Origin of the sequence: Vibrio bathopelagicus (assembly GCF_014879975.1) — a bacterium.
Lineage (GTDB): Bacteria > Pseudomonadota > Gammaproteobacteria > Enterobacterales > Vibrionaceae > Vibrio > Vibrio bathopelagicus.
Window position 1 is genome coordinate 2363440 of record NZ_CP062500.1, and the last position, 57671, is coordinate 2421110.

The following is a 57671-nucleotide window of genomic DNA, read 5'->3' on the forward strand; positions in this document are numbered from 1 at the left end:
TTGATAACTTGAAAAATCTGGGGTTTGAAGAGAATCTGTTAATGAACCATAACGGTGTATTCGACAGCTTCCTTGAACTTATAAAGAAGGATGGGGACTTACAAGCAGACCTCATGTCTCAAGAAGGATTTAAACCTTACCAAAAGTCATTTGATGGCTCATCGATATTCAGAGACAAGCAAGTCCTAGATAACTGGCTACAGCAGAGGCTCAATAGCAGCGACGAAAAAGTAGTCGCACTGTATAATTCAATATCATTGCATGATGGCAATAGAATCATCAATTCAAAATCCAGTACTTCAATGATCAGTTATAAAAAACGTTTGAAGAACCTACTTGATGACCTTTACGATTTTTTCAAGCAACTTGAAGCGTCGAAACGCAATATCGTTGTTGCTCTCGTACCGGAACACGGTGCAGGTATGCGTGGTGATCGAATGCAAATACAAGGTATGAGAGAAATACCCGCCCCTGCAATTGTACATACCCCAGTTGGCATTAAAATTTTTGGAGAAAATATTGAGCGTAATGGTGAAACTGAGCATGTTAAAGCACCTTCAAGCTATCTAGCACTTTCGCAATTGGTTGCCAATATTTTAGAAGAAGATATCTATAGTCGTCGCCAATTCACTCCAGCTAAATTAGCTGAAAACCTGCCAGAAACACCTCTAGTGGCACAAAACTCGGGGTCGACAGTGATGGAGGTAGATGGAAAGTACTACATCACTCTCGATGGCTCTAGTTGGATTGAATACCCAAATAAATAAAAGGTTACCTACGGCCAATCAAAAAATCCCTATCAACAAAGTCGGTAGGGATTTTTACTTTTATGTTGGAAGTAACAAATACACTTACATCCCAACGAAGAAGCTAATCACCAATGCGTTAATCAAATCGACAAAGAAACCACACACTAATGGCACCACGATGAAAGCTTGTGGGCTTGCGCCATAACGATGAGTCACGGCGGTCATGTTGACTATCGCTGTGGCAGTTGAACCCAGCGTGATACCACCGAAGCCCGAACATATCACCACCGAGTCGTAGTTTCTTCCCATCAAGTAATAAACAACAAAGATCGTAAACAACAACGAAAGCAAAATCTGGATACTCATGATCACCGAGATGTAGCCAAACAGCCCATCAAGATCCCAGATGCGTAGCCCCATCAGTGCCATCGTTAAGAACATCCCCAAACAGATGTCAGAGATCATCGCTAATCCTTTTCGGCCTTGAGCGATTTTCTCTTGCGTACGGCGCTTCTTAAACAATGCTCGACCAATATTTCCGATCAAGATACCGGCGATTAAGCAGCTTACGAATAACGGCAGTTTTAAGCCCATCGAATCGATAACTTCGCTTAGACTGTAACCAAGCATCAAGGTCAGGTTTAAAATCAACCATGCCCACAACACGCCGTAATGACTTAACTCAGTACGTGTTTCGCTTTCTTGATATGCACCAACCGTCACGTCTTCTTCATTAGATGGGCTGATTTTGTGTTTATTAAGTAGGTAGTTCGCAATTGGACCACCAATCACACACGCCGCAATCAAGCCAACCGTGTTTGACGCCACACCGAGCTCTAGCGCGTTCGAAATACCAAACTCTTCAACGAACATTGGTGCCCACGCCAACGTTGTTCCTACGCCGCCGATTAAGCTTACAGAGCCTGACAATAAGCCCGCTTTAGGATCCATTCCGAAGCCTGAAGCTACCGCCATCCCGACCACGTTTTGTAACACGATAAAGACAGCAGCAAGAAACAACAGAATGAACAGCGGTCGCCCACCCTTGATCAGCGTTTTAATATCCGCTTGGAGTCCGATGCCAGCAAAAAAGTAGAGGAGCAAAAAATCTCTGACATCTAGGCTAAAGGTGATTTGAATTTCAAACAGATAATAAAGCGCAGCTACCGTAGCCGCACAAACAAAGCCGCCAATAACGGGCTCTGGTAATGAATACTTCCTCAACACTTCAGATCGCTCGATCAAACCTTTACCAATAAACAGTAATGAGATCGCGATAGTAAAGGAGAGCATTGGAGAAACGAGGGTTTCTGTCATGGGGTAATAGATTCCTAATGTTAAGGTTATTCATAATGTTGCTTACCCTTAATAATCTAGATCCAGACCAAAAAATCAAGCGTTTATCGGTGACAAAAACATCTAATATGGATCAATTTGAGTCAGTATAAATAGAGGAAATGACTATCAAGAAATGATTAAAGAAGCTCATACTCGGGATGTATGTGGATGACGTGAAATATAGGGGCTCTAAAACGAGAAAACCCCAGCATTTCTGCTAGGGTTTTGAATAGTGGTGGAAGGATGGGGATTTGAACCCCAGATACGCTATAAACGTATACTCGCTTTCCAGGCGAGCGCCTTAAGCCACTCAGCCATCCTTCCACAAATTGTGTGTTGAGCTTGTCACTCAACGAGGCGCTACTTTATTGATTCTGCTCGCTTTGGTCAAGGGGCATTCTCAAAAAAAGTGCCTTTTTCAGCTTGTTCGATTACAAATTAACTCATTAGATCAAAAACAAACCAAATTTCATTCTATCGTTGTACTTACGCTTGTTGCTTTTCTTAAGCTTGTTGATAGTAGCCCGGAACTCTAAACCATTTACGGCACATATCTAAGAAGTAACCGTACAACACGCCCATACCACATGAGATTACAGCGTTACTGGTTACAGCCGTAACGATCTGGTCGCTTGAAGCCCCAACCGCTAATAAAATACCGGCATACACAGGCGACTGGAACAATACGTAAGCTAAGAGATCAGATATATTCTTCATCAACGAACTTTGTGAAAGCTTTGCACCATTACGCAAGAACCAATCACGAAAAACACCATAAGGCCAAGCGATAGCAATGTTTACCGGAATAGATAACGTTCGAGAAGCAAGGGATTGCTCAAACGTCATACCTGAAATAAACACTTCTACGATCATGCCAGAGATAAAACAGAAAACTACCATAGCAAATGTATCCGCCGCTGCGTTACGAATACAAAATGGACCACGAGACTTCATTGATGCTAAACCCAAAATATATCACTACCTATTGAGTGAATTAGTAACATATAAACAAGGTGCATTCACACCCTACCAGATAATGTCGCCATTAAATCACAAGATTAGCAGTCATACATTCCAAATTAAAAATCAAGTTGTAAATTAACAACCAAAAACCACTTAAAAAGCAGTCGCTTCCACCAAAAAATCTCACCAAGGTCAAAGAATAGACAATTCGTTGTTTAATTTCTGTAATTAAACAACATTCAGGCCATAGGTAGATTTACAGTAATAATATTGATGACATCTTGAGAAGGAGGCTCCCCCAGAGAAACCTGTTCTAGTGCCTTATCAACTTGATAAGTAAGTTCAGCATTGTTCATAGGCTTGACGTGAACACGCAGACTCTCTAATGCAAATTGAATCAACTCTAGATTATTGTCTTCGAGCGCCACGTAAAGCGTGACTAGGAGTTCTTCTGTATTGTCTTTGTTTCGTAGATCAGGTTTAGGCAGCGAACGACTTTGGCTTTTCTCTCCATGAAGATGTGCTTTGGGAGTGTTGCCGCTATGCCTGTCGAATCCGTGTTTTGCTATTCCTTGTCTTGTTATTCCATGACTTTCTCTTTCATGAGTAGCTTGATCATGGTTGTTGTCGTGATTAGCACTGTCACTTTGTTCATTATCGGCCTCTTCCTCGTGGAACTGGTAAAGCTTGTTTGAATAACGGAATAAGGCGTCATCAAGCTCTCGCTCATCGATTGGTTTTGCAATAATGTAATCCACACCGGCGCCGAGCATACGTTCACGAGTCTCTTTGAAGACATCAGCAGTACAACCAAATATCAAGACTGATGAAACATCGCCAATTAGAGCGCGAATCGCAGTTGTTGATTCCACACCGTCCATTACTGGCATGTGGTTATCCATCAACACCAAATCAAAGTGCTCAGCAACGACGGCTTGTATGGCAAGCTCACCGTTTTCTACACTTTTACACGTGAACCCTTTGCTGCTCATGAAGGTTTCAATGATGACGGTATTGGTTCGATTATCTTCTACAATCAACACTTTCAAGCCAGAATAATCCAACTTTTTATGTGGCAAGCTCTCAATCTCTCCAGGCTGACAAGGTTGAATCTTTAACCGGACATCAAAGCTCGTGCCTATCCCTTCTTCACTGGTGACCGTAATACCACCATCCATGAGTTGGGCGATTTTCTTCACAATCGCCAGGCCAAGGCCAGTACCGCCAAAGCGTCTTGTGGTCGATGACTCTGCTTGTTCAAAAGGCTTGAAAATACGCTTTTGAGCTTCTTTAGAGATACCAATCCCAGTATCACGAACTCGGATACTGAGGTAGGTGTCGCTCCCTTCTATAACTTCTTTCAGGTACACCTCAACAAAGCCTCTGGAAGTGAACTTCACGGCGTTGTTCAGTAGATTAAATAAGATTTGGCGCAGGCGAGCTTTATCCGAGAAGTACCAACGGCCAGAAGGCACCTCAGAGTACACTTTGAATTGGAGTCCTTTCTCGGATGACAATGTGTAGTAAACGCTGTTAATACTGCCAATGATCGAATCGAGCGGGAATCGGGTCTCATCGAGATCTAACCTGCCCTGCTCGATCTTTGAAAAGTCCAAGATCTCGTTGAGCAAAGTCATCATATGATCGCCCGAGTCGTACAAGCTCTTAAGATGCTTCTCTTGTTCAGAATTTAGAGGCGTTTTAAGCAGGATCTGAGCGGTACCCAACACCCCATTCATTGGCGTGCGTATTTCATGTGACAGGGTCGCGAGGAAAGCGGTTTTAGCATTGGTTGATGCTTGGGCTTTGACCTTTTCCGCTTCGAGGTAAATGGTCTTTTCGTTGAAGGTTTTAATCAAGTGGCCGATTTCATCATCACTCGAGTAATCAACATCGATGATCTCACCGGCTTTAGAACCATCGACTTTGGCGGCAATGGTTGTAATCGGGCTAATCAAATAACGGTTCAATAAGTAATAACCGGCCATTACACACAGTAATAATAGCGGCACAATACCGCCTTCAATACTCATCACCTGGCGAAAGACTTCATCTGCCACACGTGACTTTGAGTTAACCACGTCTACTTGCCAACCGAACTCGCCAAATTGGCTGCTGCTGATATAAATTCCTTCAACGAGATTGAAGTTATGAGACACCAAGACTTGGTTGAGTTTATCTCTCAGCGTAATACCGAGGTTGTACTCTTCTGCGTGGTTTTTAATGAAACCCAATAACTCTTCAAGAGAGAGATCGACCGTCGCAACCCCGGCAAAGGTTCCATCGTAATAATATGGAGAAGAAGCCGTAATCATTCGAACGTGTGTGTATGGGTCGATATACACATCACTCCATGAGATGGTTCCTTGTGGCTCGTCGACAACAGACGTGTACCAATACTCTTCATGGTAAGGGGCGTTTTTAGGGTTGTTGTAAGAAAACAGTTGGTCAATAGTGCCATCGTCAGCTTTGTTGAAGAAATAACTGTTAAGCAGCTTCTTAGAATCCAACACGTAAGGTTCTGGCCAAATGCCCGCACTGACAATCGTGTCATCGCTCGCCGCCAACATCGACTTAAATAGCGGAATGACATCTTCACCATTACGATGTGCCTGAGCAAAACCAACTAAACTATCAACAAAGCCTTGAGAGCTACTGAGCGGCTCTGTAATCAATGCGGATAACAACTCCGTACGCAAGTCGAGGTTTTGTTGTAATTTGGCACGCACAGGGGATTCTACGACGTAATACGTCACACTGCCGACAATGGCAATAAACATTGCAAGGTATAATCCAAGCGCTACCATGCTTTTTTTCTTAAGAGATGACCGTATCTGCATAATTTTTTTGTTGTTTTCTTTTCTGTTAAACCTAGTGTTTATCACCAACGACATCAAGCCTTTTTAGATTGAAGCTTGATTGGCACAAGTTCATTGGTACTATAAGCGCAAATATGTTCCCTTTTACGGTACCTCACTTTGACCTTACAAGATATTCTTGCGCTTCCAGAGTTGGAAGGAAAGCTAATCACAGAACACAAAACCATGGGATTTGTCACTGCAATGGCAGCGGCGCCTAATGTGTTAACACCGCATGAGTGGCTACCGTTCCTTTGGGGTGGCGAAGAAGTTGCTCCATTTACGGACGGTGAACAACTTGAAAGCTACATTGAAGTTATCATCACGCTTTGGAATAAAACACGTCCTGAGCTAATCGAAGGTACGTGGGTTTGGCCTGAAGCTTGCCAATTGGATGATGCAGAAGTGGTGAACACCGCTGCTCGTGATTTCTGTGAAGGCTTGCTTCAAGGCTGGCAGATCGCCCGCGATGACTGGGAAACACTGATGCCTGAAGACAGCGAAGACAACGCACTAGTCGGTGGTGTATTACTTTCTCTAAGTATGCTTTACGATCCAGAAACGTCAATCGCGACTCTTGCAGAACAAGGCATTGAAGGCCTAGAGCAATTTGAAGAGATCTTTAACGCGGTCCCTGTAATGCTTTGTGGATTAACACAGCGTGGCATCGCATTGGCAGAAGCTCAGTAAGTTCTGACTCAATCGAATGACCCGTCCTGATATGGGTTGACACTTGATTGACTAAAACGCTCGATGTACTTCATCGGGCGTTTTGTATTTTAGAGCTGTGTGAGGCCTATATTCATTATAGATTTTTACTGATTCAGCGACCATTTTCTTTGCTTCATCTAAATCATTAGGCTTATTCAACAGATACTCCATCTTCAGTATTCCGTTGATCCTCTCTGCCAACGCATTCTGATAACAGTCATAGCCATCAGTCATTGAGCAAGATACATCATACTGTCGATGCAACTCTTGGTATTCAACAGAGCAGTACTGAACACCTCGATCTGAGTGATGGACAAGCTCACCTGTATTCTTCCGCTCTTTCAACGCGTTTAAAAAGGCCTGCTTGACCGTGCGAGCTTTCATATCATCACTTATGTGATAGCCCACGATTTTTCTTGAGTAAGCGTCCGTCACTAAACTGAGATAAGTACTACCACGCCGCGTTGTTAGATAAGTAACATCGGCAACCCATAATTGCTCTGGTCCTTCCGGTATTAAGCCTTCTTTGATTCGATTTGGATGGCAGTAAAAGCGATGATTACTGTTTGTGGTTCGATGGTAAGCCCTTCGATTCTGTACTAATAATCGATTCATTCTCAGCAGAGAGAATAAGCGGTCTCGCCCGATTTCAATATCGTTTTGAGCAAGTAAATACTTGATCTTACGAGTCCCTATACGAGGGTGCATCATCCTTTGCTCCTTCACAAAACCGAGTACGGATTCATCTTTCTTTGTCTGATGAATTTCTGCAACACAGCGCTTGTAGAAAGCTTGTCGTGTAATACCTATGAAGTGACAAGCTTTAGTGACGGTCAACTTTCTGACCGTTTTTTCCTTAATAACTCGGCCTTGCGCTTCTTTGAAATTCGGACTCCGAAATCTCGATCCATGACTTTTACAACCGCTTCAAAGAACTGAGCTTTGAGCTGAGTTTCTTCTAATTGCTGCTCGAGTTCTTTGATTCGTTGCTCTGGGGTTTGAGTTGAGGAAGAGTTTGACATAGTCGCTCCTAACGCTCTCGATTGTTCTATTCCTTTAGACCAATCTAGTTGACCATGTTTGCGAAGCCAAACTAAAACGGTAGAGCGACCTTGGATCCCATAACGTTCTTGAGCTTGCTTATAAGTCATTTCGCCTTTTTCAACTTGGCTTACGACTGCCAATTTAAAGGCAAGAGAATAATCTCGTTGAGTACGTCTACTTGTTGTTTTCATGACACTCTCCAATTTCATGTTGGAAATGTGTCAACCATATTTAGGACGGTACAGAACGATAACAAAAAGGCCTCACGATGAGGCCTTTTTTAGATCTAAAGGAATGGTATTAGTTTAAAAGCCTTTCCAATCAAAGTGGTCGATTCGTTCATCAGCAATATAAAACAACTTAGTCCCACTGCTGACAACTTGATCAAGTTCTGGGTTAAGTTCAATACCACTACCCGTATCAATCGCGATCAGCGTTGCTTGATATTTTTCTTTAAACACTGAGAAAATTGGCGCAACGGTGACAGGCTCAGCATCTTCAGGGAAGTACGTTGAATACTGTGTCATGCCTCTTGTGGAGCTCAATAGCTCTTGGTGAAGCGCACTAGAACCAGGATCGACAGCAGCTTTAGCCAGCATTTCCGCACCAACAGCAGGAATACATTCTGAGTTAGGACAATGCTTGTGTAGCAGGTCACTCAACGCTTCATCTTTAAAGTAAACCAAAAGGTGGGCCTTAGGGTTTCGGTTGGCACAGTAAAGCGCCGCAGATAAAGTAATGTCATCTTCAGGGTTGTCAATCAGAATACAACTGGCTGACTCGATGCCTGTTTTCTCCATCTCCTTGCCATCCGTGTAGCTATTCACTTTAACGAAGTTGATTTCACCAGGTAGCGGGTTCTCGATATCAGAACGAGTACATAACACGATTGGTCTCTTGCCCGTTTCTTCATGCTGCAACATACGAATGAGATGAATGGTTCTTTGCTCATTCCATCCAAGCATCAAAATGTGGTTGTCCACTCTAACTCTCCTTTTTCCTAGCAAGCCTGCTCGCCAATATTCAACACCTTCGGTTGCAACCTTACCGAGCAAAGCTGCGAAAAGGCTCAGTCCACCTGGAATAACAAATAGGATTACAATCCATCGACCTGCATCCGTTGTCGGTGAAAGGTCTCCGTAACCAACTGTTGACGCTGTCACGACCAGATAATAGGCAAATGTTGTGATTGAGTTGGTTAAATCCGTTTCACCAGCGACGTACAGCATCGACCACGATAAAAATATGTAGCCTAGAAAGGTGAATAGTAAATTTTTGCCATTCAAAACAAATATATTCGCTTTGATCCAGCGTTTGAGTTGTAACCAGATTATCATTCGAGCCTCTAATCCTTTTCTGTTAGGGCGTGTTAACCTTTCGCGGTTAAATTTCGTTCGGATGGGGACGCCTAGTCATTCTAAGCAAATCTCCCTCAACAAAGAATAAAACGCTTTTTGCGGGGGCGCCCAGCTCGAACCCTTCGGGCAGCGTTTGCTGCAAAAATCAGCTCGAAAGATCAACACGCCCTAGTTACATGCTAGAAAAAATACGCGATATCAACAAGATATATCATCAGAAAAAGATACATAAGAACAACATTGATATCGATAGCTAATATTCAGATATAAAAAAACCAGCACTCGCTGGTTTTTCTCTTGATGGTAAAAGCAAAACAGTGATTAAGCTGAACTGCTTATATCATCACGACAACTAAATTAAGCGTTGCCTTTAACCTGTAGGTTAAGCTGTTCAGCAAAATCTAGCATGCGGTTCAATGGGATAAGAGACTTAACACGTAGTTCGTCAGAAACGAAAATTTCGTGTTGCTTACCACCATGCTCAAGTGCGTTTTCAATCGCTTCAAGGCCGTTCATTGCCATCCAGGGACAGTGTGCACAACTACGACAAGTTGCACCTGCACCCGCTGTCGGTGCTTCAATCAATTCTTTTTCAGGAACCAATTGTTGCATCTTGAAGAAGATACCTTTGTCAGTCGCGACAATCATCTGTGGATGAGGCAGCTCTTTTGCTTTCTTAATCAGTTGGCTCGTTGAGCCTACAGCATCAGCCAGTTCAACAACGCTTGCTGGTGATTCTGGGTGAACCAAAATAGCCGCTTCTGGGTAGACCGATTTCATTTTCTTCAAAGCATCAGCTGAGAATTCATCATGAACGATACACTCACCTTGCCAAAGCAACATGTCAGCGCCAGTTTGATTTGCGATGTAAGAACCTAAGTGACGGTCTGGGCCCCAAATAATGGGTTTGCCTTCAGCGTCTAGGCTTTCGACGATTTCTAAAGCGATGCTCGACGTAACCACCCAGTCTGCACGAGCTTTAACAGCTGCAGAGGTGTTCGCGTATACAACCACGGTGTGGTCAGGGTGAGCATCACAAAATTCTGTAAATTTGTCGGCAGGACAGCCAAGATCAAGTGAACATTCAGCTTCAAGCGTTGGCATTAGAATGCGTTTTTCAGGAGTAAGAATCTTCGCAGACTCACCCATGAAACGAACACCAGCGATGATCAAAGTACTTGCTGAATGACGGTTACCGAACTTAGCCATTTCTAAAGAATCGCCAACGAAACCACCAGTTTCTTCAGCCAGAGCCTGAATTTCAGGATCCGTGTAGTAGTGTGCAATTAGAACTGCATCTTTTTCTTGAAGTAGTTTTTTGATGTTCGCGATGTGGGCCTGTTTCTGAACGTCGCTCAATGGAACTGGCTTAGGCGGAAACGGGTAAACTGTATCGATTTTATCTAGTATATGACTCATTGCTCTTGCTCTACGCAACTTCTTCCGAGGATTAGAGTATTCTACACAGGACAGCGATGAGGATCAAAAAGGATTGGTTGCAAGCGGTGACTAGCTAATGCTTAAAACGCATAAACAAGGTGATACGTTGGCGTCACAAAGCGGCAAAGTCAATATAAAGGGAGTAAGCAGGTAAAAAAAAGAGGCACCTGAGCACCTCTATTTTGTTTATAAGTGGGTTTTAGCCACTTTAGCCGAAGCACTGTTTGGGTACTCGGTAACGACTTGTTGGTAATATTTCTTAGCTTGCGTCGCATTATTGTTGCGCGCAGCTATGTCACCAAGCTTAACCAGCGCATCTGCTCGCTTGTTTGAGTCTTTGTACGACACAACAGCGGCAAAGCTCTTCACGGCTTCTTTATCTTGCTTCTTAGCGAAATAAAGCTGACCTAACCAGTAATGTGAGTTAGGTGTGAAGGTTGAATCTGGGAAGTCTTTTTGAAACTTTTGGAATGCTGCGATAGCACCCGTGTAGTCACGTTGCTTTAGAATCATATCTACAGCATTTTGATAAGCGGTTTGCTCATCGACATCAGTACTGAACGTACCAGAAGCATCTTTAGAGCCTTCGCTCGCTGCCACTGCTACCGTTGCTGTTCCTGCTGCTTTCACCTCGCCTCTTACACGATCCAGTTCAATGAACAGTTCACGTTGGCGCTCTAGCATTTGCTTCATATCGTAACTGTTTCGTTCCAGTTCACCACGAAGTTCACTGATCTCCAGTGCCATGTCGTCGATTTGCTGTTGCATTTGAAGCTGAACGAGGTTGCGATTTTGAAGCAGGCGCTCTAAACGCTCAATATCTGATTCGTTAGATGCTGCTGCTCGAGAGGAAGATGATGAATTGGTTGCGGTGCTATTGAGATCGGATACTGGAGCTGGTGCAGCGAACGCGATGTTCGCTGCACTTGCCAGTAACGAAAGCAAAATGACTCGCTTTGTGTTACTGAACATGAGGCAATTCCTCAATTATATAGTCTACTAAAATTAGTAAACTAGTACTGCGCGACGGTTTTTAGCGTACACATCTTCAGATTGACCTAGAAGAAGTGGCTTCTCTTCACCGTAGCTTACGATAGAGATTTGGTCTGCTTGAACACCTAGAGCTTGTAGGTATTTCGCTACAGCTTGTGCACGACGCTCGCCAAGTGCAATGTTGTACTCGGGAGTACCGCGTTCGTCAGCGTGACCTTCGATAGTAACGTTCATGTCAACGTTGTTGCTTAGGTAAGCTGCGTGAGCTGCTAGAATTTCTTCGTAGTCGCCAGCGATAGTAGAGTTATCGAATGCAAAGTAGATTGTTTGAGTTTCGCGTAGCGCTTGCTCTTTAAGCTCTTGCTCAGACAGTTGAGCGTTAGCATCAATTGGCGTTACAACAGTTGTGTCTACGTTGCCTTCTGAACCTGAAGTTGTTTGGTTGCTTTCAGTACCTGAAGTTGCAGATGTTGCTTCATCAGTTGAGCTACATGCCGTTACTGCCATCACTGGTAGTGCAATCATCAAGCCTTTAAGAACTTTGTTAAGTTGCATCTTTTTTTCCTTACGTTATCAAACTTAGTTTCTACAGCGACTAAGTGCTATAGATAGTTAATTGCCACAATAGTAAACACTATCAATAGCTAAAAGAATGTATCACTTTAACTAGAGGAACGGTGACCATGCAGGCGCTCTTACACGTCCATTGGTTGCCGGTAATCTAGCTTTAAAACGGCCATCGATTGAAACCATCGATAGTACGTTTGTTTTGTTGTAGATAGAGCTATAGATAACCATACCTCCATTCGGTGCAATACTTGGAGATTCATCTAACAGTGTTTTCGTTAGCACCTGAACTGCACCAGTTTCCAAATCTTGCTTAGCCAAGTTAAAGCCTGAGTTACTGCGATTCACCATGATAAGGAATCGACCATCAGGGGTAATCTGGCCACCTAAGTTTTGGCTACCTTGCCAAGTAATACGAGAAGTCGCATTATTGGACAAATTTACATTATAAATCTGAGGTTTACCACCACGATCCGACGTGAAAATAAGAGACTTGCCATCTGGGTGCCAGAACGGTTCAGTATTATTAGAACGTCCGCGGGTAATTTGAGTCAGCTTACGGCTAGCAAGGTCAAGTGTGTACACTTGAAGGCTGCCTGTTTTCGACAATACCAATGCCAATGTCTTACCATCTGGCGAGAATCTTGGCGCGCCATTGTGACGAGGGTATGACGTCACCTTCTCACGTTCGCCGGTGTAAATATTCATAATGAATATTTCAGCTTGGCCATTTTGGAAGCTTACATAAGCAAGTTTCTTACCGTCTGGAGACCATGCTGGAGACATAAGAGGTTGCTTAGAACGAAGTACTAAACGCTCATTGAAGCCATCGTAATCAGCAACACGAAGTTGGTATGGGTATTTGTCTTTGTCATTCACTACCACGTAAGAAATACGAGTTAAAAACGCGCCTTTCTCACCAGTCAGTTCTTCATACACTAAATCAGAAATACGGTGCGCGTACTCTCTCAAGCGTTTGCCCGGAACCGTCGCTTTCTTGTTAAACAAAACGTGGTCTTTAGAAAGTACCAGTTGGCCTTCATCACTTAGTGCGCGGCTTTGCCCTTTGGTCAGTTGACCACGAACAATGTCGATCAGCTGGTAGTTGACTACGTATTGTCCTTCAGCATTTTTAGTAATGCTGCCGGTTAGCAATGAATCAACGCCTAAGTTAGTCCAAGCATCAAAATCGACCTCTGTTTCGCTGTAAGGCGTTTGAGGCATTTTACTTGTCGCAACTGGACTGAATTTACCACTGCGTTGCAAGTCAGAAGCGATAACTGCTGATACATCGTGTGGCAATGGGCCTGCGCCTTCCCAACGGAAAGGGACAATAGCGATAGGTCGTGCAGAGTTAATACCGTCTGTAATAACCAGCTCCAGCGCTGCATGTGCAAACTGGCTGCTTGTCGCTATTACGAAAACAAAACTCAGTAATAGTTTTTTTAACACAAGTTCGTCCTTTTACTCTGGTGATACAGTTAAGTTGATGTCTTTCAGTGATTTCACAATGTCTGGGTCTTTAGGCAACGGATAAGATTGCACTTGTGCCACTGCACGCTTGGTTGCTGCGCACAAACGGCTGTCTCCATCCAAAATACTCAAGCTTCCCAGAATCGCATTCGAGCCCGTTGGAATCAGCTTAAGATTCACTCGGCATGAGCGTCCTCTGTAGCTGTCTTCTAACAATAAGTTCTGTTGAATGAGCTGAGTATAAATCGCACCGTAACGCTGTGCTTCATCACTAATAAATTGTTGTTTAGCCGAAGAGTTTTGAGTCGACTCAGTTTCAAGCCCAGCAAAGATATCGTTCAATGCCGCCTCTTGTTGTTTACGCTCTTTTTCGGCTCTGGCTGCAGCTTCTTTTGCTTTACGGGCTTTCTCCGCTGCTGCTGCCGCTTCTTTCTCTTTCGCTATACGCTGCTTTTCAGCACGTTCAGCGGCTTCTTTTTCTTTACGAGCTTTGTCTGCTGCCTCTTTCGCGGCTTTTTCTTTTGCCACGCGTTCTTGTTCAGCTTTGGCGACAGCCGCTTCTTTGGCTTTGCGTTCTTTCTCCGCCTTAACTACGGCGGCCTCTTTTAGCTTACGATCAGCTTCTGCTTTCGCTGCTTTCTTTTGTTCCGTCTTTAAACGAGCCTCTTCGACTTTACGTTGTTGCTCTTTTTCAACTCGGCGCTTTTCAGCTTCTCGCGTCGCTTTCGCCTCTTTGGCTTGTTTTTCTTTCAGCTTGCGGATGTTTTCTTCTTCCGCTTTACGGTTCTTTTCAAGTCGCTCGCTTTCACGACGTAACTTGTCTAACCGTTCTTGTTCTTTCTTACCCGCAGCTTCTCTTTGCTGACGAATCTGTTGAGCTTGCTGACGAACCAACTGAGGGTCGATCACGACCGCCTGAACCATCTGCCCTGTTGGCTTAGGTTCTGACATGGTGAAGTCAGCTCCCCAAATAAGAGCGACAAATAGAATGACATGCAGCCCGACTGAAATTAGAAGCGGCGTTTTGAAATTATCGGATTTTTTATTATTCGCTTTCATGAATGCTACGGAGCTATTCCCTTATATCCGTTAAAAGGCCAACCTTTGGCACACCTGCACGGCTTAATTCATCAAGTAATAAAACAACTTCAGCGTAAGGTGTTGCGGCATCACCGCCAACCGCCACTGGAGAGTTAGGATTCAGAGACAATTCTGCTTTAACCCGAACAATAATATCTTCCATTGACAGGCCTCGCTGAACCTCTTCATCATTAACGCTCAAGCCAAGTTCACCATCTTTGTTCACTTCAACGATAATGAAGCTCGCGTTCTCGTCACCCAGTAAATCTTGAGCTGATTTTGCCGTTGAAGCTTTTGGCAATTCAACATCAACACCTTGTGTTACGAAGGGTGAGGTCACCATAAAAATAATCAGCAAAACAAGCATAACGTCGATGTAAGGTACAACGTTAATCTCTGCTGTCATTTTGCGTTTTTTAGGTTGGTATCCAGCCATCGATTATTCCCTGCCAGCCATCGCTTGACGGTGAAGAATACTGTGAAACTCTTCAGAGAAAGTCGCGTAGTTATGTTCGAGTTTACCGACTCGGCTACTGAAGCGGTTGTAAGCCATAACAGCCGGAATAGCGGCGAATAGGCCCATTGCTGTTGCAATCAGTGCTTCTGCAATACCAGGAGCAACCATTGCGAGTGTCGCTTGCTTCACTTCGCCTAGAGCGATGAATGAGTGCATGATGCCCCACACTGTACCAAAAAGGCCGATATATGGACTGATAGAACCGACGGTCGCTAGGAAAGGTAAATTAGTTTCTAGCTCATCCACTTCACGGGCAACCGCAACGCGCATTGCTCGACCAGTGCCTTCCATAATGAAGTCAGGAGAAGTGGCATTAGATTTACGAAGGCGAGCAAATTCAGTGAAACCTGCGTAGAAGATTTCTTCAGTACCAGAAAGCTCGTCTTTGCGTTTATTGCTCTCTTGGTACAATTTAGCAAGATCAACGCCAGACCAAAATTTGTCTTCAAATACTTCTGTTTGCTTAGAAGCTTGAGATAGCACTTTACTTCTTTTTATGATCATTGCCCAAGAAACAACAGACATACCCATAAGAATTAGCATGACCATTTTAACTAGTAAACTAGCTTCTAAAATTAGGCCTAAGATTGAGATTTCAGCAGTCACTATTCGTTAGCTCCGTCAGAATAAATGTTGGCATTGCTTTTGGTTTCATTTTTTGAGTGTCGATACATGCTACCTTAACCATTGCTTTACACAATGCTTTGCCATCAGGATTTACGATCTCTTGACAGAACACCAAGGTTGCTCGCTTCAACTCGTAAATATTTGTAATGACTTGTAAAGAATCATCAAGGCGTGCACCTTGAATAAAATCAATGTCTATATGTCGGATTACAAAACCGATGTTTTGTTCCAATAGAACTTGCTGAGAAACACCAATTGATCGCAACATCTCAGTTCGAGCACGCTCAAAGAACTTAAGATAGTTAGCATGATATACCACCCCACCAGCATCGGTGTCTTCGTAATACACTGTCACTGGCCAAGTAAATGGCTTAGATAATCCCTGCAATTTGCTACCACAACCCAAAACGATAAAGATCTCACTATAACCTAACTCTTTATCATTAAAAGTATATGGCAGTGATTTATTTGATTTGAAAGACGAAAAAAAAGGCCATCTGTATAAGATGACCTCTTTTTGGCTAAAAACCCAACAACTACCTAGGTTTACTTTGTTATAAACCTAGTCCACGACCTTATTTAGATAAGGCGCAGTACTGTTAGATAGAGCAAAATCGTGAGTGAAACATAAGGGCTGAATAGCAACTGCCACATCCAAGCTCTTGGCTTAAAACCGATACCATAAACCATGCTCGAGCATACTGCCCAGATGAACATAGGCCCAATGATAGCGTTAAAGCCACCGATGCTTGCCGCATACGTTTCAGGATCCCACATAACTAAACCAACATGCATGAAACCCAATATTAAGGATAAGGCTCTTAATAGAGTCTTATCCATTGGTTGATGTAATTTAGCAACTTGCTCTGCGAGATTACTCACTGTCTTTATCCATCATTTCTGAATGCTCAAGCCAAAGAGCATTGATGATGCCGAATGCACATGCTAGAAGTACACCCAAAATCCATGCGAAATACCACATAAAATTTCTCCTAAGTTATTTAACTTCTAGCTTAGTAAGCTGAAACGTCATTATCTTCGATGTGTTTCTTATCTAGACGACCAAACATTTTGTAGTATGTCCAAGTCGTGTAGCAAAGAATCACAGGAACCATTACCGCCGCAACCGCAGTCATTAGGCCAAGAGTTAGTTCACTCGCTGTTGAATCCCACATAGTCAAACTTTGACTTGGATTCAGGCTTGATGGCATTACGAATGGGAACATTGCAAAACCAGCCGTTAAAATAACACCAGCGTTAGATAAGCTTGAGAACAAGAATGCGAAACCACCGCGCTCAAAGCGAGATGCAATCACAGCAAATAGTGGCATTGCGACACCAAGAATCGGCGCTGCCCACATTGCTGGATACGTTTCGAAGTTTGTCATCCAAGCACCAACTTGAAGTGATACTTCTTTGTTTAGTGGGTTTGAGTCAGCAAACGTATCGATAGTGCTCGTGATTACATAGCCTTCGATAGATTGAACCCAGAAGCCACCAATAATAAACAAAGCAATAGCAATGACACCAGCGATCTGAGCAACGTTACGCGCGCGGCTGTGCAGTTCTTCTGTTGTCTTCATTTGAAGCCATGTTGCACCTTGCATCACGAACAACATCAGAGCCAACACACCACAAAGTAATGCAAACGGGTTAAGCAGAGCGAAGAACGTACCATGGTACTTAGACATCATAAATTCGTTCAGTTCAAATGGAACACCTTGTAGTAGGTTACCAAATGCCACACCGAAAATGATTGGCGGTACTGTGCCACTAAAACAAAGTGCATAGTCCCAAGCTTTACGCCATTTTGGCTCTTCAATCTTAGAACGGTAATCAAGAGCAAGTGGACGTAACCAAAGCGCTGCTAACGTCGCGTACATTGCGAAGTAAAAACCAGAGAAAGACGTCGCGTAAACCAGAGGCCATGCAGCAAACAATGCACCACCAGCCGTAATCAGCCAAACTTGGTTACCATCCCAGTGAGGGGCAATCGTGTTTAGCATAATACGACGTTCAGTGTCGCTCTTACCGATAACAGGTGAAAGGGCTGCAACACCCATATCGAAGCCATCAGTTACGGCGAAACCAACCAGTAGAACACCGATCAATACCCACCAAATAAGTCGTAAGCTTTCGTAATCAAACATAATATTCCCTCACTTATACTTCGACTGAACGGCTAACTTTGTCTTCAACAGAGTTATCGTTTTGTTCGAAGTGGTAACGGCCTGTCTTTAAGCTACTTGGACCTTTACGTGCGAATTTCAGCATTAGGTAAACTTCAGCAATCAAGAACACTGTGTACAGTGCCAGAATTGCGAATAGAGAAGTCCAAAGCTGTTCAATAGTTAGTGCTGATGCAGCCACGTTAACCGGTAGGATTTCACCAACCGCCCATGGTTGACGACCAAACTCAGCAACAAACCAACCTGCTTCAATCGCAATCCAGGGTAGTGGGATTGAGAACAACGCCGCTTTAAGTACCCATGGTTTCTGTTCGATCTTCTGACGACACGTTTGAACAAACGCCGCACCGAATACAAACAGCATGATGAAGCCACAAGCAACCATCAGACGGAATGACCAGAATAGAGGCCAAACTGTTGGGATAGAATCATCCGCAGCCATTTGGATTTGGTCTTCTGTTGCATCAACAACGTCGTCTGTGTAGCGCTTAAGAAGCAGACCGTAACCTAGGTCACCCTTCACTTCGTCGAACGCTGCCATGTTTTCTTCAGACTTGTCGCCTGAACGTAGCTTTTCAAGCAGTTCGTATGCGTACATACCAGTACGGATACGATCAACGTGATCATCACGTAGGTCACGCAGGCCCGTTACTTCAGTATCAAGCGAACGCGTTGCGATGATACCCATTACGTAAGGGATTTTAATTGCGTAGTCAGTATTCATTGTTTCTTGGTTTGGAATACCAAAAACAGTAAATGCGGCTGGAGCTTCTTCAGTGTGCCACTCTGCTTCTACCGCAGCTAGCTTCACTTTTTGAACCTCACCAAGCTCGTAACCAGATTCATCACCTAGCACGATTACTGACAGGATCGCTGCCATACCGAAAGATGCTGCAATCGCAAAAGAGCGACGAGCAAAGGCAAGGTCACGACCTTTAAGAATGTAGTATGAGCTGATACCAAGGATGAACATTGCACCCGTTGTGTAACCAGACGCCACTGTGTGTACAAATTTAACTTGTGCCACTGGGTTTAGTACAACTTCAGCGAAGCTCACCATTTCCATACGCATGGTTTCAAAGTTAAATTCTGCACCCACTGGGTTTTGCATCCAGCCGTTTGCTACCAAGATCCATAGCGCTGAGAAGTTAGAGCCTAGTGCAACTAACCACGTTACCGCTAAGTGCTGACGCTTTGACAATCTGTCCCAACCGAAGAAGAAAAGACCAACAAAAGTAGACTCTAGGAAGAATGCAACAAGCGCTTCAATAGCTAGCGGAGCACCGAAGATGTCTCCAACGTAGTGAGAGTAGTAAGACCAGTTTGTACCAAACTGAAACTCCATGGTTAAGCCTGTCGCTACACCAAGAGCAAAGTTAATACCAAACAATTTACCCCAGAACTTGGTCATGTCCTTGTAAATTTGTTTGCCCGTCATTACATATACTGACTCCATAATGGCAAGAAGAAATGCCATACCTAAGGTCAGTGGAACAAATAGGAAGTGATACATCGCTGTAAATGCAAACTGCAATCGCGACAGATCAACAACATCAATCATGGTAACTCCTTTGTGTCGGCTGAATGACACTTGTGTGATTATTCACCGCAAAAATTCATGTTAAAACAATTTATGTAATTGTTATTACAAAATGAAATTTGTAGCAAAAACGTACCGTTATAGTTAGATTATTGTTAAGCATGAGCTAATATAGCTGGCGCTAATATTACTGGTAAAATCAGTATGTTTCAAAAGGTTTATAGGAGAAGTCTGCGTTGATTTGTATCAATTTTATTCAAGCAAATTAGAGTTATTTTTAGACAATCATGATTAAAATCACACCAATTTTAGCCCTGTTAATAACCGAGCATGATATCTGTGACAAAAGCTCAGCACCACTTCAACATACAAATTACAACTACCTATAAAGTATTAACAAAAGATATGACAGTTTATTTCATTTTTTGTTAGCTAAATCAAACTTGGAATCAAAGTTTCCATTTTTGAATTCCGCTATTTCGCCTTTTTATCGATTTGCTCAAAGAGTTGTTATTCAGTAAAAAGCAAAAAATCCCAGCGCTTATGCAACTAGGATCTTTAAAAATGAATACTTTAACGATTAGAAGGCTTATCTATTCCGAAGTGTAAATATGCTCTGTCAGTAGCAATTCGACCTCTTGGTGTTCTTTGCAGATAACCCTGCTGAATCAAATACGGTTCCAATACATCTTCAATCGTATCTTTCTCTTCACCAATAGCAGCCGCCATGTTGTCGATACCGACCGGACCACCACCAAACTTCTCCATGATCGCAAGTAGAAGCTTCCTATCCATGTAGTCAAATCCTTTGGCATCAACGTCCAACATGTTGAGTGCCTTATCCGCCACGTCTGGGCAAATATGTCCGTCGCCTTTCACTTCCGCGTAATCTCGTACACGGCGTAATAAACGGTTCGCGATACGCGGTGTACCACGAGCACGACGCGCAATTTCTAATGCACCATCCGACTCCAATGAAAGTCCAAGGCAATCTGCGCTGCGCTGAACTATGTTTTGAAGGTCTTCAACCTTGTAGTACTCAAGACGCTGAGTAATACCAAAACGGTCACGCAATGGCGATGTCAGTGAGCCAGCACGAGTGGTTGCGCCAATCAAAGTAAAAGGAGGAAGGTCAATCTTGATAGAGCGAGCCGCTGGGCCTTCACCAATCATGATATCCAGTTGGTAATCTTCCATTGCTGGATACAGAACCTCTTCAACCACAGGGCTTAAGCGGTGGATCTCATCAATGAAAAGCACATCGTTTTCTTCAAGGTTGGTTAATAGCGCGGCTAAGTCGCCGGCTTTTTCTAAAACCGGGCCTGAAGTCGTGCGGATGCTCACATCCATTTCATTGGCAACAATGTTTGCTAACGTGGTTTTACCTAAACCGGGAGGGCCAAAAATCAGCAGATGATCCAGAGCTTCATTTCGCATTTGAGCGGCTTGAATGAAAATCTCCATCTGGTTACGAACGTGGTCCTGACCTTGATAGTCGGCTAGCGCCTTTGGACGTATTGCACGGTCGATAACATCTTCATCTTTAAAGACCGGATTATCCGGTGCAATCAGGCGATCGGCTTCAATCATAAATTCGGTTATTCCTAACTCTGCTCTTCCTGACTCTGCGCATAGGCAAAGTGAATGAGTTTATTTTGTAGAACAAGTATATGAGGTATTAAACCATCGACTTCAATGCTTCGCGAATCAATTGTTCGCTGGTCATGCCATCTTTAGCCACTTGAGCAACAACTTTAGAGGCTTGAGTCGGTTTATAACCCAACGCAAGTAGTGCGCTTACGGCTTCTTCTTCAGCATCGTGAACCGTTGGCATCGAGTCCATTGGTGCGGCATCCGTTGCAGGCGTAAACAGGTCACCTGCGCCCCACCCTTTAAGGCGGTCTTTCATTTCAACAACCAGACGCTCTGCCGTTTTCTTACCAACACCCGGCAGTTTAACCAATGTTGAGATATCTTCGCGTTCAACGCTCTGAACGAATTGGCTTGCCGTCATTCCAGAAAGGATACCAAGACCAAGTTTAGGGCCCACACCATTCGCTTTGATCACTTCACGGAACAACGCACGCTCTTTAACGGTGTTAAAACCATAAAGTAACTGAGCATCTTCACGTACCACAAAATGAGTGTAGATAATTGCCTCTTCGCCTACGTTTGGTAATTCATAAAAACAGCTCATTGGCATTTGGACTTCATAACCAACACCACTGACTTCAATCAATAATTCTGGTGGCTGTTTTTCTATTAATGTACCGCGGAGACGTCCGATCACAATTCACTCTCTTGATGGAATTTAATTTGAGGGACAGAATATAAAAGAACTGGATACTTATCCAGTTCTTTGTGTTTTTTGAAGTGAATTATTTAGGCTTGCTTAGCTTGCGAGACCACGCTGTTCAAGCTCGAAACCAGTTCTTTAACCGAAGTCACATGACCTGTTAGCTCAGAACCATAATTAGCAACTAAGCCTGACACAGATTTAGTTTCCGCCACGCTTTGCGCCACTTCTGAACTGGCCAGATCGAGCTCTTTCAACGAATTCATCTGCATTGCCATAATATTGGTGAGCTGATTAACATCTGTTGAGATGGTTTGCACCTCTGAGATGATGCCGTTCATCTCACTCGCCGTGGTTTCTATGATTGCTCTGCCGTGTTCAACTTCTTCTTTACTGCGGTCTAACAAAGTTCGAATCTCTATCGCCGAATGACTGCTTTTCGCCGATAGCTCTCTCACTTGATCCGCCACCACAGCAAAGCCTCTACCCTGTTCACCCGCGCGCGCTGCTTCGATTGCCGCGTTGAGTGCTAATAGATTAGTTTGCTCGGCAACCGAAGTGATCAAATCAGCGACTTTCATGATCTCTTGATTACTTTGAATGATCTGACTGATCGCATCGGTTGAAGCTTCTAATGACTCTGAGCTCTTTTGCGCTTTCGTGCCCACCGCTTCGCTACGCTCTTTCAGTTCACCCACAAATGAATTGGATTCTTCGATGCCTTGGGTCATTTGATGGAGTTGTTGGCTCATCTCTTCTGCAGCGCTTGCTTGAGACTCGCAATTGATATTCAACACTTCGACTTGAGCATGCAAATCTTGTGACTGCTGATCCAAATGAACCGAAACACCCTGTAGGCTCTCTGAATTCGAATTAGCTTGGTCTAGCACGATAGTGAGTCGACCTTCACTTTGCGTCGCTTGGTTGGCAACGTGTTGGCTTTCTGAAATCGCATCCTCTGCCATTTCGATCGCCACCTCTTTTTGCTTAGCGGTAAAGGCTTGAGCAATGCAGATAACCACCAACGGCATGATCACGCCGGACCAAGTTTCCACCACCACCGCTTCCGGAGTAAGCACTAACTGCGGAAATATGAATCCGTTTAGATGAGCTGAAGTCATCACTAATGAAACACCGATAACGAGTCCACTCCACACCAAGGCAACGATTCGTGTTCCTGATAAGAAAAAAGCGACCACTAACAAAGGCACCCAATAAGCTTGAGTGGAAGCCACAACCCCACCGCTTTGATAAATGATGTTCAGCGCATGTACGGCCATTCCGACAAAACCAAAATTAAGTGCAAGGCTCGGTTTACTCGTCACACGAAGTAGCAGTGCTGAGATCAGTTCGAATACGATAAGAAATACAGATGTGGCGACCAGGAGTTGCTCTTCGTGCTTAGTCCACTTGATTAAGCTATAAACCCCCACGAAGAATGCAATAAAAGTGAAGAGTAATAAGATATCGGCTTGTCTGACTTCGTTGTTACTCCACCCGTTACTTTTGGGTAGAAACAGCGCGCGCCACAGCTTGATTGGGTTCATCAGTGATCATCCTTGATTAACTTGTAAGACCTCCGACCAATGTTAATAACATGTTAAATGATACGCAATGTTATTATCTGGGTTCTGTTCGAAAGATCTCATTTCATCAAGGATTTAGCGGCGTATTGTTTTGATATGAGCCAAACAGGGCGTGAGGCTCATCAATCGAATAAGTTTAAAAGGCAGAATGTTAGGAACTAACAATAGAATAAGATTTAACGGTAACGCCCTTTTCTTGCTCCTGTAGCTTTGCCTGCAAGTGCGACCAAGGTTTTATTGGTGTTAGCGTGAGTGATCGCTACGCCTAGAGCATCGGCAGCATCGGCTTGTGGCTTAGCGGGTAGTTTGAGCATGCTCATCACCATATTCTGAACCATAGACTTATCAGCACCACCATTACCTGTCACAGCTTGTTTGATCAAACGAGCCGCATACTCATGTACAGGCAAATCAGCATTCACCGCTGCTACAATCGCACTACCACGAGCTTGGCCCAGTTTAAGTGCTGAATCGGCATTCTTCGCCATGAAGACCTGCTCAATGGCGAACACATCAGGTTGAAACTGAGTAATGATCTCACTCACACCCGCATAAATTTGCTTTAAGCGACCTGGCAGTTCTTTTTCGGAAGTGCGAATACAACCACTACCTAAGTAATATAGATGGCGACCATTTTGACGAATCACGCCATAGCCGGTAATGCGAGAGCCAGGGTCAATCCCTAAGATAATAGACATAACTTCAAATACTGATTATTTATACATGCTTTATGAGCTTAGTATATCGAACGCAAAAAAAAATGCCCGTCAAATTAACGGGCATTTTATTGTTCTATCAAAACTCACAGCTTGATTAGAAAGTTGAGCTTAATCGTTTGATTAGTCTTCTTTCTTCGCTAAGTTAACAGCGATTGCTAGCTCTTCCAGTGATGCTGGGTTTGCTAGGCTTGGCGCGTCTGTTAATAGACATGCTGCAGCTGTTGTTTTCGGGAATGCGATAACGTCACGGATGTTCTCTGTACCACAAAGAAGCATTGCTAAACGGTCAAGACCGAATGCTAGACCTGCGTGTGGTGGCGTACCGTACTTAAGTGCTTCAAGTAGGAAACCGAACTTCTCTTGTTGTTCTTTAGCTTCGATACCTAAGATACCGAATACAGCCGTTTGCATTTCTGCGCTGTGGATACGTACAGAACCGCCGCCTACTTCATAGCCGTTGATTACCATGTCGTATGCATCAGAGTTAGCCGCAGCTGGATTTGCTTTTAGCTCTTCCGCGCTCACACCAAGTGGTGATGTGAATGGGTGGTGCATTGCGTGAAGGTTGCCTTCGCCATCTTCTTCGAACATTGGGAAATCAATAACCCAAAGAGGAGCCCACGCTTTCTTGTCCGTTAGCTCTAAGTCATCACCTAGCTTGATACGAAGTGCGCCCATTGCTTCAGCAACGATGTTCGCTTTATCTGCACCAAATAGGATGATATCGCCAGATTCAGCTTGAGTACGCTCAAGAAGACCGTTGATTACGTCTTCGTTTAGGAACTTAGCAACTGGAGATTGGATACCTTCCATGCCAGCAGCACGGTCGTTAACCTTCATCCAAGCTAGACCTTTCGCGCCGTAGATACCTACGTGCTCTGCGTAACCGTCGATTTGCTTACGAGTCAGCTTAGCGCCACCCGGAACACGGATTACTGCTACGCGACCTTTTTCGTCGTTCGCAGGGCCAGAGAATACTTTGAACTCTACATCTTTCAGTAAGTCAGCAACGTCGACTAGTTCTAGTGGGTTACGTAGATCTGGCTTATCAGAACCGAAACGACGAATCGCTTCAGAGAATGGCATTACTGGGAATTGACCCAGTTCGACATCTAGAAGCTCTTTCCACATATCGTGAACTAGCTTTTCAGTGATGTTACGTACTTCTTGAGAAGACAGGAATGATGTTTCGATATCGATCTGAGTAAATTCAGGCTGACGGTCAGCACGTAAATCTTCATCACGGAAACATTTAACGATTTGGTAGTAACGGTCAAAACCAGACATCATCAGCAGTTGCTTGAACAGCTGAGGAGATTGAGGAAGTGCGTAGAAACTACCTTTATGAACACGGCTTGGTACTAGGTAGTCACGAGCGCCTTCTGGTGTCGCTTTAGTTAATACTGGTGTTTCGATGTCTAGGAATAGGTTCTCATCTAGGAAACGACGAACGAAGCTAGAAGCACGCGCACGAAGCTTAATACGATCGCTCATTTCTGGACGACGAAGATCGATGTAACGGTACTTTAGACGCTGTTCTTCAGAGTTCGTTTGGTTGAAATCTAGCGGAAGCGCTTCTGAACGGTTGATGATCTCAAGGCCAGTTGCGTAAAGCTCAACTTCGCCCGTCGCCATGTCTTTATTTACTTGGCTGTCAGGACGAACACGTACTTCACCAGTAAATTTGATACAGAATTCATTACGCAGTTGGTTAGCGATCGGGAAGATATCTTTCATATCTGGATCGACAACAACCTGAACGACGCCTTCACGATCTCGCATATCGATAAAGATAAGACCGCCTAAATCACGGCGACGGTTTACCCAGCCGCACAATTCTACAGTTTGTCCCGCCAGGGACTTGTTCAGGTTACCACAGTAATGGGTACGCATAATGAATTTCCCAATCTCTTAATTATTTACTAATTTCCAAGCTGTCAGTGGTCATTCCACACAACAGAGCAAAGGAACATTTATACGCGGAAACTCGCTTAAAATCGACCTTCCACATTCGAATTTATTGTGTTTTATCTGGCTTTGTTGCTTTTTAGCCCATCAAGTGCGCAAAGATTCATCAAAACCGAAAAAATTGCGCTAATTATATCTCGAAAGTACCTTAATCGGCAAAAGTCTCGTACAGTAGTTTTCGTTTCAACTTAAAAACTTTTTGTGATGACTAATGGCGTAACGACTAACGGTGTAATGACGATGGAAACTTTACCTTTAAGACTTGGATTAACTATGTGGTCTCATTCTGAGTGGCAAAGTCAGTTCTATGGTAAAGGAACAAAACCTGCTGAGCGCTTGGAAAAATACACCCAAGTTTTTCATACCGTCGAAGGCAACACGACTTTCTATGCAACTCCCAGCGTCTCAACGGTCAATAACTGGAAAGCCGCGAGTCACGATGATTTCAAATTTACTTTTAAGTTGCCTAAGTTCATCACCCACCAGCAGCACTTAAAGCATTGCCAAGCCGAACTCAAAGAATTTCTGCTCACCATGTCGCTACTGCATAGCCGTATTGGTCAGTGGACGATTCAATTGCCCCATAGCTTCGAACCCAGCATGCTCCCTGCCCTGCAAAAATTTTGTACCTTGTTTCCAAAAGACATGCAGCTCGGCGTTGAAGTTCGTCACCTTGGTTTCTTTGATAAAGGCGATGCCGAAAAACGTTTCAATCATTGGTTAATAGAAGAAGGGATCAATCGCATCATTATGGATAGCCGCCCTGTTTTCTCCGCACCACCAACGACAGAAGCGGTGATCGACGCACATCAAAAGAAACCACGCGTTCCAGTTCATGCCATTGCGACAGCAAACAATCCGATGGTTCGCTTTATTGGTCATCCAGATCAGGAACCCAATCTGGCTTTCTTTAAACCTTGGTTCGCGAAATTACCGACTTGGTTAAATGAAGGAAAACAACCTTATTTAATGATCCACACCCCAGACAACAATCACGCACCTGAGCTTGCGATTGCTATCTATAAGCAATTACAGACGCAAGTTGCTGAACACACACAGATAACCTTGCCTAATTTAGCAGAGTTTCCTGCTCAAAAAGGTGACCATCAAATCTCGATGTTTTGATAGTAAACAACCACTAACACACGTTCACTTTCATCAATCTCAGTTTTCGTGACACAAGCGATTTTTTTACGTAAAATACGTCCCCTTTTATTTGGTACGAATTCTGTGCCGATTACGCTGACTGTCGAGAGAGAATGCAATGAGCAACAAAGACAATATCTTTTCCGCTCCCATTGATAAAATTGGTGATTTCACCTTTGATGCAAGGGTTGCTGAAGTATTCCCAGATATGATTCAACGCTCGGTTCCTGGATATAGCAATATCATCTCTGCTATTGGCATGTTAGCTGAACGCTTTGTAAAACCACACTCAAACATCTACGACTTGGGTTGTTCTCTTGGCGCAGCAACGCTTTCAATGCGCCGCCACATCCAACAAGAAGGCTGTACGATTTTTGCTGTCGATAATTCGGAAGCCATGGTTGAACGCTGTAAGCTGCATGTAAACGCCTACCGAAGCGATACGCCAGTCGAAGTTATCGAAGCTGATATCCGTGAAATAGAGATCAAAGACGCTTCAGTTGTTGTGTTGAACTTCACCTTACAGTTCTTATCACCAGACGACCGCTACGCTCTGCTTGAAAAGATCCACGCTGGATTGCGTCCGGGCGGTATTTTGATTCTGTCAGAAAAGTTTGTGTTTGAAGATGAAAGTTCAAATGAACTGCTTATCGATCTGCACCATGATTTCAAGCGTGCAAACGGATACAGCGAACTAGAAGTCAGCCAAAAACGCAGTGCTATCGAAAATGTCATGCGTCCAGATTCTATTCCAGTTCACAAACAGCGTTTTGAAAAGATTGGTTTCTCAAGTAGTGAAGTGTGGTTCCAGTGCTTCAACTTCGGTTCGATGTTCGCGATTAAATAGCGCTCGACCACAATTGGCGAAAGTTTGACGCACTCATACTTTGCCCTTAATTTCCTGTGTTATGGCTATAAAGCTGTACACATTATGAATTCCACAACGGTTAATATTATTCATGTTTAATTTTGCTAACTTTTATCAACTCATTGCCCAAGACACTCGCCTACAGCCATGGCTCAATGTTCTTCCTCAACAGCTGACGGATTGGCAAAATGCAGAGCACGGTGACTTTGACCGTTGGTTACGTGCACTAAATAAGATCCCGCAAGGCGTGCCTGATCAAGTTGATTTAAAGAACTCTGTGACTATCGGCAGCAGCACACCATTTCAAACGGGTGAACTTAAGAAGCTAGAGAGCTTATTAAAGACGTTCCACCCTTGGCGTAAAGGTCCTTATACCGTTCATGATATTCATATCGATACAGAATGGCGCAGTGACTGGAAATGGGACCGTGTACTTCCGCATATATCACCGCTTAAAAACCGTTCTGTACTCGATGTAGGTTGCGGTAATGGCTACCACATGTGGAGAATGTTAGGTGAAGGAGCTCGTTTGACCGTCGGTATCGACCCGTCTCACCTTTTCCTTGTTCAGTTTGAAGCTATCCGTAAGCTGATGGGCGATGACCAACGCGCTCACCTTTTACCTTTAGGTATTGAGCAGCTGCCAAAACTGGAAGCTTACGACACTGTATTCAGCATGGGTGTGCTATACCACCGCCGTTCACCGCTTGATCATTTGATCCAATTGAAAGACCAGTTGGTATCTGGTGGCGAACTGGTACTTGAAACCTTAGTAATTGAAGGTGACGAAAACGCGGTTCTGGTCCCTGTTGACCGCTATGCGCAAATGAGAAACGTGTACTTCTTCCCATCTGCTCGCGCACTGAAACGCTGGCTTGAACAAGTTGGCTTTGAAGACGTTCGAATCGTTGATGAAAATGTTACGACGGTTGGCGAACAACGCACAACAGAATGGATGACGCATAACTCTCTGCCAGATTACTTAGACCCGAATGACCCAAGCAAAACAGTTGAAGGTCACCCAGCACCGAGACGTGCAGTTCTTGTAGCGACAAAGCCGTAACGTCGTTGTCCGCAAGCTATTATTCAAGTGACCACAGAATAATAGCTTTTGGTCGTAATAAAGCCATCATTTATCTCGCAGTAAACTTTGACTTAAAAGTGCGCAAATTGAACAAAAATTGACTTATGTTTAATAAGTGAGCTATTTAAATTGGCGATAATTGGCGTAGCGCTCACATTGCGATTCAATATGACCAGACTCTTACATTAGGATGCTTCACGCATCCTTTTTTGTAGGCTAAACTTCTAAATAGTCTGAACTATTCTCTAATTTCCAAAGGTTTTTTTATGTTTAAGCGATTATCGCCAATTGTGGCGGTTGGTTTGCTCTCTGGCTGTACCCTCACTAACGGTGCGGCCTACCACCAAGAAACTCTCGACGCAATTTCCCGCTCAGAGACAAACATCGCAAATAAGGTTCAAAACCTTGAACTGCAACTAAGTAATCAAAGTGATTATATTGAAAGCTTAGAAGACGAAATTATCACCCTTTCCAGCCAATTAGATATTCATCTAACGAGCATAGAACACAAAGTTATTGATGAGTTAGAGGAAGAAGAACCTGTTGCAGTTGCAGCCGTACCTGCCGCACCTACCTCACAACCAACCATCCTTGGTGGAATCGAAAAAGTATCCATTGATTCTATCAAACAAAGCTTTGATGCGCGTGTTGATACTGGCGCAACCACCTCTTCTTTGAACGCAGTAGACATCAAAGAGTTCGAGCGTAACGGTAAAGACTGGGTGAAGTTTCACTTAGCAGACAAAGCACAAGCGCCAGAAGACCAGAAATGGATTGAAGCTCCTGTTGTTCGTTTCGTAAAAATCCGCCAATCGACCAATGATAAGACTGAACGTAGAGCTGTGATTGAATTATGGGTGAAAGTTGGAAAAATCCATGAAAAAGCGCAATTTACATTGGCGGATCGCTCTCAAATGAGTCACCCTGTATTACTAGGGCGCGAATTTATCAAAGACATAGCGCTAGTAGATGTAAGTAAAAAATACGTACAAACGGAAGTTAAATAACAATAGTAGGGTAAGCTATGACGTCAAGAATTCCATTTTATATCTCAATTTTCCTGCTCATCGTAGCAGGGATAACACTGAGTATGTTCAGACATACAACCTACGGTGTACCCTGGACTCCAGGCGAAACTAATCAGGTTTGGGACATTGAAGCTCGTATCGAGTTCAATGCAGTGGGTAAAGAAGCAAAAGTTTCACTAGCCGCACCTCACACACAGTCTAACTTTACACTTATCGGCGAGTCAGCTTCATCACCAGGTTACGGCATTTCATACTTGAATACAGATTCAGGTCGCCGTGCTGAGTGGTCAATTCGTCATGCAGATGGCCCGCAAACTATCTACTACAAGACACAGTTCTTAGTCGATAGCCAAGCGAACGTTACCTCAATACCTCCAGAAGGTGATGTGGCTCAACCAAGCTTTGACGGCCCTGAAGAGGCTGCAGCTCTTGCTTTGATTGACAGAGCAACCAAGCGCTCAGCAGACAATATCACCTTTACTCGTGAGTTAATCAAAACGCTTAACGATCCAGACAGCCAAAACTCAGCGCTGATTCTGAATAACATGACCAAAGTGGAAGCGACACACAAGCTACTTTCTGCCGCTAAAATCCACAACAAAGTTGTCGGTGTTATTGAATTGGAAGACGGACGTCGTCGCCAATCAATCCAGCATATGAACCAAATTTGGGATAATAACCAGTGGGTTCTATTCTCTCCTGAATCTAGCGAGCAACAAGTTCAACCAAACTTACTCATCTGGGACGAATCAAATGTCTCTCTATTAGATGTAGTGGGCGGCCAGAACAGTAAAGTTCACTTCTCGATGATTGCTCAGGAAATCTCACCAACAGAAGCAACCAGCAGTAAGGTCTCTGCCGACCAACTGTTGAACCTGTCGATCCACAGCCTACCGTTAGAAGAGCAAGCGATGTTTAAAACCATCATGCTGATTCCAATTGGTGCGCTTATCGTTGTGTTCCTGAGAGTGATCATCGGTCTTAAGACTTCTGGTACGTTCATGCCCGTTCTGATTGCCGTAGCATTCGTTCAAACGCAGTTGGTGACAGGTATTGTGGGCTTCCTACTGATTGTCGGTACTGGCCTTGTAATACGAAGTTACTTATCCAAACTCAACCTCTTGCTCGTGGCCAGGATATCCGCCGTAATTATTACGGTAATTATGATTATCTCGATATTTACTGTAGTCGCATTTAAAATCGGACTCACCGAAGGCCTATCGATTACGTTCTTCCCAATGATTATCTTGTCTTGGACTATTGAACGTATGTCTATCCTTTGGGAAGAAGAAGGCGCGAAAGAAGTAATGCTACAAGGTGGCGGCTCTTTATTTACAGCGGTGCTTGTTTACTTAGGTATGACTAACCCGTTCATTCAACACTTAACGTTCAACTTTATTGGTTTACAGCTTGTAATTCTAGCGACCATCTTGTTACTAGGTAACTACACAGGCTACCGTTTGACCGAGCTTCGTCGCTTTAAACCGCTAGCGGAGGACTAAGTTATGTTTGATCAATTTACTTCACCGTTTAAGTTGAAAGACAAAGGCATAATGGGAATGAACAAGCGTAACCATAGTTATATTGGTCGCTATAATGATCGTTCCAAGTATCCACTCGTTGATGACAAGCTTAAGACTAAAATTATTGCTGAACAGGCTGGTGCAACCGTACCAAAGTTGATTGGCGTAATTGGTCACCAAGCTGAAGTAAAAACAATCCATAAAATGGTTAAAGAGTGGCCTGGCTTTGTTATTAAGCCAGCGCAAGGAAGTGGCGGTAAAGGCATCCTTGTCGTGATCTCTCATAAAGATGGGGTTTACACCAAACCATCGGGTTCAACCATTAACGAAGAAGACGTAGAGCGTCACATCAGTAATGCTCTAGCCGGTCTTTTCTCACTAGGTGGTAAGAACGACGTAGCTGTAGTTGAAAACCTCATCAAGTTTGACGAGTGTTTCGAAGGCTTCAGTTACGAAGGCGTGCCAGATGTACGAATCATCGTATTTAAAGGCTACCCTGTGATGGCGATGATGCGTCTTTCTACTTCAGCTTCTGACGGTAAGGCAAACTTGCACCAAGGTGCTGTGGGTGTCGGTATTTGCATCGCGACCGGAAAAGCCGTTCGTGCGGTTCAGTTTGACCAACCAGTAACTCACCACCCAGATACAGGGAAAGAGTTGGCGGCACTTCAAGTGCCGCATTGGGAGAAACTACTGACTCTTGCATCAAGCGCTTGGGAAATGACAGGTCTTGGTTACATGGGTACTGACATGGTTTTAGACCAAGAAGAAGGCCCTATGGTACTGGAGCTTAATGCTCGACCTGGATTAGCAATACAGATTGCAAACGGCGCAGGTTTACTACCTCGCTTGCATCATATTGAAAATCTAGGCACACCCGCGGAATACCCAAAAGCTGCAGAGCGCGTTGCCTACGCTGCTAAGCAATTTGGTGTTCACGGTAACGAAATTGTACCGAGCTAATCTAAATGAAGAGCTAGCCAAGTTAAGCTTGGTGACTGAGTAAGTAATTCGATACCTAATCGAGTTCAATAGAAAAGCCGCATAACTCTGAGAGTTACGCGGCTTTTTAATGTCTGAAGCTCAAGTTAGCGTATTAAGCTAGGCCTCAGTTGCTTGAGTTTCACGCTTGCGGATTGGGTCAATACGTACAGCCGCTACCTTAAATTCTGGGATCTTGGCATGCGGATCCGTTGCTGTCGTCGTCAAGCGGTTTACCGGAGATTCCACGAAATGAAATGGAATAAACACCACGCCCTTTTGCATTCGTTTAGTAACAAAAGCAGCTATTTCAATTTCACCACGACGGGTCGATACTTTTAACATCTGTCCATTCGAGATCCCTAACGCTTCAGCATCATGAACACTGACCATTGCTCGCGGCCCGGCTAAGTTATCTAACCCTTTTGTCTTGCGAGTCATGGTACCCGTATGGAACTGCTCCAGCACACGACCCGTCGTTAGCACTAATGGGTATTCTGAATCTGGCAGCTCTGCCGCGTATCGAAACGGAATTGCTTCCATCTGACCACGCCCTCGAGTGAATTGAGTTTGGTGCATGATGCGAGTTCCGTCAGGGTTGTTCTTATTGCTCGGCCACTGGACACCATTCACTGTAATATTCTCCCAACGTAAGCCACCATATTGCGGTGTTACTCTTGCTATCTCATTGGTAATATCGGCAACGGTGCTATAGCCCCAACCGCCGCCCATTGCGTTGGCTAGCATCTGAATAATCACCCAATCCTCTTTCGCTTCACCTGGAGGGTTAACCGCAGGATTAATACGCTGAACACGACGCTCGGTGTTAGTAAAGTGACCAGACTTTTCAGCAAACGAGCAAGATGGCAGAACCACATCTGCATACTGCGCCGTTTCGGTTAAGAAGATGTCTTGAACAACAAGGAAATCCAGCGCTTCAAGTCCTTCAATTACGTGCGCTTGGTTTGGATCACTGAGCACTGGGTTTTCGCCCATCACGTATAAACCACGTACGTCACGGTGACACGCCGCATCGATAATCTCTGTGAGCGTTAAACCCGTTTCAGCAGGCAAATCGGAAACGCCCCACTCCATCGCAAATTTTTGACGAACCATTGGATTATACACTTTCTGATAACCCGGTAGATTGTTTGGCAACGCGCCCATGTCACATGCGCCCTGAACATTGGATTGACCACGTAAAGGGTTGATACCACCACCTTCAATACCGATGTTGCCACACAAGAGTTGCAGGTTAGCAATCGAGCGAACGTTATCGTGCCCTGTGGTGTGTTGCGTAATACCCATTGAGTAATACACCGCCGTGCGTTCTGCGGTGCCAATCAAACGCGCCATCGCGAAGATGTCTTCCGCTTTCACACCTGTCACTAGTTCCACTTTGTCTAAGGAATAGCTTGGTGACATGACCTCTTGCAGCAAGGTATCAAAACCATCAACGCGATCTTCGATATACTCTTGGTCATACCAACCGTGTTTGATGATCTGCTGCATCACACCATTAATCAGCATCACATCGGTACCCGGTCGGTGCGCTAAGTAAAGTTCAGCATGGTCTGCAATATCGATTCGTTTTGGATCGGCAACGATCAATCGCGCTCCACCATGTCTCACCGCTTGCTTGATATGCGAACCAATAATTGGGTGCGCCGAAGTGGTGTCTGATCCAATAATAAAGATCACATCTGAGTGCTTGATACTTGGAATATCATTGGTCATCGCTCCACTGCCCAGAGAGGCCTCTAAACCCGTTACGGTTGAAGCGTGGCAAAGGCGAGCACAATGGTCGACGTTGTTGGTTCCAAGCTCACGGCGGATGAATTTTTGGAACGCATAGTTATCTTCGTTGGTGGTTTTAGCCGATGAAAAACCCGCTAGAGCATTACTACCAAAGCCTTGTTTAATCGCAGTAAATTTATCAGCGATCAATTTAATCGCTTCATCCCAACTTGCGGGTTGTAGCCAGCCATCTTTGCGGATTAATGGCGTGGTCAGACGCGCATCGCTGCCGACAAAATCGAAGCCAAATCGCCCTTTCACACACAACATCCCTTCATTGACCGGAGAATCACCACCCTCGATGTAGCGGATCTTGTTCTTAGCTTCATCAACGTGCATAGTGAGCTTGCAACCCACACCACAATAGGTGCAGATGGTGTCGACTTTCTTGAGTGCGCCTGTGTCGCCTTGCTTTTTGTCTCTCGCATCCACCATCGCGCCCGTTGGACATGCCTGAATACAAGATCCACATTGAACACAGTTAGAATCGCCCATTAAGGTTTTGTCGGCGCCAAAGTTAGGACGACATTCAGGTCTTGACGCAGGCTTACCATCAGACTGATTCATGAAGCTTAAAACGCCATGTACATTCTGTTCGCGACACGCTTGGATACACTGACCGCAACTGATGCAACGATTGGCATCAAAAATGATGAATTCAGAACTGTCATCAACCGCGAATTTTTGTCTGGTTAAACCGACCTTAGCTTCTTCAGCGCGAATCGCTTGCCAGCTGTCGTTAGAAGCCACATTGATTTTGTATTCTGGATGCGTTTGCGTTGCCTTGTATTCAGTCGAATAATCTCGCAGGTCGCAATCGGTATTAGCTTGGCAGCCACACTCTAAACATCTTGCCGCTTCAGCTATCGCATCGGCATTATCAAAGCCAGTTTCTACTTCGTCAAAACTTTGCTCGCGCTGCTCTGGGGTGAGCTCTGGCATGATCTTACGAGCCATTCGCTGTATCGATTTATATTGCTCTGGGTCAACAGCTTTTAGCTGCTTTTGCTTTCTTGAATTGAAAGGCTTAGCAGGGATCTGATTCATGTCACCATTAAAGAATCGGTCGATCGCTTGCGCAGCAATTCGGCCATCCCCCACCGCTTCGACAGCGGTTGCTGGGCCACGTCGAAAATCGCCAATACTGAAGATATTACCTGTTCCCGTGTGCATGGTTTGTGGATCAGCATCAGCCGTATTCCAACGCGTTAACGGGATTTCTAGCGATTCATTGTCCATAAAGCTAAGATCAGGCTTTTGTGACACGGCAGCAATCACGGTATCGAAAGCCTCAACAAAAAACTCACCCGTAGGTTTCGGACTACGACGACCCGATGCATCTGCAGGGCCAAGTGCCATACGCTCCAATCGAATTTCCGATACATGACCATTCTCATCAGCAACATTTTCAGCAGGGTTAGTCAAGAAATGGAATTTGACGCCTTCGTGTTCAGCTTCTTCGATTTCGTAGTCTTCCGCCGGCATCTCATCTCGCGTGCGACGATAAATCAGCGTGGTGTCCGCACCGTCACGCACTGCGGTTCGAGCACAGTCAATCGCCGTATTACCACCGCCAATAACCGCCACTTTTTTGCCCGTAGTGAACTGTTTGTCGGTGACATAATCTTTCAGGTAATCGACACCCAAATAGCAACCGCCAAGGTCGCTACCCGGATAGTTCATTTCAACCGCTTGCGATGCACCAACCGCTAAACAAACAGCATCAAAATCGTTACTCAAATCAGACAGTGTAAAATCAACACCAAGTTTTTTTTCACACTCTACCGACATCCCGTTACGACACATCAGCTCGATTTCTTTATCCAAAATCGACTTCGGTAAGCGATATTCAGGAATCCCATAACGCAACCAACCACCAGCTTTAGGCATCGACTCATAAACACTGACATCATAACCTTCATTAGATAGGTAATAGCCTGCCGTAAGGCCTCCAGGGCCACTACCGACAATCGCAATGCTCTTGCCTTTGCTGGGTTTCTTCGCTGGCGTGTAGCTTTCTTGAGCAGCCAAATCGGCATCGGCTGCGTGTCGCTTGAGTTGGCGAATCGCAATAGAATCATCGACTAAGTTTCGACGACATTCCGTTTCACAGAAAGCAGGACATACACGACCAATCGATAGCGGCATTGGCAGTGTTTTCTTAATCACTTCAATAGCTTTGGTATGATCATTTTGCGCAATGTGATGTAGGTAAGACTGGATATCTACTCCCGCCGGGCAAGCGGTTTGGCATGGTGCCTCACAGTCAGCATAATGGTCAGTCATTATGCGATTCAACGCTTCTTGTCGATGATTCGTTAGCTGTTTTGACTGAGTAGTGATGTTCAATCCATTCGACACCTCTAGTTCACAAGAGCGTGTCATCCCCACACCATCCACTTCAACCACACACAGGTCACACGGTACTTTATCCGCTGTTTTGTTCAAACCACATAACGATGGAATCTCTAAACCACATGTTTTTGCTGCCTCAAGAACGGTTTGCCCTTGTTCAACGATTCGAAATTTTCCATCAATGACGATTTGAATCATAGCTTGTCCTACCTTCCAGTTTGCGTAACAGTCACGCTCAAAAATAATTATTGGCACAGCAATGCGATGACACTACTGCCATTCATTACCATACATTAATTGTGGTTTTGTGCGTGTGACCTCAAACAAGTTCCATTGATAATAACCACAAGGTATGAGTGGTCTTATCAGTACATAAAGGGGCTGAATTGGGAGTTGGGAATCAGCACAGCTTGAGATCGTCGGATTCGAGATACAAAAAAGCCCCTAATGATTAGGGGCTTTGAATAAATATCATTGAGTCGCTTTCGAGCTTATAGCTCAGCTATCAAGGTTATAACTCAACTATTAAACTTATTGCTCAGTTTCTTCGAGAAGCTCTTGCACCGGAGATACCGGTTTGTTTTGAGCAAAGCCTCTTAAGCCAACAACGTGTACATGTTCGTGGTCTTTGAAGACCTTACGAACCAGTTTGTAGGTTGTGCCTTTCTCTGGGCTAATGTTCTCTGGCGCAGCAATCAGAAGCTGCATGCCTAGACGGTCACACAGTTCAAACAGCGTAGAGATAGACTTAGAATCCAGACGTGCTGCTTCATCAAGGAACAACAAACGACATGGAACGATGTCTTTGCTACGAAGTCGACGAGACTCCTCTTCCCAGCTCTGAATAACCATCAATAGGATTGACTGACCAGTACCGATCGCCTCACCCGTAGACAGTGCACCCGATTCCGCTTGTAACCAACCATCTGAACCACGGTTAACTTCAACACTTAGCTCTAGGTAGTTACGGTAATCCAGTAGCTCTTCACCGAGAACTTGTGGAGAACGTTGACCCATATCGATATGTGGATTCACGCGTTGGAACAACTTCGCCATCGCTTCAGAGAAGGTAAAACGAGTACTTTCGAACAAGTCTTTGTGCTGCTCCTGTTGAGTCGCTAGACCCGATAGCAAGATCTCGTGGCTTTCACGAATCTTAACGTTCAAACGCACGCCCTTAACCTGACCAAAGAAGATATTCGATAGACCTTGGTTCAGCATACGGATACGGTTCTGCTCACGCTGAATCGTCTTCTTGATGATGCTTGCTACCGATTCAGAGCTGATCGCTAGACGGTTTTCACGCTGCGTCAGTTCTTCTGTTAGACGAGCAAGTTCAACTTCCATCTCTTCAATTGCTTCAACCGGATCATCCGTATGAATGATGTCTTGGCGAATGCGCTCACGAAGGTGTTGGTAAACCGCAATGTAGAACAGAACTTTACGCTCTGGATGCGCGTTGTCTTCAGATAGACGCAGCGAATCACGAAGGTCTTCATTGTCTGACACAGCCAAACGCAGTGCACCCAGTGATTTATCCGACATAGAGCGAAGCTCGCCTGCCGTTAGATAAGCCAGTTCACGTTTATGCAGACGACGTTCAACATCATTCTCACGTGCTAAACGAAGTACTGAACACCAACCCGCTTTCGCTGCAACAACGAAGGTACGAAGCTCGGTGTATTCTTTCTGTACTTTCTTAAGACGCTTAGCCAGTGCTTTCATCTCAAGTTCAGTTGACGTAATAGTACGCTCGTATTCACTCTTACGGCCACGAGAAGTATGCAAACGTTCATGCAGTTCGTCACGACGGCGTACTGCACGTTCTTCAGCGCCTTCATCAGCATTTACGCCAAACTCTTGAAGCTCTTGTTTGAACTCTTGAACCGTTTCTTGTTTCGCTTGATGTGAGCTCTTCAGTGCTGCCAATACTTGGTTGTACTGGTTCATCTGTTCACGAGCTTGCTTCAAGCCATCACGGCCTTTGGTTCTTGCTTGTTCTGCTTGAATCAACTTCGCTTTCAATTGCTCACTCAGTTCGCTGCTCTTGTTGAGCAGGTCTACAGAATCCGCGTAAGCAAAGTAGTGACGACGTTCGATTAAGTCAGAAAGAGCAAACACTTTACCTTTCAAGCTTTGTAGAGCTTGGTCTGCTTGTTGGTATTGCGCTTCTAGTGCCTCGAACTGTTCTGGGTCAGCATCTAGTGCTGAAACGATCTGCTCGAGCGAAGCCAGTGCTTTGCCATGGTTGTTCAAATACGACTTCGCTTCACTCAAACGCTCTAGTTGCGCTTCCAATTCAGCAAGACGTTCAACCAATGTTTCGTCTTCTAAAATACGAACCATTGGTGCTAATTTGTCTAGTGCACCGATTGCCTGCTTGCTTTGTAGAAGTTGGCTACGTTGCTGTTGTTCTTTAGAGCCTAGCTCTGCCAGAGAACGTACAATTTGGTTACGCTTATCGCGAATAGACGCTAGCGCCTGCTCTGGATCAGCGTTGAACGCAACGTGCAGATGCTTAGCAACAAAGCTGTTGAATGCTTGGTATAGGCGATTCAGTTTCTGCGAATCGAACGCTGCTTTCGCGTGGTTCTCAACAACCACATCACGCTCTTCACGTAATTTCTCTAAACGTTGCTCACGAGCCGCACGTCCAAACAGTGGGATCTCAGGGAAACGAGAATAACGCATTTGGCGATCGTTCAGCTGAACACACACCGCGCCTTCGAGTTCGTCAGCATTGAATGAGCTGTCATCGAAGGCATCGACATCGCCTTCAAGGATGTAAAGGTCGTCTGGGCAATCTTCAAGATCCACCAGCTTCTCTTTAATACCGTCAAGGTCTGACACAACAATCGCGTGACGCGCTGGGCCATACATCGCGCTGAAATACGGTGCATCGCCAATGGTGATGTCGTCGTAAATTTCAGAAAGCAACACGCCACCCAGAGTATCCGCTAAGCCTTTCAGGCGAGGATCATTTGAACCACCCGGTGAGGCCAAGCGCTCAATCTCTTGTTCAAGTTGCGCACGGCGAGTCGCCAATTGATCTTTCGCGACCGCTTGAGATTTTTCGTCTTCCAGCACTTGCTGCATTTGAGTCATCACCGCTTGGCTATCTTCTAGATCAGCATCTGTTTGATCTCGTAATGTCTCAAGCGCGTCGTTGGCAGTGATCCATGCTGGAGCAATTGACTCCAGTTTTTGAATCTCTTGATCGTAATTTTGTTGAACACGACGTTGCTCACTTTTCGCTTCACGCAGATCTTCTTGAGCATACTCAAGAGACTCAATCTGCATAGCATGACGTTCGCGTTCTTCATCAAAGATCGCTTCATCCGTGAGTAAAACGTTGTGTTGCTTTTGGTATTCGGTCGCTAGCTCTTTGGCTTGACGCTGTTGTGCCACATCACGAGCTATGTCGCGGTGCTGGGCACGCCACTGCTGTTCGTTTTCGACAACGTGTTTTGCGTTACGGCCTTTCTCTAACGCTTGTTTAGCGCTGTCAGAGGCGTCTTTACGCTCTACATCACCCACAATGCTTTTAACAAGAGATAGCGCTTTGTCGAACTGCGCAGAGGCAGCAGAAGACATGTCTAGCTTATGTTTAGTAGACAGTAGCGTTTGAGTGCTTAATTCTTCTTGTGCTTTTAGCTCAGAAACCAAAGTTAATGCGCTTTCTGCGGTAATCGATTCATCACCAAGTAGCTGCTTGGTTTTTTCTAATGCTTGAACCGCTTGCTGATATTGCAACGCACGAGTCTGCTGAACATCCAACGCTTGTTGGTAGTCAGCAAGCTGAGTTTTCAGACTATCCACTTCTTCTTCAGTAATGGTTGCCTGCTCTTCCGCTAGAAGTACTCGTTCTTGAGCTTCTTCAACCACCATCATCTGCTCTTCTAGACGCTCATTAAGCTCTTCTAGATCTTCGCTGTAGCGAGCAATTTTCTCTTGCTGACGAAGTGCAGTTTGAACTAACTGAAGATGATCTGAAGCCGCTTGATAATCTTGCTCAAGTGCCGATTCTTGATCAACCAACTGCTCCAACTCTTCTTGAACTCGATTCAACAGGTTGTTTTGATTAAGCAAGGTCTCACGTGAGCCAAACAATTCACCACGGAATTTCATGGTTTGATCAAGCTTATTACGGCGATCATTCGCATGGCGCATGTAATCTGCTGCCACGTAATTGGTCGATTCGGTGATCAAGTGCTTGAACAAATCACGATCCGACTGAGTCGTTTTGATCGCTTCGAGTGTCATGCGGTTTTCGCGAAGTGCTGATTCCATATCTTGGAATGCTTTCTTCACACCACCATTTTGTGGCAGAAGGTAATCACGCAGTGAACGCGTAATCGCACTTGAGATACCACCATAAAGCGATGCTTCAATCAGGCGGTAGAATTTAGAACGATCGCTGCTGTTACGCAGTTTCTTCGGTACCACACCGTACTCAAACATTTGTGAGTGGTAATCTACAATCGAAGAGAAGGCTTTAAAGTGCGCGCCTTCGTATTGTGCAACCGCGGCTTTTACGTCGTTTAACTGACATACGCGTGCATGGCTGTCTGAAACGTTCTGAATCAAAACATCCGTTGGTTTAACATGGCTTGGAAGGCCTTGGATAACAAACGGTTTGATGTCTACTTTCTTATCACGACCCGCAACTTGCTGCAGTTTTACCGCAAACAATAGGCGTTGGTTACGAGAGTTCACTACATCTAACGCGGCATAACATGCGCCTGGCTGAAGCTTACCGTATAGGCCTTTATCACGAGAAGACTGTGAGCTACCCGCTTCCGTTGTATTACGGAAGTGCAGAAGACTTTGGTCAGGAATTAGCGCCGTGATGAATGCCGCCATTGTGGTCGACTTACCCGCACCATTACCGCCAGAAAGCGTTGTAACCAATCCATCAATATCAAAAGTACGAGCAAAGAAGCCGTTCCAGTTGATCATGGTTAATGATTGATACTTACCTCTTTCAATCATGCATCACCTTCTACTTTATTCTGTTCGCCAAGGTTTGATTGATCATCAAAACCGGCTTGATCGTTAAAAATGTCTTGCTGACCGTTTTCGTCTACGTCAGCATCTATTTCTGATACGGCTTCCGCTTGTTCTTCATTCAACAAGCTACCTTGGTTAGGCTCTTGAGTATGCACCACAGCTTCACCATCACGGATAAGACGCAGTTGAGCTTCTTTCATATCATCGCCAACACGTACGTCAGCACCAAAGCGGAATACCGCTTCGCTGATACGGAATTTGCCCGTCTCGCCAATCGCAATCAGCATGCCGATACGACGTAAACGACGTAAAGATGTGCGTACTTTTTCAAAGAGTTTTTCTTTATCCAAGTCAGAACCAGACGCACGGTTCGTCGCCAGTTTCATGAGTTTTTTCTCATCGGCTAGCGAAATCAGTTCATCAAATAGCTCTTGATTGGTAAAGATACCTTCGTGAGCCAAACGCTCTGGACTTAGGTATAAGAAACACAATACCTTACCGACGAGCATATCGAGCTCAGACAAAACGCTTCGACTAATCAAAGACGTAGAACGCGGGCGCAGATAGAAGAAACCTTCAGGCGCTTTCACGAGTTCCGTGTTGTAGCGTTGGTAAAAATGCTGAAGTTCTACTTCGAAATCAGAAAGCAACGCGTGGTTGTCTAGGTCTTCTGTTGAAACATGCTTACCTGAACGCAGCATGCTGTCTAGCGCAGGGAACAACGGGTTCGCTATCGCTTTTACCAGTTTCTCTGGCATGTAATCATCAGTACTTGTTAATGACATTTGCTTGTACCTTTGCACCGAAATCGTTGATTGCCTGCCAATCCGGCTGAATAGCCTGATAGTCAGACGCTGAGTAACCTAAGCGCACGGCTTGGTCGACAACAATTCTGGCTAAATCAAAATGGTGTGTGCGAGGGTGTGCTGCGAGGTAATCGCGTAGCACAAGACCAAGATCAATTGGCGCACCTTGCTGTTTGTGAGCTTTTAACATCTCTGCAATTCGGTCTGAAAGCAGGTCGTTCACTTGCTCGAATTCTTCGTACTCTACGTCGATTGGCGCTTGTCCCATCACTTCATCATCACGCAGCACCAAAGCTTCGTCACGAAGATCGGTCAGCTTTTCAGCATCGGCATAAGTCAGTAACCAAGGCGCGTCAAAGTAGTCGGTAACCGACTGACGCAAGCGTTGACTAAAGGCACGGTTTTTATCCATATCAATCGCGGTACGGATAAACTTATGGACGTGACGGTCATAACCGATCCATAAATCGATCGCTTGTTGGCCCCAACTTGTGATTCGATCAAGTTTCATTTGCAAACCAAACAAGGTTTCGCCTACGAACTCGAGTTCATCGTCACCGTACACAATTTCTTGAATATCGAGGATCTGGGTTTGCAGTTCGTCACCGGCCGCTTGCAAGGTGTCTTGCAATTCTTTTAACGTAGCAGAGGTTTCCGATAGCAAAGACTCACAGTTATTGATCGCCTCTCGCCAATCTTTATTAAGAAGATCAGCAATTTGCTGTTTGACGGTTTGTTGCTGCTCGTCCATCACACGCTGGTTTAAATCGATCTGATCGAAGATCTCACCCACTGAATATTTCAAAACGCCATAAACGTTCTTTTGCCAGTGGCCAGGTGTTCCGCCTTTTTGCGCAGCTTCAATCGCTTTAGCCATCTCATCTGCAACCATCGAAAGTTGAATCGACAGTTTTAACTTAGAGAATTGACGGTGACGTAAGTAATAATCTGAAATTCCGATCGCAAGTGGAGAAAGACGGTAAATACTCGCACCGTCGGTGATCTCACTAGTAAAACGACTAATCAGTTTTTGTTTAACCAACTCGTTGATAGCGTTGTTTGCACGGAATGCAGACGCTTCGCCGGTATCTTCAAACAGACGAGTGACAATGGTAAATGCATCGTGCAGTTCACCTTCACCTAGCTCTTCATCGAACCTTTCATTGCTTAGCACAGCGATAGCAATCAAAAATGCTAAACGCTCTGGCGGCAAGTTTAATGAAAAGTCATGCTGCTTGACCCAGCCTACCAACTCATCAATTGGCTGCTCTTCGGCAGTTTGAGTCATTTCACTCATTGTGGTTCCTGTTACTGTTTTTCGTAATATCGAACGTATTAGATATTACGTCTATTTCTTTATGACGCGGGCTTCTTACGATTGCATAGCGCATGTTGTGGCTTCTTTTACCACATTCACCGCTGTTATTGCGCAGGTTTTTGAGCCCAAACGTGAATATAACGGCCTAGTGACAGATATGGCTCTTGGCGACATAGCTGTTTTTCTAGTTCCAATACATCTTCAAATTGGTAGTCGCCCATGTACTCCATATTACCTATGTAGTCACTGAAGGAACGAATGCCTGATTTACCACAGATTTCTAGACCAGCGTCTTCTATCCATTGATAAACCTCTTCTGGCTTCAAGCCTTTTTGTGGTTGCAGCTTAAACCGTTTTCGATGTGGCATCCCATTCAATACATGAGGAATGTTGCCACAAATCACATTTTTCAGGACTAATCCGTGGTGGTTGTAAAACATTATCGAGGCAACGCCACCGGGTTTTACTTGTTCCAATAATAAATCAAGCGCCTCTTTAGGGTCTGCGAGCCATTCCATTACGGCATGAAACATCACAAAATCGACTTGGCCTTCAAGGTGCTCTGCTACTTTTTGGACCGGAGAATGAATAAACCGATACTGCTCTAACAAACCCGCTTCGCTGATACTTCCTTCTGCAAGCTTAAGCATCTCAGAAGAGAGATCGCACAGAGAAACGTTATGCCCTAACGCCGCAATTTTTTGCGACATCTGTGCAAGACCACCTCCAGCATCAAGAACATGCAAAGGTGAAGCTGATTGCTCAAATTTGCTCAAAGCTTGTTCTAGATCTTCCCATACGATGATCTGACGGATCTCTCCTTTGTCAGAGCCGTAAATATTTTTTGCAAATTTGTGGGCAATATCGTCGAAATTACGGTCTTCAGTCACGGCTACTTGAGTTATTATGTCCTATCGTGCCTGCTATTCTGTCACAGGAATTTCAGGAATAAAGAGGCGATGTCTCTTTTTACTACTAAGTGATGTTTTTTCGGACTATTCGGATATGTTTGAGCTGAAAAAAGTAGTGTCTTCGCTATTGATGCCACTGCCAGCAATGTTAATTCTCGCTTTTCTGGGTTTAGCCCTAGTGATGTTTACTACCAAAAGGAAGACTGGTTGCCTAATTACCCTTTCAGCCCTCTGTGGTATTTTCCTAATCGCTTTCCAACCAGTTTCTAGTCAACTTTTAATGCCAATGGAAAGGCAACACACCGCATTTTTACCCGTAGACGACACCATCGACTACGTTATGGTTCTTGGAAGTGGTCACGTCGTCGATGATCAAATTCCACCAACCTCAGAGCTTAGCCGTACAGGGCTAATGCGTTTAAGTGAAGGCATTCGTATTCTGCGCCTCTATCCTGGTGCAAAACTCATTCTGTCTGGCTACGGTGCTGGCACTGAAGTGAGCAACGCAAGAATGATGGCTAAGGTCGCGTTAGCACTCGGCGTAGCAAAACCCGATATCATTCTGCTTGAAACCGCTAAAGACACGTGGGAAGAAGCGCGCCAAGCTGCCGCGTTTGTTAAAAACAAAAAGATGGTGTTAGTCACATCGGCGAGCCACATGACTCGCGCCCTGAATGAATTCAATGCGGCAGGTATGAAGCCATTAGCAGCACCAACAAACTACCTTGCACAAGAAGGCATTGTTGAACCTTGGAATAAGTACATGCCTAAAGCGCTCTATCTTGAACAGACAGAACGTTACTGGCATGAAACGATGGGATTGGTTTGGCAGAGCCTACGTGACTGGCTAGACACCAGTAATGACAATATTGAAGAACCTGTGGTTATCCCTGAGCCTTCTATTTTAGAAGAGGATAATGGTGTAGCTTCTGCAGCGCAGTCTTAATGATAGTTCTTGGTTTCAAGTAGCTGTTTTAGTGTCACTGCTTTCATGTAACGACTTTCGAGTCACTTATGAATCGTCAAGAAAACTATAAGCTCTAGAATGAAACGCAAAAAAAAACCGAGACATCAAGGATGTCTCGGTTTTTTTACGTTCAAATTTTGTTGCTAACTAGAACTCCCTAAGAGAATCAGTCACCAGCAAACATGTAACCTTCACCGTGAACCGTCACAAAGATTTGTGGGTTCTTAGGGTCAAACTCCATCTTCGCACGCATACGACGGATTAACACGTCAATGGTTCGGTCGTTTGGAGCATCCACTCGGTGGCTGATCATGTTCAAAATACGTTCGCGACTTAACACTTGGTTAGGGTAAGAAGAAAGCGCAACGAGCAGCTCATATTCCGCTTTAGTCAGCTTAACTGGCTCACCATTTTTACTTAAAGCACGACGAGGGATATCAAACGTCCACTCACCAAAACGAACCACAGATTCGTCTTCTACTTCAACAGTCGCACCAACCGCTGTTTTACGAGCAGCAGCAATACGCCAAAGTAAGTTTTTAACTCGAACTAATAACTCGCGAAGTTCGAAGGGTTTAGTAACATAATCGTCTGCGCCCATTTCTAGGCCTACAATTTTGTCGATGCTATCCGTGCGTCCAGTAACTAAAATAATCCCAATGTCCGATTGACTGCGTAATTCGCGAGTTAGCATCAATCCATCTTCGCCTGGTAAGTTGATGTCTAGCATAATGAGGTCAACGTTGTTTTCTTCCAACACATTTCTCATCTGAGCACCGCTTTCCGCTTCACTCACTGTGTAACCTTCGTTCTGGAAATATCCAACCAGCTTACTGCGGGTTACCACATCATCTTCTACGACTAATACGTGATAGCTCATCTACACCACTTTTCTTATTTAATAGTTTCAGTAACCATTCTATTCATAACTAGTAACAATTCTAGTGGTACAGCAGATAAAAGCGAGAAACATGAACCTTTTTTGATACAAGACAATCTAAAACCTTGCTATTTATCGTCCATGGCAATTCAATATAGGCATTACGACTAACGAGTCACTTTGCGTTCAGCAAATAACCTTGTTATTGAGCCTTGGTGTGCTTATGCCCAAATGACTTATCGATGCTTGGGTATATAAACATCACAAGACTAAATCAGGATCTATGAAATGAAAGATACGAAAGCATTCAACGAACAAAGAGCTGAAATATACTGGTGGCTATCAAGCTTGTTCGCTAAAGAGCTCACACAAGAAGAACTCGATCACTACCACTCTGTTGAGATTCGTTCTTTTCTGACTGGTTTAGGCGAAAACGAAACACTTAAGCCTGCGATTGATAAACTGGTAGACGCATTGAACCGTCTACAAACACGTGATGATGCCCAACTAGAACTGTCTGCTGACTTCTGCGATCTATTCTTAAAGACAGATAAACATGGTGCTCTACCTTACGCTTCAATGTACATCGGCGAAACGGGCCTGTTAAACGACAAGCCAGCTAAAGACATGGAAGACATCATGGCTAAGCACAACTTGGTGGTTAACAAAGATCTAAAAGAGCCAGCAGACCACATTGCTATCGAACTCGATTTCTTGGGTAATCTCATCATCCGTTCAAACGAAACTGAACTTGAAGAAGAATTAGAGAAATCGTTCGCTGTTCAACAGCAATTTATTGAACAACAACTTCTTACTTGGGTACCAAAGTTCAACGTTAAATGTCGTGAAATCGATTCATTCGGTTTCTATGCATCGGTTGCATCTCTTCTCGTTGCCTTCTGCAATCTGGACACTCAGTATTTAGCGGGTGAATAAGATTCGCTGATGATTAAGTAAACAAATTCAATAGAATGTGACAATTCACCCAGAAATCTGGGTGAATTTTATTGCGAGTAATTTCTAGTCAGTCTAAAATTGTGACCGCAAACGATAAAATATGAAACATTCACGAAATGCTATGCTTATTTAAGTTCAGAGCATTTCGGTGTTAAGACAAGCCGCTCAATAGCGGTTTTTTGTTTTTTAGCACTTTAATACCCCAAAGAGCCCTACAAATTTAAGCTCTTAGTTAGGTAGCTTAACGGCTACTTTATTCCGTACTTTGGGAAAGTAGCTTCTAATAGGATAAAACCATGGCCACTATAAAAGATGTCGCTCGCTTAGCAGGCGTATCAACTACCACCGTTTCTCACGTAATCAACAAAACGCGTTTTGTTGCAGAAGCGACTCAAGAGAAAGTAAACAAAGCCGTAGACGAATTAAACTACGCGCCAAGTGCTGTTGCTCGTAGCTTGAAATGCAATTCAACACGTACTATCGGCATGCTTGTGACTCAATCAACAAACCTCTTCTTCTCTGAAGTGATCGATGGTGTTGAAAGCTACTGCTACCGTCAAGGTTACACTTTGATTCTGTGTAACACGGGTGGTATCTATGAGAAGCAACGTGACTACATTCGAATGCTTGCAGAAAAGCGTGTAGATGGCATCTTGGTTATGTGTTCTGACTTAACAGAAGAACTTCGTGGCATGTTAGATCGCCATGCTGATATCCCAAAAGTTGTCATGGATTGGGGTCCTGAAACCTCTCAGGCTGATAAGATCATCGATAACTCTGAAGAAGGCGGCTATCTAGCAACCAAGTACCTGCTAGAACGTGGTCACACAAAGATTGCTTGTTTAAGTGGCCACTTAGACAAAGCAGCATGTGTAGAACGCATCGCGGGTTACAAACGCGCACTCAATGAAGCGAAGGTCGCAACCGACGAAAAGCTCATCATTGAAGGTAACTTTGAGTGTGATACCGCTGTACTTGCAGCTGATAAAATTGCTCAGATGGAAGATCGTCCTACTGCTGTATTCTGTTTTAACGACACAATGGCGCTTGGCCTAATGAGTCGTCTACAACAGCAAGGCATTCGCATTCCTGAAGATATTTCGGTTATCGGTTACGACAACATTGAACTTGCAGAATACTTCTCTCCACCATTGACGACGGTTCACCAACCTAAGCGTCGTGTTGGTAAAAATGCATTCGAAATTTTGTTGGAACGCATTAAAGATAAAGATCATGAAAAACGTGTCTTCGAAATGCACCCTGAAATTGTTGAGCGAAGCACAGTTAAAACGTTAAATTGATTGATAAATCGAGTTTAATTTCATTAAGCGCACCTTTGGGTGCGCTTTTTTTATAAGCAACTAAAATAAACCTAGTTGCATAACACCAAGATCATTAATTGAAGCAATATCACATTTTGAAATATCAGGTGTGAGCCTCATTCAACAAAAACTTTATTCTATTCAGTCAGTCACGCACAGGGCAAACCACTCGAAAGAGTGAGACGCAAAGCTTCCGGCCTAAACCACTCGTTGGTATGGTAGCGGGGTTACCGATGGCAAAATGCAGTAGTTACTAACAATTTAGTAATTTACGGCTTGTTGACAATTTAATTGCAACATTTTGCTAATCTCTCGGACCTGCTTATTTGGTGGCGTAGTTCAAATACACCGAGATAAATAACATGGATAAACCGATACTAAAGGACTCAATGAAATTATTTGAGCCCCTAGGAAAAATAAAATCACGCTCAATGTTTGGTGGATTCGGGCTTTTTGCTGATGACACTATGTTTGCTCTGGTTGTAAATGACCAGCTGCACATAAGAGCGGACAAAGACACAACAAAGCAATTCGAGCAACAAGGGTTTCAACCATACGTCTACAAAAAACGTGGTTTCCCTGTCGTCACTAAGTATTTCGCATTGCCGGAAGGCTTGTGGCAAGACCAAGAAAAGATCTTGCAGCTTGCTACGACGTCTCTGGGTTTTGCTAAAGATGAGAAAGCGGAGCAGTCTTCTGCTAAGCCAACTCGACTAAAGGACCTCCCTAACCTTCGATTGGCTACCGAGCGTATGTTGAAAAAGGCGGGGATCGATTCCGTAGAATGTTTATATGAATCTGGCTCTGTAAACGCATTTAACGCCATCAAGGAATCGCATGCATCCTCTGTCAGCATTGAGCTGCTTTGGGCGCTAGAAGGTGCGATCAATGGTACTCATTGGTCTGTTATACCGCAGCAACGTCGTGAAGAGCTTATCAGTCGCGTCAATTAATATTGTCAGTTCAAACTATCTACATAACTAAGCCGCATTCTTGCGGCTTTTTTTATATCTGTTGAAAGTTAATCTATGCTTTGCCTGTCTATCTATACTAATGGTATACATTGAAAATTAGAGGAAGTATCAATGAGTAAGAAAATGATATTGGGTATCGTGTTGGTCGTAACCATCGTCCTATTAGGCGTCAATTTCGGCCAATACCTAACACTTGAGAATGCGAAAGCTCAACAAGCTGTTTTGAATGACTACATCGAGAGCAATTTTATTGCTGCTGCTGCGATTTACTTCGCCGCCTATGTCATGATCACGGCTTTCTCAATTCCCGGCGCTGCGGTTGTTACACTCTTAGGCGCTGCTCTATTTGGTTTCTGGAACAGTTTACTGCTAGTGTCTTTCGCGAGTGCTATTGGTGCAACCCTCGCCTTCTTAAGTAGCCGTTACCTGTTACGTGACTGGATCCAAACCAAGTTTGGCGACAAGTTAGCAACGATTAACAAAGGCGTTGAAAAAGACGGGGCATTTTACTTATTTTCTCTACGTCTAATTCCTGTCTTCCCATTTTTCCTTATCAACCTGTTAATGGGGTTAGCCCCAATGTCGGTGACTCGTTACTACATCACGAGCCAAATAGGCATGCTGCCAGGTACCGCGGTTTTCTTGAATGCTGGTACTCAACTCGCAGAAATTGATTCACTTTCAGGTATCGTATCTCCTTCAGTATTATTGTCGTTTGCTTTGTTGGGGGTATTCCCAATTATTGCTAAATGGTTGATGAGTAAGTTTCGTTCAGCACCTGTTGCTGAATAACGTATATGGCTGACTAACACCTAAAGCCGAATAAGGTTCTATTCAATGAAAATTTTCAGTGCATCGAATCCTACAGAAGCCCATATCATCTGTGGATTGTTAGAAAGTGAGAATATTGCGTGTGAAGTCCGTGGTGAGGGTTTGTTCGGTTTGAAAGGGGAAATCCCATTCACCGAGGAAACTGACCCTTACGTATGGTTATATGAGCCAGAATTGGCCAGTAAAGCCCGCACGATCGTCAATGAGTACCAAAAACAGCAAGATTCGATCATCTATGAAGAGTGGCGTTGTGGTGAATGCCATGAAGTCAACGAAGCGCAATTCGGTTCTTGTTGGCAATGTGGCGCTGCATCACCAGAGTAAGAACATAACGAACGATACCCCTCCCTTAAAACAAAAACGGGAAGCTAATATTAGCTTCCCGTTTTTATTTAATTCAATCTATTCATCTGTTCTGATAGCGAACCAAGAGAATCACTGGATTTGTTTTTGAATAAACGCGATAGAACGTTGATTAAACTCTTCAGGGTTTTCAACATTACACACATGTCCGCAATTCGCTATTTCCACTAACTCACTCGACTCGTGTGCTTCAACCATCTCCTTTACGGGCTTGATGAACATGTAGTCACGTTCTCCCATTAAATAAAGGGTTGGGATCGGCAACTCTCTATCTTTGAAGTACTTCATAAGAGGGTTCACATCAGCAGTTAGGATAAACCAGCGTTTAAACTCTTTTTGACACAGCTTTTTGGCTTCGCGGATAAATAGATGGCGAGATTCTTTTTGGCTCTTCTGCGGCATGACAACATAAGCAAAGAGACTATATAACCACATGTATGGAATGATGTGCTTGCTTAAATTACCCAACTTTATTAATACTTGAGAACGAGTATTGAGCTTAGTCACCGCCCCACCAAGTACCATTGAACGCACACGTCCCGCGGCTAATTCTGCTACGTTGCGAACAATAATCGTCCCGAGAGACATACCAACAAAATGCGCGGAGCGGATTTTTAGATGGTCAAGTACTTTGAGGATATCGAGTGTGACCGATTTGAACGTATAGCGGTTCGCTATCAGCTCTTTTAAAATATTGTCTGACTTACCGTGCCCTCTCAGATCAATGAGAAGCAAGTTGAAATGTTGTTTATACGCTTTGATCTGCTTGAACCAGATTGAGGAGCTGCCTCCCGCGCCATGCACAAACACAACCCATTCATCGCTCGTAGGGTGAGTAAATGTTTTATGAAATAATAAACTCTCAGACATACCTATCGCTTTAATTATAATAATGGAGCTATGCCTCATCACGAGGCGATGGCTAAGGATATCACGCTATTAAGAACTTTAAGTGATAATAGTGTCAAACCTAACATTAGTCATGTGAATACCTGCCTCACCTTTTTTACCTGACTAAAATGAGTTTGCAAGTTTTGTCTTCGTAAACGTGATGTGTTCTGACCAGAAAACAAAAAGGCACTCTAGTCTCAGAGCGCCTTCTTTCATTACAAACCATTACTAACTGTCAGCTTAATTTAGATGCTATTTCAGCGAGTTAAAATGCTGAATGGTACATTGCAAGATACTCTTTTGCCGCATCTTCCCAACTAAAATCTTGCTGCATGGCATAAAGCTGAACACGCTTAATTTCAGATGGGTTTTGTGCGTAAAGCAGCAAAGAACGGTGTAACACAGCCAGTAGCGCTTGTGGTGTCGGTTCATCAAAAGCAAACCCAGTCGCGAACTCAGGATCCTGGTCGTAATCATTCACACTGTCTTTTAAACCACCTACAGAACGAACAATCGGTAACGTGCCGTAAGCCATGCTATAGATTTGGTTTAAGCCACAAGGCTCAAACTCAGAAGGCATCAAGAAGAAATCTGAACCGGCCTCGACCAAATGCGCTAATTCGTTGTTATACGCTTCAACAAACGAGAACTTGTCTGAATGAAGTGCCGATAACTCTTTTAGCTGACTCGCCAATACTGGGTCACCTGTACCCACAATCACAATCTGCAAGTCGTTCTTCAAGAATTGCTCGATGATTGGCAATAAGTAATGAACGCCTTTTTGATTGGTCAGTCGGCAAACCATGCCGTACACAGCACAATCGATAACGGGTAGACCGACATCTTGTTGCAGCTTTTGCTTACAAGCCGATTTTCCACGAACCATACTGTGCTTGGTCGCTTTGTATTTACGAGGCAGGAAAGCATCCGTTTCCGGGTTCCAGGCACCATAATCACAGCCATTCAAAATACCGAACAGGTCGTCAGATCTGTGTTGGAATTCAGCCGCCATACCATGGCTGCCTAATTCCGTCTTCAGCTCTTGTGCATAAGTTGGACTGACTGCATTCACTTTATCTGCACACAACACACCCGCTTTCAGCATGGTCACGTGAGTATCACTTACCGCAGCTTCCGGGACATTATGACTATGCATTTCAGGCAGGGATTGCAACTCTTCGTAAGAAAACACGCCTTTAAAAACGGCATTGTGAATCGAAATGACGCTGCGTGTGTTTTTAAAAAAGTCGTGCTGTTGATAACGAGACTTAAGCAAGAAAGGAACAAAACCCGTGTGCCAATCATTGGCATGGACGACATCGGGCTGAAAACCAAGTTTAGGAAGCATATCCAAACACGCAGCACTAAAGAACGAGAAACGCTCTCCGTTATCGGCATAAGCATGATTATTTTCAGCGTACATTTCAGGGCGATCGAAATACTTGGCGTATTCAATACCAAAAACTTGAACACCTTCGACGCTCAATTTCTTAACTTGATAAGCGGTGTGAGGCCAATGATCCAGCTCGGTAGCCAAGATGACTTCTGCTGAATCAATGTTTGGGATGTTTCGATAAGCGGGGATGGTCACTCGAACGTCTTGTTCGAGCGTTTGTAACGCTTTAGGCAGTGCCTTGGCTACATCAGCCAAGCCACCACTTTTAATTAAGCCTTCAACTTCAGACGCTACAAAAAGTACCGAGAGAGTCTTAGTAACCAACTCGTGCTCCTTTAGAAATCACGACTACACCATCGTCAGATACGTGGTAATGCTTTTTATCTTCTGTCAGGTTTACACCAATTTGAGTGCCTGGTGCAATGTCTGCATCTTTATCAATGATAACGCGACGTAGTATACAACCTTCGCCAACCTTCACATCACCAAGTAAGATGCTCTCGCTAATATCACACGCTGATGCGATATTGCTACGGAAACCCAATACACTCTTTTCAATGCGCGAACCACGAACATAACTACCGCTACACACAAGACTATCAATAATCTGAATTCGACCATTTGCCGAGTCAGTAAAGGTAGCTGGTGGTAGTGGCGGGTAATAAGTGTGTAGAGGCCATTTGCGGTTGTATAGTGAGAATGGCGCATCTTTCTTAAGAAGGTCCATATGTGCTTGCCAGTACGCGTCAATCGTACCTACATCGCGCCAGTAAACTTCTTCTTTTTCACCGGTGATGCGGTTAGTGCTGAAGTCATAAACAAACACATCACCACGTGGGAACATGTTTGGAATAATATCTTTACCAAAATCATGAGTAGAATCTGGCTTATCTGCGTCTTCTGTTAGTTCGGCAAAAAGCTCTTTTGCTTCGAACACGTAGTTGCCCATTGAAACGAGCGCAGATTCAGGGTCGCCTGGAATCGGCTTCGGATTTTCAGGTTTTTCTTCAAAGCCAATCATACGGCCTTCAGCATCAACCTCGATAACACCGAATTCTGATGCTTCAGCAAGAGGCATGCGCAGTGCAGAAACAGTTAGCGCTGCTTTCTTTTCTTTATGGAAATCAAGCATCTGTTTGATGTCCATTTTATAGATATGGTCAGAACCGAAAATACATACTTGATCAGGTTCTTCTAACTCCATAAAGCCCATGTTTTGGTAGATAGCATCTGCTGTGCCTTCGTACCAACGCTTTCCTTTACGCATTTGCGCAGGAATAGGGTCAATGAAGCGATCTGTTATACCACTGATATTCCATCCTTTTTTCATATGATGGAACAGTGATTGTGACTTGAATTGTGTTAACACATAGATCTTCATCAGATCAGCATTAACGAAGTTATTCAAAGCGAAATCAATTAAGCGGTAACTACCACCGAAAGGAACCGAGGGTTTGCTGCGAGATTCAGTTAAAGGTCTTAAGCGAGAGCCTTCACCACCAGCAAGAATCATTCCCAATACACCAGCCATTTTATTCTCCATATATTTATAGCTTGTCGATGTCAGTACTCGTAGAGGTATCTTCCTCTGGGGGATGAGCACTAACACTTGTTTCGGTACTTAACGAATATCCATTCACATACAGTGACAGTATCCTAAGCCAAACGTTGTTACATGTGCACTATTCTTTGCACTTGGTTTTATATACGTTATCGACTTTCCTGCCGATTTCAATTTTTAATACGCCATTCTGTGTTACGTAAGCTGATTGCTTTCCTAAGACTTAAAGCAGCTCACATTACACCGCCTGAGCGAAACATTACATTAACACCCGACACACATCAGGTATACAACTAAACACTGTTCTGTGACTTACAATATTTTAATTAAGTTACATTCTCGTTACGGTTGCATAAGAAGATATTATTAATTCATTTATTTATTTTACGCTGTGAATTTAATAAATTTCCACAAATGAGATGAAAGCTCAATCGGTTGCATAGTTAGTCATATTTGGATCAAAAAAAGCAGCCTAACGGCTGCTTTTTTAGTCAATAACGTTCAATTACTTTTCTTTGGGCTTTTTACGTTTATCCGTTACTTCCCATTTGCCATCGATATATAAAGCAGTCCAACCAGAAGGTTTTCCGTCTACTTCAGTTCGAACATAGTTTTCTTTTGTCTTACGACTAAAACGAACTACTGCTGGCTTACCATCTGGATCAGCAGCAGGCGCTGATGCTAGGTATTGGAATTTAGGAGAAATACGGTCTTTAAAACGAACAAGCTCTTCCACCAATGGTGCACGTGTTTCACGTGATTTAGGGAAGTTACTCGCCGCCATAAACAAGCCAGAAGCACCATCACGAAGAACAAAGTACGCGTCTGAGTTTTCACATGGAAGCTCAGGGAAATGCACAGGATCTTCTTTAGGTGGCGCAACTTCGCCGTTTTTCAGAATCTTACGAGTGTTTTTACAATCTTCACTCGTACAATCCATGTATTTACCAAAACGGCCGTTCTTAAGAACCATGTCAGAACCACACTTGTCACATTCAACAAGTGGACCATCATAGCCCTTCACTTTAAACTCGCCGTGTTCAACCACATAACCTTCACAGTTAGGGTTGTTACCACATACGTGCATCTTACGCTTATCATCAATCAGATAAGCATCCATTGCCGTTTCACAGATAGGACAACGCTTTTTAGCTCGAAGTGCTGCGGTTTCAACGTCTTCTTCTAAAACGTTGATAATGCCTTCTTCATCACCAAGGTTGATCGTTGTCTTACAACGTTCTTTTGGTGAAAGCGCATAACCAGAACAACCTAGGAATACGCCTGTTGAAGCAGTACGAATACCCATTTTACGGCTACAAGTTGGACACTCAATATCGGTTTCAACGATATGGTTTGGCTTCATGCCACCCGCATCTTCATCGAGATCCGCTTGCTCTAGGTCGCCAGTAAAGTCTGTGAAGAAATTATCTAGAACGCCTTTCCAGCTCGCTTCACCTTCTGCGATTTGGTCTAACTTTTGCTCCATACGAGCTGTAAAGTCATAGTTCATTAGGTCATTGAAGCTGCCGTCTAGACGGTCAGTAACAATTTCACCCATTTTTTCAGCATAGAAACGACGCTGTTCAACTTTCACATAGCCACGATCTTGGATTGTCGAGATGATTGATGCGTACGTTGAAGGACGACCAATACCACGCTTCTCAAGCTCTTTTACAAGCGCCGCTTCAGTGAAACGAGCTGGTGGCTTAGTGAAGTGCTGTTTAGGGTCTAGAGCAATCAGGTCAAGCTTATCGCCAATTTGAACTGCAGGAAGAATAGTATCTTCATTCTTACCCATTGGACGTTGAACGCGAGTCCAACCATCAAATTTAAGGATACGACCTTTTGCTTTCAGCGTGTACTCATCCGCTTTAACGCTTACTGTTGTTGAATCGTATTGCGCTGGCGTCATTTGACACGCGACGAATTGATTCCAAATCAGTGAGTAAAGTTTGTGAGCATCAACATCAACACCATTTAAGTCTTCAGACTTCACATCAACACTTGAAGGACGAATCGCTTCGTGGGCTTCTTGTGCGCCCTCTTTGCTACCGTAAACAAGTGCTTTAGCTGGCAGATATTGCGCACCAAACTCAGAACCGATGTATTCACGTGCGGCCTCTACAGCCTCTGAACTCAAGTTAGTCGAGTCAGTACGCATATAAGTGATGTAACCCGCTTCATAGAGGCGCTGAGCCAGCATCATGGTTTTCTTTACGCCGTAGCCAAGACGCGTACTCGCAGCTTGTTGCAACGTTGACGTGATGTAAGGGGCAGACGGCTTACTCTTCGTTGGGCGGTCTTCACGTTTACATACTTCGTATTGAGCTTTGTCTAAAACACTGACGGCAGCCAAAGTTTGCGCTTCGCTTACCGGTCTGAAAGCAACACCATCTTTTTGTGCAACTTGCAGTCTGAAATCTGTTTTATCCGTTGTTTTAGTATCAGCGTGCACATCCCAGAACTCTTCTGGGATAAAGGCGTTAATCTCGCGCTCACGCTCAACTAGCAGTTTTACAGCGACTGATTGAACACGGCCAGCGGATAGGCCTCTTGCTACTTTTTTCCAAAGCAGAGGTGACACCATAAAGCCCACAACACGGTCCATGAAACGTCGTGCTTGCTGTGCGTTTACGCCATCGATATTTAGCTCACCTGGAGTTTCGAAAGCTTGCTGAATAGCATT

46 protein-coding genes, 1 tRNA gene and 1 riboswitch (2 of these 48 only partly in view) are annotated in these 57671 nt (G+C 44.2%); of the genes, 14 read left to right on the forward strand and 33 right to left on the reverse strand.

The genetic code is table 11. From position 1 onward, the window contains the following. Window positions 1–767, forward strand: the 3' end of a protein-coding gene (gene bcsG / locus IHV80_RS10410; protein ID WP_192889001.1) for a cellulose biosynthesis protein BcsG. Its footprint begins 862 nt before the window's first position; 767 of the gene's 1629 nt are visible here — the last part of the coding sequence; the start codon falls outside the window, past its left edge; its stop codon occupies window positions 765–767. Between the two features lie 84 nt (window positions 768–851). On the opposite strand, the gene gltS is transcribed toward bcsG, so the two are convergent. The 4 genes from gltS to IHV80_RS10430 all read right to left on the reverse strand — a co-directional run bounded on the left by gltS (window position 852) and on the right by IHV80_RS10430 (window position 5890). After that, window positions 852–2066 carry a sodium/glutamate symporter gene (gene gltS, locus IHV80_RS10415; RefSeq protein WP_192889002.1) on the reverse strand — a complete coding sequence of 405 codons (1215 nt, stop codon included), beginning with the start codon at window positions 2064–2066 and terminating at the stop codon, window positions 852–854. Between the two features lie 254 nt (window positions 2067–2320). Beyond that, window positions 2321–2411, reverse strand: a tRNA-Ser gene (locus IHV80_RS10420). A gap of 180 nt (window positions 2412–2591) precedes the next feature. After that, window positions 2592–3041 (reverse strand): L-alanine exporter AlaE, encoded by a 450-nt coding sequence (locus IHV80_RS10425; protein ID WP_017105736.1) that lies wholly within the window; start codon window positions 3039–3041, stop codon window positions 2592–2594. A 248-nt stretch (window positions 3042–3289) separates the two neighbouring features. Then, a complete protein-coding gene (locus IHV80_RS10430) occupies window positions 3290–5890 on the reverse strand; it encodes an ATP-binding protein (protein ID WP_451923560.1) in 2601 nt (866 codons plus the stop codon). A gap of 138 nt (window positions 5891–6028) precedes the next feature. Between IHV80_RS10430 and IHV80_RS10435 the strand changes: the two genes are divergently transcribed. Beyond that, complete coding sequence (locus IHV80_RS10435; RefSeq protein WP_102269129.1) at window positions 6029–6598, forward strand: UPF0149 family protein; 570 nt, start codon at window positions 6029–6031, stop codon at window positions 6596–6598. Between the two features lie 51 nt (window positions 6599–6649). Here the strand turns inward: IHV80_RS10435 and IHV80_RS10440 are convergent. The 19 genes from IHV80_RS10440 to aspS all read right to left on the reverse strand — a co-directional run bounded on the left by IHV80_RS10440 (window position 6650) and on the right by aspS (window position 25941). After that, window positions 6650–7854 (reverse strand): IS3 family transposase gene (locus IHV80_RS10440; protein WP_192889004.1). Its coding sequence is split into 2 segments (ribosomal slippage): window positions 6650–7467 and window positions 7467–7854, totalling 1206 coding nucleotides; the frame shifts between segments, so codons are not numbered across the junction. A 114-nt stretch (window positions 7855–7968) separates the two neighbouring features. Next, complete coding sequence (locus IHV80_RS10445) at window positions 7969–9000, reverse strand: potassium channel protein (RefSeq protein WP_192889005.1); 1032 nt, start codon at window positions 8998–9000, stop codon at window positions 7969–7971. 378 nt (window positions 9001–9378) lie between these two features. Beyond that, on the reverse strand, window positions 9379–10440 hold the full coding sequence (nadA, locus tag IHV80_RS10450; protein WP_102486417.1) for a quinolinate synthase NadA: 1062 nt from the start codon (window positions 10438–10440) through the stop codon (window positions 9379–9381). A 207-nt stretch (window positions 10441–10647) separates the two neighbouring features. Further along, window positions 10648–11433 carry a tol-pal system protein YbgF gene (ybgF, locus tag IHV80_RS10455; RefSeq protein WP_192889006.1) on the reverse strand — a complete coding sequence of 262 codons (786 nt, stop codon included), beginning with the start codon at window positions 11431–11433 and terminating at the stop codon, window positions 10648–10650. A gap of 33 nt (window positions 11434–11466) precedes the next feature. Then, entirely contained in the window at window positions 11467–12009 is a 543-nt protein-coding gene (gene pal, locus IHV80_RS10460) for a peptidoglycan-associated lipoprotein Pal (RefSeq protein ID WP_004736484.1), read from the reverse strand. 111 nt (window positions 12010–12120) lie between these two features. Then, the gene (gene tolB, locus IHV80_RS10465) at window positions 12121–13473 is read right to left on the reverse strand and encodes a Tol-Pal system beta propeller repeat protein TolB (RefSeq protein WP_192889007.1); all 1353 of its coding nucleotides are present in this window, start codon (window positions 13471–13473) and stop codon (window positions 12121–12123) included. A 12-nt stretch (window positions 13474–13485) separates the two neighbouring features. After that, a complete protein-coding gene (tolA, locus tag IHV80_RS10470; protein ID WP_192889008.1) occupies window positions 13486–14553 on the reverse strand; it encodes a cell envelope integrity protein TolA in 1068 nt (355 codons plus the stop codon). Between the two features lie 13 nt (window positions 14554–14566). Next, window positions 14567–15010 carry a protein TolR gene (gene tolR, locus IHV80_RS10475; protein ID WP_192889009.1) on the reverse strand — a complete coding sequence of 148 codons (444 nt, stop codon included), beginning with the start codon at window positions 15008–15010 and terminating at the stop codon, window positions 14567–14569. Window positions 15011–15013: 3 nt separating this feature from the next. Further along, window positions 15014–15697 (reverse strand): protein TolQ, encoded by a 684-nt coding sequence (tolQ, locus tag IHV80_RS10480; RefSeq protein ID WP_017111033.1) that lies wholly within the window; start codon window positions 15695–15697, stop codon window positions 15014–15016. Continuing rightward, window positions 15687–16124, reverse strand: a complete 438-nt coding sequence (gene ybgC, locus IHV80_RS10485; RefSeq protein ID WP_192889010.1) for a tol-pal system-associated acyl-CoA thioesterase — start codon at window positions 16122–16124, stop codon at window positions 15687–15689. Before ybgC ends, tolQ begins: the two co-directional genes overlap by 11 nt. 173 nt (window positions 16125–16297) lie before the next feature. Beyond that, entirely contained in the window at window positions 16298–16600 is a 303-nt protein-coding gene (ybgE, locus tag IHV80_RS10490; protein WP_017111034.1) for a cyd operon protein YbgE, read from the reverse strand. Then, window positions 16593–16700, reverse strand: a complete 108-nt coding sequence (cydX, locus tag IHV80_RS10495; RefSeq protein WP_000270284.1) for a cytochrome bd-I oxidase subunit CydX — start codon at window positions 16698–16700, stop codon at window positions 16593–16595. Before cydX ends, ybgE begins: the two co-directional genes overlap by 8 nt. Window positions 16701–16731: 31 nt before the next feature. Next, window positions 16732–17868 (reverse strand): cytochrome d ubiquinol oxidase subunit II, encoded by a 1137-nt coding sequence (cydB, locus tag IHV80_RS10500; RefSeq protein WP_192889011.1) that lies wholly within the window; start codon window positions 17866–17868, stop codon window positions 16732–16734. A 13-nt stretch (window positions 17869–17881) separates the two neighbouring features. Next, on the reverse strand, window positions 17882–19468 hold the full coding sequence (gene cydA / locus IHV80_RS10505) for a cytochrome ubiquinol oxidase subunit I (RefSeq protein WP_192889012.1): 1587 nt from the start codon (window positions 19466–19468) through the stop codon (window positions 17882–17884). A 552-nt stretch (window positions 19469–20020) separates the two neighbouring features. Next, on the reverse strand, window positions 20021–21037 hold the full coding sequence (ruvB, locus tag IHV80_RS10510; protein WP_065103273.1) for a Holliday junction branch migration DNA helicase RuvB: 1017 nt from the start codon (window positions 21035–21037) through the stop codon (window positions 20021–20023). Window positions 21038–21125: 88 nt separating this feature from the next. Beyond that, window positions 21126–21737 (reverse strand): Holliday junction branch migration protein RuvA, encoded by a 612-nt coding sequence (ruvA, locus tag IHV80_RS10515; RefSeq protein WP_017076435.1) that lies wholly within the window; start codon window positions 21735–21737, stop codon window positions 21126–21128. 92 nt (window positions 21738–21829) lie between these two features. Next, window positions 21830–23290: a methyl-accepting chemotaxis protein gene (locus IHV80_RS10520; protein ID WP_192889013.1), complete on the reverse strand. Its 1461-nt coding sequence runs from the start codon at window positions 23288–23290 to the stop codon at window positions 21830–21832. A 215-nt stretch (window positions 23291–23505) separates the two neighbouring features. Then, a complete protein-coding gene (gene ruvC, locus IHV80_RS10525; RefSeq protein WP_004736470.1) occupies window positions 23506–24027 on the reverse strand; it encodes a crossover junction endodeoxyribonuclease RuvC in 522 nt (173 codons plus the stop codon). A gap of 141 nt (window positions 24028–24168) precedes the next feature. Next, window positions 24169–25941 carry an aspartate--tRNA ligase gene (aspS, locus tag IHV80_RS10530; RefSeq protein WP_017111038.1) on the reverse strand — a complete coding sequence of 591 codons (1773 nt, stop codon included), beginning with the start codon at window positions 25939–25941 and terminating at the stop codon, window positions 24169–24171. 315 nt (window positions 25942–26256) lie between these two features. Between aspS and IHV80_RS10535 the strand changes: the two genes are divergently transcribed. The 6 genes from IHV80_RS10535 (at window position 26257) to IHV80_RS10560 (ending at window position 32628) form a co-directional block, all read left to right on the forward strand. Further along, the gene (locus tag IHV80_RS10535) at window positions 26257–27141 is read left to right on the forward strand and encodes a DUF72 domain-containing protein (RefSeq protein WP_192889014.1); all 885 of its coding nucleotides are present in this window, start codon (window positions 26257–26259) and stop codon (window positions 27139–27141) included. A 139-nt stretch (window positions 27142–27280) separates the two neighbouring features. Then, window positions 27281–28009: a carboxy-S-adenosyl-L-methionine synthase CmoA gene (cmoA, locus tag IHV80_RS10540; protein ID WP_017105755.1), complete on the forward strand. Its 729-nt coding sequence runs from the start codon at window positions 27281–27283 to the stop codon at window positions 28007–28009. 112 nt (window positions 28010–28121) lie between these two features. Continuing rightward, window positions 28122–29093, forward strand: coding sequence for a tRNA 5-methoxyuridine(34)/uridine 5-oxyacetic acid(34) synthase CmoB (gene cmoB, locus IHV80_RS10545; protein WP_017105756.1), 972 nt, complete (start codon window positions 28122–28124; stop codon window positions 29091–29093). 287 nt (window positions 29094–29380) lie between these two features. Then, entirely contained in the window at window positions 29381–30121 is a 741-nt protein-coding gene (locus IHV80_RS10550) for an ATP-dependent zinc protease family protein (RefSeq protein ID WP_192889015.1), read from the forward strand. 17 nt (window positions 30122–30138) lie between these two features. Then, window positions 30139–31644: an inactive transglutaminase family protein gene (locus tag IHV80_RS10555; protein ID WP_192889016.1), complete on the forward strand. Its 1506-nt coding sequence runs from the start codon at window positions 30139–30141 to the stop codon at window positions 31642–31644. Between the two features lie 3 nt (window positions 31645–31647). After that, entirely contained in the window at window positions 31648–32628 is a 981-nt protein-coding gene (locus IHV80_RS10560) for an alpha-L-glutamate ligase-like protein (protein WP_192889017.1), read from the forward strand. Between the two features lie 138 nt (window positions 32629–32766). Here the strand turns inward: IHV80_RS10560 and fdhF are convergent, their stop codons facing one another. The 5 genes from fdhF to cmoM all read right to left on the reverse strand — a co-directional run bounded on the left by fdhF (window position 32767) and on the right by cmoM (window position 44822). Continuing rightward, a complete protein-coding gene (fdhF, locus tag IHV80_RS10565; protein ID WP_192889018.1) occupies window positions 32767–36996 on the reverse strand; it encodes a formate dehydrogenase subunit alpha in 4230 nt (1409 codons plus the stop codon). Between the two features lie 333 nt (window positions 36997–37329). Continuing rightward, a complete protein-coding gene (mukB, locus tag IHV80_RS10570; RefSeq protein ID WP_192889019.1) occupies window positions 37330–41790 on the reverse strand; it encodes a chromosome partition protein MukB in 4461 nt (1486 codons plus the stop codon). Next, complete coding sequence (gene mukE / locus IHV80_RS10575) at window positions 41787–42593, reverse strand: chromosome partition protein MukE (protein WP_192889020.1); 807 nt, start codon at window positions 42591–42593, stop codon at window positions 41787–41789. Before mukE ends, mukB begins: the two co-directional genes overlap by 4 nt. Next, entirely contained in the window at window positions 42574–43911 is a 1338-nt protein-coding gene (mukF, locus tag IHV80_RS10580; protein WP_017105762.1) for a chromosome partition protein MukF, read from the reverse strand. Before mukF ends, mukE begins: the two co-directional genes overlap by 20 nt. 125 nt (window positions 43912–44036) lie before the next feature. Beyond that, window positions 44037–44822, reverse strand: coding sequence for a tRNA uridine 5-oxyacetic acid(34) methyltransferase CmoM (gene cmoM / locus IHV80_RS10585; RefSeq protein WP_192889021.1), 786 nt, complete (start codon window positions 44820–44822; stop codon window positions 44037–44039). Window positions 44823–44937: 115 nt separating this feature from the next. Here cmoM and elyC point away from each other — a divergent pair, with 115 nt between their 5' ends. Beyond that, window positions 44938–45789 (forward strand): envelope biogenesis factor ElyC, encoded by an 852-nt coding sequence (elyC, locus tag IHV80_RS10590; protein ID WP_192889022.1) that lies wholly within the window; start codon window positions 44938–44940, stop codon window positions 45787–45789. Between the two features lie 187 nt (window positions 45790–45976). Here the strand turns inward: elyC and torR are convergent, their stop codons facing one another. Then, window positions 45977–46690 (reverse strand): two-component system response regulator TorR, encoded by a 714-nt coding sequence (gene torR / locus IHV80_RS10595; protein ID WP_192889023.1) that lies wholly within the window; start codon window positions 46688–46690, stop codon window positions 45977–45979. Window positions 46691–46978: 288 nt separating this feature from the next. Between torR and torD the strand changes: the two genes are divergently transcribed. From torD to IHV80_RS10620, 5 genes are all read left to right on the forward strand, one after another. Next, a complete protein-coding gene (gene torD / locus IHV80_RS10600) occupies window positions 46979–47626 on the forward strand; it encodes a molecular chaperone TorD (protein WP_192889024.1) in 648 nt (215 codons plus the stop codon). Between the two features lie 317 nt (window positions 47627–47943). Beyond that, window positions 47944–48948, forward strand: coding sequence for an HTH-type transcriptional repressor PurR (gene purR / locus IHV80_RS10605; RefSeq protein ID WP_017105767.1), 1005 nt, complete (start codon window positions 47944–47946; stop codon window positions 48946–48948). Window positions 48949–49118: 170 nt separating this feature from the next. Continuing rightward, window positions 49119–49204, forward strand: a riboswitch (cyclic di-GMP riboswitch). Window positions 49205–49331: 127 nt separating this feature from the next. Next, window positions 49332–49922, forward strand: a complete 591-nt coding sequence (locus IHV80_RS10610; protein ID WP_192889025.1) for a TfoX/Sxy family DNA transformation protein — start codon at window positions 49332–49334, stop codon at window positions 49920–49922. Between the two features lie 132 nt (window positions 49923–50054). Next, on the forward strand, window positions 50055–50735 hold the full coding sequence (locus IHV80_RS10615) for a TVP38/TMEM64 family protein (RefSeq protein ID WP_192889026.1): 681 nt from the start codon (window positions 50055–50057) through the stop codon (window positions 50733–50735). A gap of 45 nt (window positions 50736–50780) precedes the next feature. Further along, window positions 50781–51098: a putative signal transducing protein gene (locus IHV80_RS10620; RefSeq protein ID WP_192889027.1), complete on the forward strand. Its 318-nt coding sequence runs from the start codon at window positions 50781–50783 to the stop codon at window positions 51096–51098. A 111-nt stretch (window positions 51099–51209) separates the two neighbouring features. Here IHV80_RS10620 and IHV80_RS10625 read toward each other — a convergent pair whose 3' ends face one another. The 4 genes from IHV80_RS10625 to topA form a co-directional block, all read right to left on the reverse strand. After that, window positions 51210–52007 (reverse strand): alpha/beta fold hydrolase, encoded by a 798-nt coding sequence (locus IHV80_RS10625; protein ID WP_192889028.1) that lies wholly within the window; start codon window positions 52005–52007, stop codon window positions 51210–51212. Window positions 52008–52293: 286 nt separating this feature from the next. Next, the gene (gene glgA / locus IHV80_RS10630; RefSeq protein WP_192889029.1) at window positions 52294–53748 is read right to left on the reverse strand and encodes a glycogen synthase GlgA; all 1455 of its coding nucleotides are present in this window, start codon (window positions 53746–53748) and stop codon (window positions 52294–52296) included. Further along, window positions 53738–54955 carry a glucose-1-phosphate adenylyltransferase gene (gene glgC, locus IHV80_RS10635; RefSeq protein ID WP_017105773.1) on the reverse strand — a complete coding sequence of 406 codons (1218 nt, stop codon included), beginning with the start codon at window positions 54953–54955 and terminating at the stop codon, window positions 53738–53740. Before glgC ends, glgA begins: the two co-directional genes overlap by 11 nt. 535 nt (window positions 54956–55490) lie before the next feature. Continuing rightward, window positions 55491–57671, reverse strand: partial view of a type I DNA topoisomerase gene (topA, locus tag IHV80_RS10640; RefSeq protein ID WP_192889030.1) — the 3' portion only. 450 nt of this gene lie beyond the right edge of the window; 2181 of the gene's 2631 nt are visible here — the last part of the coding sequence; the start codon falls outside the window, past its right edge; the stop codon is at window positions 55491–55493.

Bases quoted from the DNA above. Each gene is read 5' to 3' on its own strand.
- gltS (WP_192889002.1), bottom strand. From the start codon at position 2,066: ATGACAGAAACCCTCGTTTCTCCAATGCTCTCCTTTACTATCGCGATC.
- IHV80_RS10425 (WP_017105736.1), bottom strand. From the start codon at position 3,041: ATGAAGTCTCGTGGTCCATTTTGTATTCGTAACGCAGCGGCGGATACA.
- IHV80_RS10430 (WP_451923560.1), bottom strand. From the start codon at position 5,890: ATGCAGATACGGTCATCTCTTAAGAAAAAAAGCATGGTAGCGCTTGGA.
- IHV80_RS10445 (WP_192889005.1), bottom strand. From the start codon at position 9,000: ATGATAATCTGGTTACAACTCAAACGCTGGATCAAAGCGAATATATTT.
- nadA (WP_102486417.1), bottom strand. From the start codon at position 10,440: ATGAGTCATATACTAGATAAAATCGATACAGTTTACCCGTTTCCGCCT.
- ybgF (WP_192889006.1), bottom strand. From the start codon at position 11,433: ATGTTCAGTAACACAAAGCGAGTCATTTTGCTTTCGTTACTGGCAAGT.
- pal (WP_004736484.1), bottom strand. From the start codon at position 12,009: ATGCAACTTAACAAAGTTCTTAAAGGCTTGATGATTGCACTACCAGTG.
- tolA (WP_192889008.1), bottom strand. From the start codon at position 14,553: ATGAAAGCGAATAATAAAAAATCCGATAATTTCAAAACGCCGCTTCTA.
- tolR (WP_192889009.1), bottom strand. From the start codon at position 15,010: ATGGCTGGATACCAACCTAAAAAACGCAAAATGACAGCAGAGATTAAC.
- cydX (WP_000270284.1), bottom strand. From the start codon at position 16,700: ATGTGGTATTTCGCATGGATTTTGGGTGTACTTCTAGCATGTGCATTC.
- cydB (WP_192889011.1), bottom strand. From the start codon at position 17,868: ATGTTTGATTACGAAAGCTTACGACTTATTTGGTGGGTATTGATCGGT.
- cydA (WP_192889012.1), bottom strand. From the start codon at position 19,468: ATGATTGATGTTGTTGATCTGTCGCGATTGCAGTTTGCATTTACAGCG.
- ruvB (WP_065103273.1), bottom strand. From the start codon at position 21,037: ATGATTGAAGCCGATCGCCTGATTGCACCGGATAATCCGGTCTTTAAA.
- IHV80_RS10520 (WP_192889013.1), bottom strand. From the start codon at position 23,290: ATGAACCCAATCAAGCTGTGGCGCGCGCTGTTTCTACCCAAAAGTAAC.
- ruvC (WP_004736470.1), bottom strand. From the start codon at position 24,027: ATGTCTATTATCTTAGGGATTGACCCTGGCTCTCGCATTACCGGCTAT.
- aspS (WP_017111038.1), bottom strand. From the start codon at position 25,941: ATGCGTACCCATTACTGTGGTAACCTGAACAAGTCCCTGGCGGGACAA.
- IHV80_RS10535 (WP_192889014.1), top strand. From the start codon at position 26,257: ATGGAAACTTTACCTTTAAGACTTGGATTAACTATGTGGTCTCATTCT.
- cmoA (WP_017105755.1), top strand. From the start codon at position 27,281: ATGAGCAACAAAGACAATATCTTTTCCGCTCCCATTGATAAAATTGGT.
- cmoB (WP_017105756.1), top strand. From the start codon at position 28,122: ATGTTTAATTTTGCTAACTTTTATCAACTCATTGCCCAAGACACTCGC.
- IHV80_RS10550 (WP_192889015.1), top strand. From the start codon at position 29,381: ATGTTTAAGCGATTATCGCCAATTGTGGCGGTTGGTTTGCTCTCTGGC.
- IHV80_RS10555 (WP_192889016.1), top strand. From the start codon at position 30,139: ATGACGTCAAGAATTCCATTTTATATCTCAATTTTCCTGCTCATCGTA.
- IHV80_RS10560 (WP_192889017.1), top strand. From the start codon at position 31,648: ATGTTTGATCAATTTACTTCACCGTTTAAGTTGAAAGACAAAGGCATA.
- fdhF (WP_192889018.1), bottom strand. From the start codon at position 36,996: ATGATTCAAATCGTCATTGATGGAAAATTTCGAATCGTTGAACAAGGG.
- mukB (WP_192889019.1), bottom strand. From the start codon at position 41,790: ATGATTGAAAGAGGTAAGTATCAATCATTAACCATGATCAACTGGAAC.
- mukE (WP_192889020.1), bottom strand. From the start codon at position 42,593: ATGTCATTAACAAGTACTGATGATTACATGCCAGAGAAACTGGTAAAA.
- mukF (WP_017105762.1), bottom strand. From the start codon at position 43,911: ATGAGTGAAATGACTCAAACTGCCGAAGAGCAGCCAATTGATGAGTTG.
- elyC (WP_192889022.1), top strand. From the start codon at position 44,938: ATGTTTGAGCTGAAAAAAGTAGTGTCTTCGCTATTGATGCCACTGCCA.
- torR (WP_192889023.1), bottom strand. From the start codon at position 46,690: ATGAGCTATCACGTATTAGTCGTAGAAGATGATGTGGTAACCCGCAGT.
- torD (WP_192889024.1), top strand. From the start codon at position 46,979: ATGAAAGATACGAAAGCATTCAACGAACAAAGAGCTGAAATATACTGG.
- purR (WP_017105767.1), top strand. From the start codon at position 47,944: ATGGCCACTATAAAAGATGTCGCTCGCTTAGCAGGCGTATCAACTACC.
- IHV80_RS10610 (WP_192889025.1), top strand. From the start codon at position 49,332: ATGGATAAACCGATACTAAAGGACTCAATGAAATTATTTGAGCCCCTA.
- IHV80_RS10615 (WP_192889026.1), top strand. From the start codon at position 50,055: ATGAGTAAGAAAATGATATTGGGTATCGTGTTGGTCGTAACCATCGTC.
- IHV80_RS10620 (WP_192889027.1), top strand. From the start codon at position 50,781: ATGAAAATTTTCAGTGCATCGAATCCTACAGAAGCCCATATCATCTGT.
- IHV80_RS10625 (WP_192889028.1), bottom strand. From the start codon at position 52,007: ATGTCTGAGAGTTTATTATTTCATAAAACATTTACTCACCCTACGAGC.
- glgC (WP_017105773.1), bottom strand. From the start codon at position 54,955: ATGGCTGGTGTATTGGGAATGATTCTTGCTGGTGGTGAAGGCTCTCGC.